Origin of the sequence: Photorhabdus hindustanensis, assembly GCF_002968995.1 — a bacterium.
In the GTDB taxonomy this organism is placed as follows: domain Bacteria; phylum Pseudomonadota; class Gammaproteobacteria; order Enterobacterales; family Enterobacteriaceae; genus Photorhabdus; species Photorhabdus akhurstii.
Genome location: NZ_PUWT01000056.1, coordinates 1 through 55,809 on the forward strand (window position 1 = coordinate 1; position 55,809 = coordinate 55,809).

Below are 55,809 nucleotides of genomic sequence, written 5' to 3' on the forward strand. Positions count from 1 at the left end.
TCACGACCCCTTTTAATATCCTGATTTCAAATGCTTCACATGTCTGACGAACTAACTCGCGCACCCGTATTGCTACTTCACCTATCAGCACTTTGTGCCTGTATTTCGTTACCCACACAAAATGGTATTCAATCTGAAATACTGTGTGACTACCGTATCTGTAATCCATGTTGCACCTCCCATGCAACACAGTATCTCAGCTAAAGCTGACCGACTAAAGTCGGTGGTTTTAACCTTTCATATGGAAGAATAAACTTCACTCTGTAATCCATTGAATAAATATCAATTCTTTTCTTTTTCTTTTTCTTTTTCTTCACTATCAGGTTTATTCATAGTAAGAAGACAAGAATATGCAATTGCAAAAAACAAAGCACCAAACCGGATTGATCTATAATCATAAATACTAAAATAATGTGGAAATATATATACCAGTACACCGCCATTTACAGCAATGTTATGCTGTACAGTATTAACAACCACAAAAATAACAGTAAAAAGCACCGTTCGAATATAACCCCTTACATATTCCCTCAACTTAAACAGTACAATAAGCACCAAAATAGACATTGCGTAATAAATAATTACAAAAAAGACATTGTAATAGGATAATGTCACATCATCACTCATCTTTTTCACCATTATCTCTGCTTTCCTTTTCTTTACTATAGGGTCTATCCATAATAAGAAGACAAGGATATAAAAATAAAAGAAAATTCGCACCATATCTAATTGAATCATAATCGTCAATGCTAAAATAATGTGGGAATATATATACCAGCACACCACCATTTACAAAAATACCATATTGAATAGCACCAACAACCACAATAATAACAGTAAAAATCACCTCTCTAATATAGCCCCTGACATATTCACTCAGCTTAAACAGTACAATAAGCACCAAAATAGACATTACGTAATAAATAATTACAAAAAAGACATTGTAATAGGATAATGTCACATCATCATTCATTTTTTTCACCATCATTTCCACTTTGCTTTTCTCTTTCCTCACGATCAAATTTGCTCACAGGCATCAGACAGCAATATACAATAAAGAAAAACAAAGCACCAAACCGAATTGAGCTATAATCATAAATACTAAAATAATGTGGATATATATATATCAGAACGCCGCCATTTAATAAAATATTATATTGAATAACAGTAAAAACCAAAAGAATAATAGTAAAAACAACCGCTTGAATATAAATTTTTACGTACCCCCTCAACTTAAAAAGTACAATAAGCACGAGAATAGACATTGTGTAATAAATAATTACAAAAAAAACATTGTAATAGGATAACGTCACATCATCATTCATTTTTCTCACCTTTAGAAATCGAATAAATACCGAAACTAGTCACAAGATCACCAGTAATCTCAGCAAGCAAAGGTATCCTCCCCATCACCTGCCACCCTCTGATGTAATCAGTTTTTATATACCGAAATAAACGAAACGTTCCGGGCCTCACAACAGATCTTGCCATTCCGTACCCAGACAACGCCAGATCTACATAGCCGTAAATTCTATCACCATCAGCTCCACTATAACCAAGCGTTTTAGCTGCATCACGATAAACATCTCTTACCGGACCTGAAACCTCTTTTCTTAATAACAGGTAATACCCATTCTCATAAACATTATTTCCTCCCTGTATCAGTAGAGGTACACCAAAACCCGCACAAGCGGCGCCAAGAGAGGCCACGCATACGCCAAGACCAGCAAAGATTTGAGAACCACCGCTAACAAAACCAATTCCTTTCAAAGTTAAATTGGTTTCTTCATCCCCTTCTTCTTTTTTTTCTTTTTGAACAATCATATATATCTGGCTATCATTCATTAACAGGTCAAATTCCTGTCTCTTTAGGTTATCTATTTCATCTTGCAGGATTGCAATACCACCATCAACAGACAAGCAATTTGTACCTATCTCATGATTAACCGTTCTGATGAGTTCATTTATTTCAAAAAGGAAACGACACCCGCTTCTAGCATCAGAAAGATATCTAAAATTAAGCTTGGATGATATCTCATGTAATTCTTTAATTTTGAGCTCTAAATAATGCAAACTCTGTCTTGATGAAAACGCCATGTTAAACCTCTATAACTCGTTAATTTTGACTCATACGATCCCCAAACAATGTGATAACCACTCCATGATCCTGTCCAAAAGAACACTGTAAGCCCTTAACCTTAGAATGCTGATTCTAAACTCCAATGGATAACCGTTATATAAAAAGGTCCTCATCCACGGCTGAATCAGATAGCTATGATTTGGTCCCACATGATCCTAATTCCTGATAATACCTATTAAGGCACGCTAATATCGAGAAATGCTTTTCCATAGCGGATACCCAGATTATCTGGGCCATACAATATCTTTACGACTTCTATCAAATCAAACCAAATCCATTAAATCACAATAATAGAACAATAAATAGTCTTTTCTTCCCCAGATATTCTATCTTCTAAATACTAACCATTATTCAAACCTAATTTTTTAAACACTATCTATTCTTCAATAATAACAATTATATCCCCATAGAGTTTCTCATCCCTAAAGAACCCGGTTATTTTCATTAACAAAATCAAGAGGCTTAAAATCTTCATACTCTTTTACTACCTAATACGCTTTAAATTCATTGCCCTGCTATGTGCTGTTATTTCCTTACTTACACGATTAGAATTTCATTTGAAATAACGTTTTCCACACCGGCTTAACGCAAAAGTCAGCAATATCAGTCAGGCAATGTCTCTTATGTTCAGGCATAGTGCTCTCTAATTGGAGGATTCAATGCACAATGATAAAACTGACGCCTACGTCAAACGATTCAATCAGGTATTTAATTATATTGAGCGCCATTTGGATGAGCCGCTCACATTGGAACAACTGAGTGAGGTAGCGAATTTTTCGCGTCATCACTTTCATAGGCAGTTTGCCAATTACTGCGGTATACCTGTAGGACGCTATATCCAATTAATGAGGTTAAAGCGTGCTTCTTACCGTCTGGCATTCAATCCGTTAGAAAAAATCATCGATATTGCGTTGGACGCAGGTTTTCAGAATCCAGAATCGTTCAGCAGGGCCTTCAAACAGTCATTTGGTCTGACACCAAGCCAGTTCCGTAAACAACCGGCTTGGATAAATTGGCACCAGCGTATGCCTGAACAAAAACATATCAGGAGACAAACCATGAATGTAAAAATTATTAATTTTCCAGAAACACTTGTTGCCATGTTGTCCCATCATGGTCAACCCGAGTTGGTCAATGCAACCACCGCACGTTTTATCGCATGGCGCAAAACCACAGGACTGTCACCTGTTACCAGCAGTCAAACCTACGGTATCGCTCCACACGATCCGGCAACGATAAAAGGAGAAGATTTCCGCTTTGATATTTGCGGCACAGTCGAGGCGCCAATCCAAGAGGACAATCTGTTCGGAGTGACTAACGGCGTCATACCCGGTGGACGCTGTGCCGTAGCTCGCCATTATGGCTCACATGATTCTTTATCAGAGAGTGCGCGATATTTGTATCGCGACTGGCTACCTGCCAGCGGAGAAGAGCTACGCGATTTCCCACTGTACTTTCATTATTTTAATTTTGTGCATGAAGTCGCTATACATGAATTACTGACGGATATTTACTTACCGCTTAAATAGAGTGGCGCTTGTGTCGCAGGCACATATTTTACAGCACGTTATTAACAGTTTGCCCAAAATCTCGAAAGAACGGTACGGTCGTATTGGAGGATGGCCGCCAGCCATCCTCCCGCATTTCATCAATAAGAACGTACAACCTCATTAATTTTTACTCAGATTAATTAGATAATTCTTTTTAGGCTATTCTCATTTTTTTCTATTGACAATAATTGCATCAAAATCATTATTACGTGTCAGCCATAGAGAAAGCGCTTTCAGCGAATCAGGGGTGAATTCATCACAGTGAGCGGTTATCTCCTCCGGCGTCAACCAGCACACATCATCAATTTCCGCTTCCTGTAAAGCAAACGGACCATGACTGATGCAACTGAATAATGCGCCACAAATACGGCAATCTTCTGCTTCATAATAAAAACTACCATGTTCTGCAAAAGGTACACCGGCAATACCTAACTCTTCTTCTGCTTCACGCCGGGCAGAATCCAACATATTTTCACCCGCCATCACAACACCGCCTGCGGTCGCGTCCAGCTTTCCCGGATAAAAATCTTTAGTTATTGTACGATGTTGAACCAAAATCTTTCCCATGCCGTTGTGAACAACGATATAAGTCGCACGGTGTCGTAAACGTTGGGCACGCATTTGTCGACGCGTAGCCTGAGCAATGACTTCATTATTTTCATTAACGATATCGATCCACTCAACACTCACTACATTCTCTTGTTCCATCTTCAAAAACCTTTTTTATTAGCAAGAACTTGTAAATCTACAAAATGTTTATTCTACTCAAAACAACCAAATCGATAGGGACCCTACGAAGTTATTCGTTTCAGACGGCTCATGCAACCTTTTCGCTAAACTTGAAATAGAACTGTAAAGAAACTGTAGTCTGATAAGGTTTTTACTGGTAATGATAACAGGGTTGACAGCTTCATCTTATCAACCCTGAAAATTAGAAAAGAGAAATTCAAACCGTCGTCCGTCCATATTCCTCATTATGGCGGCATTATTTTCTGGCGTTCTATTTATTTGGTTATAAATTTCAATTCATTAATCTTAATATTTAATTTATTCACCTCTGTTTCATCATAATTCTTTCTCAATCCGCGTAGCAATATTGGTATAACGTGTTAAGGCCAAAATATCGCGTTTATCTTGCAGAGTATCAATAAGTGCTAGCTCTAATTGGTCATCCATATTCAAAAACAGCGTATTGCGTTGCCGAATATCAGGAATAATATCACTCCTTTCATTCATTGTTTTTTCAAATAATTGTTTCTGTTCTTGATAAAAATAATATTTATCGGGAGAAAACAATTCTGCAATTCTATCACCAATGTAATGAATATAGTTTAGCATACGGTGATCAGGGACACCTAAAGCATATTTTAAGGTCGGATTTGCATTACGTGGGAACCACTTATCCCTATCAGCACTACTTATATGTTTAAAAAATTCCTTTTGAATCTCCGATGCCATCTTCATATTATCTTCAGTTTCATGATTCAGTGACGGAATCAAATACAATTTTGCCATGACAGGCAATACCTCTGTAAGCCGTATAAAGTTGTTTGAATCATCCTGTTTTAAAGTCTCAATAATAAGATCAGCCTTATAGAAATGAACGATTTCTCCATGATGTAAAAAAACTTCCTGACCTTTTGTCAAACCCAACAATTCAATGGCGCTAAATAGATAACCCAATGGTCCCCAATAATTATAAAGCCAGTTATCCAAATCTTTTTCCGGGGGCATAGAGGGAACCAAATCATTTTCATTCACATGACGGTAATGTGTAATATCTTCTAATTCTTGTACCGCGCTGCGGGTTAATGTCCGAGGCATCCCATAGCTATACAAGCAAGGATGATATTCTTTCAGTTGGGCACTATGCAATAACCCTAAAGCGCCACCTAAACTATGTCCACAAACAAATACGTTTCGGTTTTTAGCTAAATTAATAATTTTATCAAACATATTTTCATCAGAACCGGGAACTTTTAACTGACCAATAAGATCAAATGCCTCCCAAAACCCCCGATGAACTTTACCATTATTAATAAAACCACTGCATACACCATCTGGTTCACAACCCAATTTCAATGGTTGATACATAATATCAGTAATAGCGTCATCAACACTCGCCGTCCCCCGCCAACTGACAATAATCTCTTGTTGATTAGCTGCATAAAATAATTCCGTATCTCCTATCCCGCTTTCACCCGCTTTTGAATCAATAAATACAACATCAGTGTAACGTTCACTAAATGGCACATCATAAACAATGGGAGTACGCGCTATTTTTTCCACCTTACCAGGCAATTGAGATATATCCAGCATCTGTCGGTTAAAAAAATGAGTAATAGAACCAGCTATATCGACATTATCATCAAAATATGACAGTAATCCCATTAGTGCCAAATTATAAGCATTCACCAGGGAATAATCTTTCTGATGATGTAACAATAGTACCCACGCACGAAACGGACATACTTCCAAAACATACCGGCAGTTTGTTGAGAGAACACGAAAACCTTTCGGTACCGAATCCGGGAAATGATAGCGTGGCGGTTTCTCTTCTATCCATTTATCAATGACAGGCAAGCCATCACTTATCTGTCCAATCGTCACATAATGGTGTTGATGATCTTCCGTTTCCGCTTTTGGTTTGACAACTGACGCCCTAATACTGCGCTTTTCCCGTAATGGACGTTGTTCCATTTCATCAGCTAATGGTTGAGCGCTGATATATAACGTTACCGCATCAGGTGATAAGTTTTCTTCCCTAAGCAATCCTTGATTATTAGTCACACCTTTGCGTTCATCTCGGAACCTCCCGCTACTTATCAGACGATAAGGCATATTCACTAATGGATTACCTTGTTCATCAACTAATTGGAACTCCACCCAATTTTCTGTCATTTTTTGGCTATCAATAATATCACGTGGGCATAATTCGCTCATAATTATTATCTCCCTCTTTTTATTCTGGAATATTAATTCGACACTTATTATTAGGTCGATACATCAATAATAGTGGGAGAGAAAATTCATTCACTCAAGTCTGTAATTGTAATAAAATTCAATAAATGCAAAACGAATATCATTATGAAAAACATAAGGTAAAAAATGGCAGCCAAATAACAATGCAGATCATTGATTTATTTAATTTCACAAATACTAAATCCACAAAAAATAAAAACCAAAAACTCATTATCCTGATATGAAGTTATTATCACCACAAAACAGAAGAAATAATAGTTTGATTTACATAGGGAAAAAATTATCCATACTAATTGTCATGATTAATCATTAAATTTTATTTTCAATGAATTAAATAATGAAAAAATTCCCTCTATGCTCAATCAAAACAGAAATAAGAAATTAATTAATAATTTATCATTGATAGCACATTTTCATTAGTCATCACGCAACATGTTCAGCCTATTCCCCTCAGTCTACAAGGACTCAGAAACCATCACCGAAGAGTTAGTATTGAAAATAGTATTGAAATTGGCTATTCACCTTATCCCACTAGATTTAGCACCAAATTCTTCATAGAAACCAACCGTCACTATACGTTGACGGTATTATTTCGTTACCCCCCAAGAATCCATTCATCTGATTAATTCTTACAATATTATTGCCTGTTTTTGATAGACGATCCCACGCTCCTGCCACATAATTTGTGGCAATATTTTACTGTTAATTTTTTTGATGAGATTTATTGATGTCCAAATTAGAAAAATTATGCGCAGATTTTGCCGCTCAAACTAACATTATGTTGAATCTTTCCACCGGCGCAGTGCAATTGAACATCGGTGATTATGGCCCCTGGTGGTTAGAAGTGGATTCAACAAGAACAACACTGACTTTTCATCATACGGTGGCCTCGTTTGTGAATAGTGATGCGGAATTTTGGCTCTCATTAAACAGTAATATAAATATGCTTGGAGGAGCATGGCTTGCATTACATCAGCCAACGCAAACTATTCGTCTCTGTTTATTACAAGATATAGAACGAATCGATGCTACTGACTTGGCTAATATTCTGGGAAACCTGCAAAAAATAAGAGCCGAACTTCCTTTTCCAGAAACTAAACTCACCACTTCCGCTTCAGCCCACGATATTTTTGTTTGACCTGTTTTCTCAGGCTAAATGGTTCACAGCAGAAAATAAAATAATGGAGAAAAAATATGCCAGATTTTTCAATACAGAGAGCTAACACCAGAATCGATATTCATCAAACTGAATTGCATCAACCAACTGCAACAGATAAAACTAGCCATTGCTGCGAACCATTGCTAAATAATACCATTGATAACCCACTGACAGCGCCAACCTCGGTTATCACACGTTGGAATGAAAAATCCGTCGTAACTAACAAGCAAATTGAAACTAATATTTCTCGTTTAGCCAGCGAAAGCACTGCCGCCCATAAAACAGTTGATTCTCTCTTGTCCAATCTGGTCAAACTTTTTGTTCGGGCGGAGGGTAATGAGTTAACAGCAGTTACTAAAATGCTTAATGCCTATACCGGAGATAAGCCCGGTTTTAGTATTGTCGGTCAACTTGGCGCAGGTGGATTTACTCGAATCATTAGTGAAGCACGGCAGAATGGTGTAAGACCTGATAGGGCAAATACAGAACCGCTAACATTGAGGGAGAAGGCCACTGCTTATTATGATCTCACTAACTCAGCTTATTTCCGGGACACTCTGGAGAAAATTTATTCATCACCTGAATTGAAATCAGAATTCAAGGATATAATTGATATTGGTTACTTGGAAAGTAAAAACTTTGCACCTGCCCGCGGTTCCACTAAGGAAAAGCCCTTACCTGATCAATTGAATCTCTACACTTTTAAAAATGAAAATAAACTTAATGCCTCTGAAAATCCCGAATTATATCAGGTGACTAAACAGAAAGACGGGCAAGAAGTTATCAGTAACCCGGCTCTGGCCGGCAATAGCCTTACAGAAGTCCAGAGAGATTTCAGAACAGCAGCGCCTGATAAGGATAGTGTCTGGGCAACCGCCGCTTCACTTGAGGCCGATAATCGTCTGACCAACCGAGAGCTGGCGTTTGCCGGTCTAAATCCTCGCAACCGGCTGGACAGAACTGACTATCAATTTGGTCGTTCAGAACCTATCAAAGCACATCAAGAGTTAGCTAAGGAAAACATTATCGTACAACGTGGTAACGGTTTTTCTGTCTGGAATGTGAAAGAAAATACAGGCTTTTCTCAGGATGCCGCTTTGCACAATTTGCCAACTGTCGCTGCACCTTCGGGTACTACGGATCGCTTTATTACTGCGGCCAGGTTGTTGGGCGCCGGTCTGAAAAATGATCTTGCTTTAGGTACGCCTACTAACGGCGAATCACCAGAGCAATCCATTCAACGTGGGGATCGGGAAATGAAAGAACTGACTCGATGGCTGGCAACGGGTTATCTGGTTGATGATAATCATCACTCTATGATTGAAGTTAATTTAGGCGCGGCTAACCACGGTTTAGCGCCTCAGTGGGGATTGAATCTCTATACCGAACCCTTTTCTTCTCCTATCCATGCCAAAGGGTTTAGCGTATCCAGCCAGGAAGTATTGGCAGAATTAGAAGGCCGTGATGATGTCCACACAGATTACTCTACTTTCAGGAAAGATCTGTACGGCGGAAGTCGGGCAACAGTTAACGCGGATGGCAGCATAAAAACAAGCTCCAAATAAGTACGCTTTTCTCCAGAAGAAAAACTGATCATTTCTTTATTCATGATCTTCCTGTCGTACTGCTCAGGAAGATCACGTTGGTCTTAGGCTAGGAAGGGTATCAGCATACCTTACACGCTGCACAAATTAATGGTAATGTGTGACGCAATTACGTGTTCCACTGGAGGTTCCATGATCGATCTGTATTATGCTCCAACGCCAAACGGCCATAAAATCACCCTCTTCCTGGAAGAAGCTGGTCTTCCCTATCATATTCACCGAATTGATATTGGCGCCGGAGATCAATTCAAACCTGAATTTCTTGCCATTTCGCCTAATAATAAGATTCCCGCCATCGTTGATCAGCAACCAATCGATGGGGGTAAACCTATCGCCATTTTCGAATCTGGCGCCATTCTTACTTATCTGGCAGAAAAAACGGGTAAGTTACTCAGCAAAGATATGCGTGAGCGTATTCAAAGCCTGCAATGGCTGTTTTGGCAGGTCGGCGGCTTTGGCCCAATGCTAGGACAAAATCACCATTTTAGTCACTTCGCGCCGGAGAAAGTCCCTTACGCGATTAATCGTTATCAGGAAGAGACAAAGCGCTTGTATCAAGTCCTGAATACCCAATTGGAAAAAACACCCTATCTGGGCGGTCAGGAATACAGTATTGCTGATATCTCAACTTATCCGTGGGTTCGTGCCTATGAACGTCAGAATATTGATCTGAACGATTATCCGACAGTGAAAAAATGGTTTGATGCTATCAGTCAACGCCCCGCCACTCAAATTGCCTATAGCAAAGCCTAATACCTGTCTGCGGGGTAACTATTTCCCCGCAAAACTTGATCCGGCTGACAGATAGCTATATCTTTAACCACCAGCCCTTATATCTCTGCTATATGCTATAGTTTTTATATCAACAACAGTTCTTATATCAACAATTTAGGTTATAGGAGTGGTTATGCGTATTTTAATCACTGGCGGAACAGGTTTGATTGGTAGCCGTCTGGTTTGCCAACTTCTTTCTCTATCCCATTCCATTACTATTCTAAGCCGCTCACCTCAAAAAGTTTATTCTCTATTCAGCAATCAAGCTGAATGCTGGACCAGCCTGAAAGATAAAACCGATCTCAACGATTTTGATGCCGTAATCAATCTTGCTGGCGAACCCATAGCAAACAAGCTATGGACTTCAACGCAAAAAGAGAAGCTGTGCCAGAGTCGCTGGACATTAACAGAGCAACTCAGCAAGCTGATTAATGCCAGCCAGACACCACCGGAAGTCTTTATTTCCGGCTCTGCGGTAGGCTATTACGGGGATCAGAATCAAACAGTCGTCACAGAGCATGAGCCGCCTCATGATGAATTTACTCATCAGCTATGTAAGCAGTGGGAACAACTTGCATTACAGGCAGCCAGTGATAAAACCCGGGTTTGTCTTTTACGTACTGGTGTTGTACTGGCAAAAAACGGCGGAGCACTGAAAAAAATGCTTCCCCTGTTCCGTCTTGGGCTTGGCGGCCCTATGGGGAGCGGGAAACAGTATCTGCCCTGGATTCATATTGACGATATGGTGAATGGCATCTATTACCTGTTAATGACGCCTGATTTGAGCGGTCCTTTTAATATGACCGCCCCTTATCCAGTACATAATGATCAATTTGCTGCAACACTGGGAGAAGTATTGCATCGCCCTGCCATTATTCGAACACCTGCTTTTGTGCTGAAATTACTGATGGGAGAAGCTTCAGCGCTGGTACTAGGCGGACAACAGGCCATACCGCATAACTTGGAACAAGCGGGTTTTGGCTTCCGCTATTTTCAGCTAAAAGAGGCATTTGAAGACTTACTAAATGCTAAATCTCAACGCTTTTAGCCCCTTGCCAACGGGTAAATAGATCATGAGGCAGCTCGATATCAAACTGATCAAGCACTCGGTTAACCGTCTGGTCAATAATATCCTGAATCTGTTGAGGCTGATGATAAAATGCAGGCACAGGCGGCATAATCACCGCGCCAATTTCCGCCGCTTGAGTCATCAGCCTGAGATGCCCCAAATGCAACGGCGTTTCTCTCACCCCAAGCACTAACTTACGGCTTTCTTTTAATACAACATCTGCCGCTCTGGTCACTAATCCATCAGTATAGCTGTGAACAATACCTGAAAGGGTTTTTATTGAGCATGGCAAAATGACCATGCCCGAAGTTTTGAATGAACCTGAAGAGATGGCAGCGGCAATATCTCTGTTGTCATACACAACATCAGCCAGCGCCTGCACATCTCGTAAACTATAATCTGTTTCAAGCGCCAGTGTCTGGCGGGCGGAACGACTGATAACCAGATGTGTCTCTATTCCTTCAACTGGTTGTAAAACTTGCAGTAGCCTTACGCCATAAATAGCCCCGCTTGCTCCTGTAAGCCCTACTATCAATCTTTTCATTTTTTCCTCATCAAACACCGAACAGCTATTTAAACCCGAAGGCCATCAACCTTCATTATAGATATCCAGGTTTTCGATTTCATTCTGATTATTCAGCTTTACTTCATCATCTTTACGCAGATTCTCCAGATAATAGAGATAAGTCTGGTCGACGTCTTTGGTAACATAAACACCATTGAATACTGAACACTCAAACCCATCAACATCCGGGTTTTCTTCACGAACAGCGTCGATCAGATCGGTTAAATCCTGAAATATCAATGCATCTGCACCAATAAGCTGACGAATTTCATCCACTTCACGCCCATGAGCAATCAGTTCATTTGCATTGGGCATATCAATGCCATAAACATTCGGGAAACGCACTTCCGGTGCTGCCGAAGCAAGATAAACTCTCTTCGCGCCCGCTTCACGAGCCATATCAACAATCTGTTCTGACGTTGTACCACGCACGATAGAATCATCCACCAATAGCACATTTTTATCACGGAATTCCGCGCGATTGGCATTCAGTTTACGGCGAACTGATTTCCGGCGTTCCTGTTGCCCAGGCATGATAAATGTCCGACCAACATAACGGTTTTTCACAAATCCCTGACGATAGGGTTTACCGAGTATGCGGGCAATTTCTAGCGCGACATCGCAAGATGTTTCGGGGATTGGAATCACCACATCAATATGCAAATCTTCCCATTCACGGGCAATTTTCGCCCCCAGTTTATGTCCCATCCGTATACGGGAGTTATAAACCGAAATTTTATCAATAAAGGAGTCTGGACGAGCCAAATAGACAAATTCAAATAAGCAGGGGGTCAGAGAAGGATTTTCAGCACATTGACGAGTAAATAGCTGACCTTGCTCAGTAATATAAACTGCTTCACCTGATGCAACATCCCGCAGGAATTCAAAGCCTAGCGTATCCAATGCAACGCTTTCAGAAGCGACCATATACTCATTACGGCCATCATCCAAAGTACGCTTGCCTAAAACCAACGGACGAATACCATGCGGATCACGGAAAGCCACTAATCCATGACCAATAATCATCGCAATGCAGGCATAAGCGCCACTCACCTGTTTATGCAGTGCCGCTACCGCCGCAAAAATATTGTCAGGCTCCAATGGATAATGCTGGAAGCAATCCAGTTCACTAGCAAAAACATTGAGCAAAATCTCAGAATCTGACGTGGTATTCACATGGCGACGGGCATCCTCAAACAGCTTTTTCTTCAACTCATGAGCATTCGTCAAATTACCATTGTGTGTCAATGTAATACCAAATGGAGAGTTCACATAAAACGGTTGAGCTTCCGATGCACTGGAGCTGCCCGCTGTCGGGTAACGAACATGACCAATCCCAATCGTTCCCTGTAAACGCAGCATATGCCGGGCTTCAAACACGTCTCTCACTAAGCCATTGGCCTTGCGTAAACGAAACCCATTGTTACCATCAATAGTGGCAATGCCCGCAGCATCTTGCCCACGGTGCTGAAGCACCGTCAACGCATCATAAATCGACTGGTTAACCGGTGTAAAACCGACGATACCAACAATACCGCACATGTAGTTTTTCCTCATCAGCCAAACGGAGAGGTATATTTCTCCGGCAAAAAACTTGACGCATTTTGCAGGTAGTCAAAGAACCACCTAATGATATGACTGAACTGTGGGATCAATTGTGACTGTTTCCAATCTTCACTTCGAGCCAATGGTGTAAATGTATCCAGAAAAAACAGAATAGCCGCGACAATCAGTACACCACGCAATGCCCCAAAGCAGACCCCCAGTACTCGATCAGTACCTGACAATCCAGTCCGTTGCACAAGAGAACCTATCACATAGTTCACCATAGAACCGACAATCAAAGTAGCAATAAACAGCAACGCAATAGCGATCCCGTTACGCACCAATTCATCTTCAAAACGGGTGAAATAGACCGCTAAGTAAGTATAAAAATGGCTTGCCACAAAGAAAGCACATCCCCAAGTAACCAGCGATAATGCCTCACGAATAAACCCACGAATCAGGCTAACTAATGCCGAGAAGCCAATAATGGCGATAATAACGTAATCAATCCAAACCATGTTTTAATTCCAAAATAGACACCTCGGCATCCGTTTCAAGTGCATTCTAACAGAAAACGAAAACGTTTGCGTAGCAAGATTTCCTATCCCGCTGAAAATAATTGGACGGCGAATTTGAGTAATCATCGTCACCGCAATCACTTAAGATTTACTTCTTCATGATCGTTGTCCTATTCGTCACATAGGTATCCGCCCACTTTTTATTACAATCTGTAACTATTATGGCCGATAACTCCTTACTTGCCCTTGTAATCCAGTCAAACTTTTCAATTCTGATAATGCCGAGTCAAGTTGTTGCTTAGAGGCATTCGGACCAACATATATTCTGGTTAATTGACCCTGAACCGGAGATGAAGGAACCGTATAAACCTGATAACCGGACAAACGTAATCTGGCAACGATTTCATCTACCTTTCCGGCATTTTTTAAAGCACCCAGTTGTACGATATAAGCCTGCCCTTGCGGGGCGGTTTCAACCGGTTTAACTTCAGGTTTCGGCTCTGGCTTAATGTCTGGTTTAGGTTTAAGCGCCGGAGCGAGCGGCTTAGTCTCTGGTTTTGGTTCAAGCTTAATCTGTGGTTGAAGCTTCACTTCTGGCTGAACAGCAGGAGGGACTATCGGCGTGGGATTAGGAGTAGTAACCAATGGTATTTCCGGCTGCTCCAATGTTTCTGGCTGCAATGCCTCTGTCTCATCTTCCAGAGGCACTGATAATATTGGTGGATTAAGAGGAGGTATAGATTCAATTTCTTGCTCATCCCCAGGCTTTGGAACCAGGGGAATTGATGCAAATTTATCTTCGTTATATTTCTTGTTGCCGTCTAACAACGCAGGCAGCACAATGACACCCAATGCTACCAAGACAATTGTTCCAACCAAACGATTCTGAAATCTACTTGCCACTTCCCTTCTCCCTGTCCAGAGCCTCCATGACATGCGCTACCGTGTGGAATGAACCACAAACGACAACAATATCTTGCTCATCAGCATCAGCCATCGCCTGATGCCAGGCACTTTCCACATCAGTAAATAGCTGCGACTGTTCAAGATACTGCGCCAATGTCTGTGCATCGGCACCACGCAATTCAGTCAACGGAGCGCAATACCACTCATTTATTTGCTGTGACAGGCAAGTCAGTGTACCGGCAATATCTTTATCACCTAACATACCCACGACACCCAGGATTTTGCTACCCGGTTGACGAGGCAATTGAGCCAGTCTCTGTACCAGATAAGCCGCCGCATGGGGATTATGCGCCACGTCCAAGATCAACAGTGGATTTTCACGAACTATCTGAAAACGCCCCGGCAACTGTGCATTTTGCAACCCTTGATGGATGGCGCTCTCATTAATAGCCCGGCTGACTTTATCATCTTGTCGTAACAGGCAACAAATAACTCCCATTGCCGTCGCGGCATTCATCAGAGGAACATTTGGCAAAGGTAGATTGCTAAATAGCCTATCATCAGATTGCCAGCGCCAGTTTTTATCCTGTTGAGAGAAACGCCAATCAACGCCACAGCGAAACAACTTGGCGCCTAATTCGTCCGCAACTTCCGCGACAGAAGATGGCATATCCGGCTCACCCACTACGGCAAAATGATCTTTACGGAAAATCCCCGCTTTCTCACGGCCAATATGCTCGCGGTCTGACCCCAACCAATCAATATGATCAAGTGCAATGCTGGTAATAGCGGCAATATCGGCATCTACAATATTTGTCGCATCAAGCCGCCCACCTAAACCTACTTCTAAGATGACCACATCCAGACAAGCTTGTTTAAACAGTTGCAAAGCCGCTAATGTGCCATATTCAAAATAAGTTAGTGAAATATCACCGCGACGAGATTCAATATCCGCAAATACACGGCAGAATTCCTGTTCAGGTAACTCTTTCCCCTGAATACGCACTCTTTCGGTATAACGTACAAGATGCGGAGAGCTGTAAACACCCACTCTCAGCCCGGACGCCAACAAAATAGATTCTATCGCGCAACAGGTGGTTCCTTTGCCATTAGTCCCGGATACAGTTATCACCTTAGGCGCAGGATTAACCAATTCTAATGTTTGGGCAAGCTTCCCCACACGCTCAAGCCCCATATCAATGGCCTTAGTGTGCAGGTTCCCAAGATAGGAAAGCCACGTCATCAATGGCGACGTGGCTTGAGGAATTTGTAAAGTGTCAGACATCTTCTTTATTGGTGTTTATTTGAATATCCGCCTCGACATCAGCGGGTTCTGCCACAAATTCAGCAACAATTGGCTTAGTTCCCGGCTGCGACTGATGAGTGAGTTTAGAAAGTAAACTGGCAAGCGTGTCACGCATTTCAAGACGACGAACAATCATGTCAATCGCTCCCTTTGCCAGCAAAAACTCACTACGCTGGAAACCGGACGGTAATTTTTCACGGACAGTCTGCTCAATAACTCGTGGCCCGGCAAAACCAATCAATGCCTTTGGTTCAGCAATATTGATATCACCCAACATCGCCAGACTTGCTGAAACACCGCCCATTGTCGGATCGGTCATAACAGAGATATAAGGCAAACCACGTTCTTGCATTTTTGCTAAAGCAGCACTGGTTTTCGCCATCTGCATCAATGACATCAATGCCTCTTGCATACGAGCGCCGCCACTGGCAGAAAAACAAATCAGAGGACAATTGTCTGCCAACGCTTGTTCTACGGCACGGACAAAACGGGCTCCAACAACCGAAGCCATAGAACCGCCCATAAATGCAAATTCAAAAGCAGCAGCAACAACCGGCATACCACTCAGAGTGCCTTTCATCACGATCAGGGCATCTTTCTCTTGGGTTTGTTTCTGCGCCGCTGATATACGATCTTTATACTTTTTGGAATCACGGAATTTAAGAATATCTTTTGGCTCTAATTCCCCTCCTAATTCCGTCGTTGCTCCTTCATCAAGGAATGTAGCCAATCGGGTACGCGCCGAAATACGCATGTGATGATCACATTTAGGGCAAACCTCAAGATTGCGCTCTAGCTCAGCACGGTAGAGCACCTGACTGCAACTATCACATTTAGTCCAAACCCCTTCTGGGATGTTCGCTTTACGAGTTTGGGTAATGTTGCTTTTATTAAGAATTTTTTCAATCCAGCTCATTGAATGATCTTTCCGTCTGAATCTGGCTTATGCCAGTTTTGTTATTTGTGTGCCATTAAACCACAATGCTATTACAGTGTGGATAAAAAACTGCTCAAACCTGTTACCGGTTATCACTCTTCTGCTTCATCACCGTACGACGATGCCGCCAAATTTCAATCACTCCGGGCAGGATTGAGATAAAGATGATAGCGACAATCAACAGTTTCAAATTCTGTTGTACCATTGGCATATCACCGAATATATAACCAGAATAGGTGAATAACAGAACCCAAACTAGTGCGCCAATCACGTTATAAGCAGCAAAACGACGATAAGACATTTTCCCCATACCTGCAACAAATGGTGCAAATGTTCTGATAATCGGTACAAATCGCGCCAAAATAATTGCCTTCCCACCATGTTTTTCATAAAACTCATGTGTTTTATCTAAATAACTGCGGCGGAAAATTTTTGAATTTGGATTAATAAATAACCTTTCGCCAAAAATGCGACCAATAGCATAGTTCACAGCATCGCCAATAACAGCCGCAATAATCATCAATACCACCATGAGATGTACATTCAGATCATTTGAGTCCAAAGCCGCTAAAGCACCGGCGACAAATAACAGCGAATCTCCTGGCAGAAACGGCGTAATCACTAATCCTGTTTCACAAAATAAAATCAAAAACAGAATGCCATACACCCAATGACCATATTGTGCGACCAGTTCGGCCAAATGAATGTCAATATGGAGAATGAAATCAATAATAAATTTAGCAAAATCAACAAAATGAGTCAGAAATTCCATCATATTCCCCGCTATGCCAAAACATCCGTGTCGGCAACTAACAAGTGTTAAATCAGATCATCTGCCAAAAACAGAGGCCCCATAGCAGCGCCAGGCAAATCAAATTGCGCCGGATAATCAACAGCAACCAAATACAACCCTGCCGCTTTTGCCGTCGCAGCGGCTTTCGTCCGGTCTTTTAAAGTAAGCAACTGGGCCATCCAGTTAATATCCTGATTCCCACAACCAATTTCCATCAGGCTACCGGCTATATTACGCACCATATGATGTACAAAAGCATTGGCTTTAATATCTATGACGACATAATGCCCATAACGGCTGACATTAATGTGCATCACATTACGCCAAGGTGTTTTAGATTGGCATTGCACTGCACGGAAAGAGGTAAAATCATTTTCCCCTAACAAACATTGCGCTGCCTGATGCATTCGCTTTTCATCCAGTGGATAGTGAAAATGGGTCACTCCATTGGCCAGCACTGCCGGACGATAACGATGATTAAAAATAATGTAACGGTATCGCCGGGCAGTTGCGCTAAAACGGGCATGGAAACTCTCATCCACGGTTTTTACCCAACGAACAGCAATATCCGGCGGTAAGTGTACATTCACACCCATTGTCCATGCGGCATCCTTACGCTGAACAGCCGTTTCAAAATGCACAACTTGCCCTGTTGCATGTACTCCAGCATCGGTCCGACCAGCACAAAATACTGATACAGATTCATCGGCGACTTTTGATAATGCTTCCTCAAGGCATCCTTGAACACTTTTCACTTCTTGCTGACGCTGCCAGCCATAATATCGGCTACCATCGTACTCAATGCCCAATGCAATTTTCATTTTTGAACCTGGCACAGATTCCGTTTGTTCTGTACCGAACATCAGTAAAATTGCTCCTGAATCAGTTTTTCCGCTATCTCAACAGCCATTAATGCACCACCAAATCGGATGTTGTCAGCCACAGACCAGAATTGTAATACTTCCGGCATACCATAATCATGGCGCAGGCAACCAATACTCAGCGCATCATTACCTGATGCTTCTGTCACCGGCGTCGGATAATCGCCTTCATCTGCAACGTTAATATCAACCATCCGCTCTAATTCTTCTCGAGCTTCTTCCACCCCGACCGGACGCAAGGTTTCCAAATGAACGACCTGAGCATTACCATAAAAAACAGAAGACTGAACGCAACTCACTGAAATGGGTAATCCCTCATCCTGTAAAACTTTGCGTATTTGATCCACAAGACGACGCTCTTCACTCACAGAACCTTCAACATCTGTTGGCAACGGCAAAAGATTAAATGCCAGTTGTTTACTAAAACGACCCAGTTCCGGTGGGATGCCGTTAAGTAAACGTGCGCTCTGCCCGGCTAATTCATCAACCGCCGCTTTGCCATGAACAGAAACAGAGAACAGATTAGTCAAATGCAAACGTGCAATTCCAGCAGCATCCACCAGCGGTTTAATAGCTGTCAGTACCTGACTGGTCATATTATCCGCCAAAGCGATAATATTACGGTTGCGATAATCCGCCAATGCATGAGGGTTAACACCCGGAACAACTAAAGGTACATCCAGTTCCATAGCAAACAACCCACTGCTATCAATCACCAGACAACCTTCTTCTGTCGCTTTTTCAACATATCGTGCTGTGGCTTCTAATCCAGCCACGAAAAAAGCGAGTTGTACCTGTGACCAGTCAAAATCAGCAGCATCACCAACAACAAAATTCTTACCATTAAAACGCAGGTTCTCACCGGCACTGCGCTCACTGGCGAGAGGATACAATTCACCAACGGGAAACTGACGCTCTTGTAATAACGCCAATATCGCTTCACCTACTGCCCCTGTCGCACCCAACAGGGCAATATTCCAACCTTCTGACATGTTGGTTTTCTCCATCTATATTTCTGACATGCAGATATATTTCTGCACGAATTAAATCAGTTCTGTGCTGAAACCAAGAGCGGCTAACAATTCAGCACTCTCTCTGTTATCACAACATACAGTCAGGGATGACCATTCCCGGCGTTCTAAATAGTTCTTGCGCAGATAATCAAATTGCCCTTTTTGACCGGCCACTTGCCGTAATGGCATATCATCGCGGCGCACATCATACACTAAATGCATCAACCGCTTCAGTGTGCTTTGAGTCACATTTCCATGCAGGGTAACCCGGCTGAAATCCGGTTCCGGCAATAGATCAGATAAAGCCACTTTGCGAGGGTGGCCGAGGAATCCGCAGTAAGCTTCAAATACCTGTGTAGTACCACGCGCTTTACCTTCGAGGGTATAACCTGCGATATGTGGTGTACCAATATCAACTAATTTCAGTAATGGCAGGGATAAATCAGGCTCCGGCTCCCAAACATCCAGAACAACACGAAGTTTCTTACCATGTTCCAACACGCCAAGCAGAGCCTGATTATCAACAACTTCACCGCGGCTGGCATTAATCAATATGCGATTATCCGGCAAAGCCGATAATAATTCAGCATCCACCAAATGGTGAGTTTTATATGGACCCGATTTATTCAATGGCGTGTGGAATGTCAGAATATCCGCCTCTTTGACCAGTTTCTCCAACGGCCAAAAGTCACCAACACCCCCTCTGGCAGCTGCTCTTGGTGGATCACATAAAAGCGTCCGCACACCAAGAACAGCTAACCGTTCCGCCAGTCTACTGCCGACATTACCGACCCCGATAATGCCTACAACCTTATCTTTAAGCTCAAAATTGTCACGTTCAGCCAGCAACATTAATGCAGAGAAAACGTATTCAACCACAGCAATAGCATTACATCCCGGCGCCGCTGAAAACCCAATTCCTGCCTGCGATAACCACGACTGATCCACATGGTCAGTCCCTGCGGTAGCCGTACCGATAAATTTTATCGTGCTGCCTTTCAGCAGTTCTTCATCAATCTTAGTCACCGAACGGACCATAAAGGCATCTGCGTTATCCAATGCCCCCTCCGGCACCGGACGCCCCGGAATAGCTTGCACATCCCCCAATGGCTGAAATAGTTGTTCAGCATAAGGCATATTTTCATCAACCAAAATCTTCACTTAATTCCATCCTGTGGCATAAAACGGACGTAGCCGGCTATTTTGCCACTGAATCATAACAAAACCCATAATAACGGTTTCTTTTATTATTAACTTTTCCTGAAACGGTCCGGTGTCGTACCCGCCAACTGCTGAAACACCGCGATAAAAGCAGAAGATGAGCTATAACCCACATCAAAAGCGACTTCATTCACTGTTTTCCCTTGTTCCAGTAAAGAAATAGCATGCAAAAACCGTAACCGTTGCCGCCACTCACGAAATGACATTCCCAATTCTTGTTGGCAACGCCGTGACAACGTACGTTCCGAGGTATAACACCGTTTTGCCCATTGTGCTAATGATCTATTATCAGCCGGATTATGTTCAAGTTCCTGTAATATCGGCGCCAAAAGTTTATCTTTAGATGAAGGCAGATAGGTATATTGCACAGGAGATTGGACCAATTGATCAATCAGCACCTGAGCTAACCGCAAATCCTGCTCTGTTTCCGGCACCGTCAAGCCACGTTCAAAACAATCAGCCATAATGATATTGAATATTGGACTCAGCCGGATAATACAAGGTTGCTCTGGTAATAATTTTCCCCACTGAGGAGAGATATCTATTGCCCTAAATCGCATGGCCTTTTTGCTATAACCCGAATGTTCTATTCCTTCCGGTATCCAGACACAAAATTGTGGTGGAGCCAAAAAATGTTGTTCCCCAACATTCATTGCCATTACGCCACAAACGACATAAATAAGCTGCCCAAATGAATGGACATGACGTAAACATTCTGTATTCGCACTGAATAATTCGTTACGAAAAGAGATACTCGCAGGAATAGCCATGACATCTACAGGTTCATTCAGCTTTTCTGTCATATTGTCTTAATTGCCTTATCTATTGTCTGATTATCGTTATATATAATAAACCAGACACCTTTAGACTGAACCTTCATTTTTATCTCAATGCGATTCACTTATATGAATATGATTTTTCCACTTCTGGCAGTCTTGATTTGGTCAATTAATGCTGTGGTGAGTAAAGCCTCTGCCACCGTTATTGATCCTGCGGCAATCTCTTTTTACCGCTGGTTCCTTGCTTTTCTCACATTAACCCCCTTTGTTGTATTACCTGTCATTCGCCAATGGAAAACAATCTGCCAACACTGGTGGAAACTTTTAATACTTAGCTCACTTGGTATGGTGCTTTATCAAAGCCTGGCTTATTACGCGGCACACAGCGTCAGCGCAACATTTATGGGAATTCTTAATTCACTTATTCCTCTTTTAACTGTCGTTATCAGTATATTTGTTTTACGTGTTATCCCCACTGTCGGTATTGCTCTCGGTACTGTTTTATCCCTGTTTGGTTTAATCTGGTTGGTTAGCGCCGGTGATCCTATGTCATTACTACAACACGGTTTAGGTCACGGAGAATTGATGATGTTGATTGCTTCCATCTCCTATGCACTCTATGGCGTATTAACCAAACGTTGGTCTATTCCATTACCCAACTGGCAATCCCTGTATGTACAAATCGCTTTTGGCGTCCTGTTATTACTGCCCAATTTTTTGTTAACAAAAGATGTTCAACTAAACACCAACAATATTTCGTTAGTCCTATTCGCTGGCATTCCGGCCTCAATTCTCGCTCCCTACTTATGGATACAAGGTGTTATAAAGCTTGGCGCTAATACTGCTTCCATATTTATGAATCTAGCCCCGGTATTTACCGCAATTATCGCTATTCTGGTTCTACATGAAGAGATGCACAATTACCATTTGATTGGCGGCGGTATAACGTTATTGGGCGTTATGCTGGCACAGCAACTACGTACTCCTCTTATTGGACGTAAGACAGAAAAATCTCAGGAAATTAATCATCAGAAAGCCTAAAAGGAATTCTGACCAATAAACCGCCCAGTATTTCACTGGGCAATAATTGGAGATGAGCGCCATGATAAATACTGATGTCTTTGACCAGGGCTAATCCAAGCCCTGCCCCTTCATGCCCCGCAGCATTATCAAGACGATTAAAAGCCATCAAAGACAAATTAACTTCTTCTTTAGCAATCCCCGGCCCACTGTCATCCACTTCCAAATAACAGTATGCCTTACAAGAGCTGAGAATCACTCTAGCCGTAACAATGCCACCTTCCGGCGTATATTTAATCGCATTGTCCAATAAGTTCGCACACATTTCTGTCAGTAATACAGGTTCCCCCTTAATCCATTGAGCATTTTCTCCTTCATAACCCAAATCAATATGCTTACTTTCAGCCTGTTGCAAACGAGAAAAACACGCCTGTTGCAACAATTCAACTAAATTGACCGGCCTATAATCCCGAACAGCTTCCTTTTCATGCGCTTTCAAACGAGAGAGTTGTAATAAACGATCCGTCAGAGAGATAGTGTTATCCAATGTACTATCAATGGCCTGTAAGCTTTCTTTCCATTGCATGGGATCTTCGCTGGCAAGCGCTACCGCTACTTGAGTTTTTAATACCGTTAATGGTGTTCTGAGTTGATGAGAAGCATCCGCGCTGAACCTCTCCTGTCGGTTCACCATCAGTTTCAGTCGCTCTATATAACGATTAAATGCATACAATAACGGGGAAAGTTCTGACCAAGGCAACATATCCGGTAATGGAGTGAGATCATTAGCGGGACGACGGACCATGACGCCAGAAAGTTTATGCAATGGTTTAAGTAACTGTTTCAACAGAAAGTAAGCCAGAATCAGAGTCAACCCAACCACTGTTCCTTGACTCATCAAGGATGATATTAATAATTGTTGCGCAAGATAATGGCGGGAAGCCACTGTTTCGGCAACCAGTATCAACGCCATTCCCATCATCCCTCCTTCATTAATCGGCTGATAAAGGGCGGCAACCCTAATAGGATGGCCGTGATATTCAGCATCATAGAAATAAACCAAAGCGGTGTATAAATTGGAGCGAAGCGTATCTTTAGGTATTAAAGGCAAATCATCATAACCAGAAATGGTTTTCCCTTCAGGAGATAATACTTGATAGAACAATCTATCATTCATATTTCGCTCAAAACTATCCAAAACTACATAAGGTACATCGACAATCAATTGATTATTCTGAACAGCCAGCCGTTCTGCGACAGTTCGAGCAGATGCCAATAAGGTCCGGTCATAAGCCAACGTAGCCGCATTCTCTGCGCTACAATAATGGGTGCAAACCGATAAACAACCCAACAAAAATAGCGGAACGCCAAAAAACAAGAGTAATTGGTGAAACAATGAGTTCGGTACTTTAAACCATCTCATCTTTCTGGCACTCCAGACGATAACCTAATCCCCGTAATGTACTTATTCCCACATTACTGCCTGACAATTTTTTCCGAATCCGGTGTACATAAAGTTCAATACTTTGTGGGTTTGCTTCATCTAACAGTGCAAATACTTGTTCAAACAGCTGTTGTTTAGAAACAGGTCTCCCTCGACGATGGAACAATGTTGTCAAAACCGAAAGTTCCCGTGGCGTCAAAGCCAATGGCTCATCGTTCAGAATAAAGTAACCATCATCCTGATAAACAAGGGAGCCGAATGTCAACGTCTCCTGTAGCACATTTGCACTACGCCGAAGTAATGCCCGGATACGTGCCTCCAATTCCTGTAAATCAAAAGGTTTCGTCAGATAATCATCAGCACCAGAATTAAGCCCTTTCACTCGCTCAGAAACATCAGCCTTTGCCGTTAATAATAATACCGGCAAATTTTGTCCACGTTTACGCAAACGAACCAATAATGAAAGGCCATCCAGCCTCGGCAAAGAAACATCTAAAATCAACAACGCATAGTTTTCTGTCTGCAATAATTGATCAGCGATGATGCCATCATTCGCAACATCTACAGCAAACCCTGCACTACTCAGGGCTTTTTGCAGCCAGTGCAATAATTCAGGGTGGTCTTCCACCAAAAGTAAGCGCATATTTTAAATATCTAACCGACCAATATAAATATAATTACAAGCATAACTATATTTTCAGTTTATATCGCCACACCTATTTTTCTGAAAAATAGTCAGACACTGACTCAACTCCATTTGAGCGCCAAAATATCGCGCTATCAATAACAGGATATTCTGTCATACCGAATCAAGTAATAGATTTCTATTACCGCTTCCATTTACTCAGATATTGCCATAAGCACAGGGGTAAAATCAAAACGTTCATCCAATGCAGACGCCACAGAGACATTAGACAAAGTGAGTTTTATTTCACTGCCTACTTTTAAACTAAAATTCGATATCACAATCGGCTCCTTATCATTAAGAAACACAGATAAACCCTTCATTTTTAAAATCTTATCTGTGTCATTCTTAATATTAATTGAGATTTTGATTTTTGATGCTATTGAATTATTTAGCTGGTTAATTTTCTTCTTCATCTCTTTTGGTATGCTTATCGCTAAGATATCTGCGCCATTACCGTAAAGGTGAATACCCTGAGTAGAACCAGCCACACTTGAATTCCCTACACTGATGGGAACTTTAAAGTGAGCAAGTGAATCCATATTTTTTCTAAAACATTCCACATATTCCACGCCGGCAAAAATAGCCGGTACTTTTTCCTGAGCCTCTAACAGAGATTTTGATGGCTGTCTGGAATCTTTATAATCACCACATGCACTGACTTCAACCAACAAGTCAGATGTTACCATTTTAACCTGTTCAGATAATAGCTGGTTAACGGATACCGAGGTGTCGAGTTCTGTTTTACATCCTGTCAAAGCAAGAGCCATAGCACTAGCCATAACACTACAAAGAATCAATTTTTTCATCATTTCCTCAATTCAGATTTCCGCAAGATAAAGCCTGATTATATTCAATAAATTCTCCGTTTAATTTAACAGATTGCACAAATAAAGAATTACCGTTTACATGATCCCCTCTTAGCCGAATGTAAAATTCTCGCAAACAAAACAGTACAACCTCAAAACTACGAGAAACTTACAACAAACCAAAACAAAAAAGAAAGCCTGTAGCTATTTGTTAGCTCATTAATGCGAAACACTACGCAAATTTAAGAGATTAAAATCACATATCAACAACTTTTCTTGTTAATGAAAGGTAAATGAAAGGTTTTGTTATTACTAATTGGGTCAACCAAGTTTGGTTGTAGTGGTATATCTTACACGGGTATTGATGAGAGTAAACAAATGAAAGCTATAACGATCAAGATATTAGCGGCAACCGCTTTACTATTTGGCACAAGCAGTGTTTTTGCCGCCAGTGCGCCTGGCAGGACCGAATGCATTGCCCCTGCAAAACCGGGTGGCGGATTTGACCTGACCTGCAAACTGATCCAAGTTTCATTACTGGATACGAACGAGATCAGCAAACCTATGCGCGTCACCTTTATGCCCGGTGGTGTTGGCGCTGTCGCTTACAATGCTATCGTCGCACAACGACCTGCTGAAGCGGGAACCATTGTCGCCTTCTCCGGCGGCTCTCTGCTCAATTTATCTCAGGGAAAATTTGGTCGTTATAACGTTAATGATGTGCGCTGGCTGGCAAGTGTTGGTACTGATTATGGAATGATCGCTGTCCGTGCCGATTCACCTTACCGTACCCTGAACGATCTGATGAATGCTTTCAAGGATAATCCTAATAACATTGTATTTGGCGCCGGAGCCTCCATTGGTAGTCAGGACTGGATGAAAACTGCACTGCTGGCAAAAGAAGTCGGCATTGATCCTCACAAGATGCGTTATGTCGCCTTTGAAGGGGGTGGTGAACCTGTTACTGCTCTGCTGGGTAATCATATTCAGGCGGTTTCTGGTGATCTAAGCGAGATGGTCCCTTACCTGAATGGAGACAAAATCCGGGTCTTAGCTGTTTATGCAGATAAACGACTAGATGGCGATTTAGCTAATATTCCTACGGCCAAAGAGCAAAGCTATGACCTGGTATGGCCGATTATTCGCGGATTTTACATGGGCCCAAAAGTTTCTGACGAAGAGTACCAATGGTGGGTTGATACTTTTAATAAACTACAACAAACAGATGCTTTTAAAAAACAACGTGATATCCGTGGATTGTTCGAATTCAACATGACCGGCAAAGAGTTGGACAACTATGTGAAAAAACAGGTTGAACAATATCGTGAACAAGCCAGAGCTTTTGGCTTAGCCAAATAACAGAGTCATCATTATGAGCGATCGTATCTTTGCTGCTATCTGGCTAGTGCTCTGTGCCATTGGGATGGTTATTGGTTGGGGCATTCAGAGCGAATACACTTATGAACCTTTGGGACCTAGACCTTTCCCAATGATCATTCTGTCTCTGATGGCGCTCTGTGCCTTACTACTGCTTTTCAAAAAACCAGAACAGAGCAATTGGCCTAGCGCCCCCGTTATCCGTCGCCTAATGTTGTTGATTATCTCTTTGGTTATCTATGGCTGGGCATTTGAGTGGCTGGGGTTCCCTCTCGCTACAGCGCTGCTGACATTCAGTGTCGCACTGTTGTTTAACGCAACATTGCCTGCCGCAATCATTTCCGGGGTGTTCCTTGGCGTCACGCTCTATTTCGCCTTTGACCGCTTACTTGACGTAACCCTGCCTCTCGGTAGCTGGCTCAACTGACGGAGAACTTATGGAAACGTGGATGTATCTTAGCCAAGGTTTTGAAGTTGCAATGGTGCCGCAAAACCTGATTATTGCTTTAATTGGCTGTTTTGTCGGCACGATTGTTGGGTTGTTGCCGGGGCTTGGGCCGATTAATGGTGTCGCGATTCTGCTGCCGCTGGCTTTCGCTTTAAAACTGCCTGCTGAATCTGCCCTGATTTTATTGGCAACCGTTTATATCGGTTGTGAGTATGGTGGGCGTATATCATCGATTCTGCTGAATGTTCCTGGTGACGCCGCTGCCATTATGACCGCACTAGACGGTTATCCGATGGCCAAACAGGGCCGTGCGGGTGTGGCGCTGTCTATTTCCGCAGTGAGTTCTTTCTGTGGTTCTTTGCTGGCAATTTTCGGCATTATTTTATTTGCTCCATTACTGGCGCAGTGGTCACTAGCTTTCGGCCCTGCTGAATATTTTGCACTTATGGTTTTTGCTATTGCTTGTCTGGGTAGCATGATGAGCCAGAATCCGCTGAAATCACTATTAGCAGCATTAATAGGATTGAGTCTGGCAACTGTCGGAGTAGACGCCAACACCGGGGTTTATCGTTTTACTTTCGACAGTGTTCATCTATCAGATGGTATACAGTTTATTGTTGTGGTAATAGGTCTGTTTTCTGTCAGCGAAATTCTGCTGATGTTAGAGAACACCTCAACCGGCAAAACCATTATTCGCAAAACAGGCCGCCTGCTGTTCAATCGCAAGGAAGCGGCTGAATGCGCCATACCAACGCTTAGATCATCCTTTATCGGTTTCTTTGTCGGTATTTTGCCTGGCGCAGGAGCGACAATTGCCAGCGCAATTACCTATATGACCGAGAAGAAGCTCAGTGGAAATAGCGACTCATTTGGTAAAGGTGATATTCGCGGCGTAGCAGCGCCAGAAGCAGCTAATAATGCCTCGGCCTGCGGCTCCTTTATTCCAATGCTAACATTAGGAGTGCCAGGTTCAGGTACCACTGCCGTCATGATGGGGGCATTAACGCTCTATAACATTACGCCTGGGCCGGGAATGTTTACTGAACAACCGGATATTGTCTGGGGGTTAATTGCGGCTTTATTAATTGCCAATGTTATTCTGCTGATTATGAATATCCCAATGATAGGTCTGTTTACACGGATGCTCACTATTCCACTCTGGTTTCTTGTTCCAGCTATTGCTACTGTTTCAGCGGTTGGTGTATATGCCATACATAGCACGACGTTTGATCTTCTATTGATGGTAGGATTGGGCGTTTTCGGGTATATTCTGAGGAAAATGAATTTCCCGATGTCGCCATTAATCCTCGGTTTTGTATTAGGAGAAATGCTGGAACAAAACTTACGTCGCGCACTTTCTATTAGCAACGGAGAGTTTGGCATTCTGTGGAGTAGTGCAATTGCTCAGAGTTTATTAATACTGGCAGCGCTGGTTTTGGTTATTCCACCAATATTACGAATTGTCCGTAAGCGCCGTATTCAGCAAGTAGCTACTGAAAATAAAGCATAATTAAGAAAAAGCCCATAATATTAAAAAATCATAATTATCATAAAGATATTATGGGCTTTTCTATCACAACAAGAATATATTTCCGTATTCACATTATATTTCAGACAAAATCAACACTAAGCAAAATAGGTTTGAATTTACTTTATATAAACGAATATACCTTATGGATTTCAAGGTGCATCGCGACGGCAAGGGAGTGAATCCCCGGGAGCATAGCAAACTATGTGACCGGGGTGAGCGAGCGCAGCCAACAAAGAGGCAACTTGAAAGATGACGGGTATAAACAAGATACAAACAACACGCAGAAACGGGACTATACACAAAGGTGATCCGCTATACGCAGTCACCTAAGATGTATTAAATAATGACCATTTTTAGTCCTAAATAGTCTGTGATGGAGAGAATCAACCTAAATACTTGCTCATCACCAAAGAAGCATTAGTGCCACCGAAACCAAAACTATTGGACATCACCGTATTCAACTTTTGCTCAGTAGGTTTAGTGATGATATTCATGCCTGCCGCTTTATCATCAAGATCTTCAATGTTAATACTTGGTGCAATAAAATCATGCTCTAACATCAGTAGGCTATAAATCGCTTCGTGTACACCGGCAGCGCCCAGTGAATGACCAGTCATCGCTTTTGTTGCAGAAATTGCCGGTGTTGTATCACCAAAGACTTCCCTGATCGCTTCCAACTCTTTCAAATCACCCGCAGGAGTAGAAGTACCGTGCGTATTCACATAATCGATGGAACCTTTCACACCTTGCAATGCCATATTCATACAACGAACCGCACCTTCGCCAGATGGAACAACCATATCTGCGCCATCCGATGTTGCACCATAACCAACAATTTCAGCGTATATATGTGCGCCACGTGCCAGGGCATGCTCTAATTCTTCCACAACAACAATACCGCCGCCGCCAGCAATAACAAAACCATCACGGTTTTTATCATAAGTGCGGGATGCTTTTTCTGGCGTTTCGTTGTATTTCGTTGAAAGTGCGCCCATTGCATCAAATTCACAGCTCATTTCCCAGCACAGCTCTTCACCACCACCGGCAAAAACAATATCCTGTTTTCCTAACTGAATAAGTTCAGCCGCATGACCAATGCAATGAGCAGAAGTAGAACAGGCAGAACTGATAGAATAATTTACCCCTTTGATTTTAAAAGGAGTTGCAAGGCAAGCTGACACACCGGAAGCCATTGCGCGGGTTACCATATAAGGCCCCACACCGCGTAAACCACGAGCGCGCATACCATCAGCACTCGCAACCTGGTTATATGGAGAGCCACCACCAGAACCCACTACCAATCCGCTACGAATATTGGAAACCTGATCATCAGTCAGGCCAGAATCTTTAATTGCTTCATCCATCGCCAGATAAGCATAAACAGAGGCATCGCTCATGAAACGCTGAATTTTTCGGTCTATTAACCCGGCGGTATCCAGTTTTACATTCCCCCAGACATGGCTTCTCATTCCTATCTCTTTGAATTTATCAGAAAAAGTTATCCCGGAGCGGCCTTCTTTCAGAGATGCCAGTACTTCTTTCTGATTATTACCAATGCTGGAAACAATGCCCAAGCCAGTGATCACTACACGCTTCATCAAATACCTCATTAAATATGTTTATCCGCGGGATTTCTATCTATGCTATGTAGCACTTTAGCGTACACTTGTACGCTGAACAAGTCCGATCAGGATAAAATTACGAAGAAAAATTCATCTTTCTAAAAACCCCAATACGTTTTCACGTCAAAATAATCGTTAACTTTCATAGAATACAGTAAAAAGCATTTAGGTTTTAATAGACAAAAATAAATTTCAGATAGGAATTATTTTGGTAAACAATAAAATCATAAAATACTTGTAATTTCCATCAAAAATTTAGACTAAGGATAATAATATCAATACAATATATGAATTTATCAAGCATCCGAATAATGATTAGCAAGCTTATATTTATATATAAGTTGATATACTTGTTATTTTTATTAAGTTTATTGCTAATTAGAAATAAATTTAATAACTGAGAATAATAAAGGTGAATAAAATTTTCATGAAATGGATCAATCCCTATGTTATATTAGTGACTGAATTACGTAAAATAACCAAATTTACAGCAACAAACGTTTTAGAACAGAAAGTTTTCAACTTTATCAACCGATAAAGCCATTATTCATACAAAAAATGATGGCAATTATGCTACGTCATATGCAAATGGTCGGTTCATTGTAAGACCTAAGTAACTTTACCCAATAATCCTAATGGGGGTTAATAATGAGAGGACTTGGTTACCTTCTACTGAGCGTTGGTATCATATGGATTTTAGTGGCTTTTAATATGGACATAAACACTTTATTACAATATGGCAACAAATTTAACAATATGGAGCCAATTGCTTTACAACAAAATCATATCCTAATTGGCGCATTCATTACACTCTATGGGCTAATTATGATTATATCCAGTAGGAATCAGAGATTATTAGAGTCTATATACAGAAGTAATATTAAGGAGATTGCCGAATTCAATTCAAAAGATGTATTCATACCTACACCTATGCAAAACTCAGATTGCTTAAAACAAGCTAATAAGAAGCGGCCAAACGTAAAATGATATCAATGATTGATACGATTTCATCACATTTAAAAGAGAGGCAATCAAAAGAATTTAAAAAATTATGTGAATTTCACATTCATTTATAAATACAAACCCCGCTTCGCTGGCGGGGCATTATTTCCTTGGGCATTCCAGTTTTATTATAAGGAGAACTTACTCATAAGAAGGTATCGTGTGTAAAATTATTTACTCTTTAATAATGAACATATGAAATGTTTTCCCCAGAGAGAAACATTCCATATCAAAGCAAATGTCTCCTCAGAAATTCTCTTTGCCAAAGTCAATATTTCGTTCTGGTACAGATTAGTAACTCATATTGGCAACATATGGGGCAAAAAGACTCATTCAGTGATCGTCGCCGTCGCTGGGTTAAAGGCATTGCCGCAGGGCTTTTGTGTTTAGCCGCCGGGTACCTGGCGAAGAGCTAAACAGAATGATTGTTGATATAATGCCCAATAATGTCCAGTGCTTGTCCAAATACAGGTGCTGGCTGCTGTTCAAATCAGCACTTTTTCACTCTTTTCTTCTGTCAGGTGGTACATCAACATCAACCTCGCTAAAATCGCATTATTATCAGTAATATTGCAGGCATTACCGTGAAAAATTCTGCTATCTGTACCGCAACCCTCAGTTGGAATGATCAAGGTACTCCGGTTTCAACACAGTTTGATGACGTTTACTTCTCAAATCAGGATGGGCTGGAAGAAACCCGTTATGTATTTCTTAATGGTAACTGCTTCCCCCAACGATTCAGCACTCATTCCCGTTCTAATTGTGTAATCGCGGAAACCGGCTTCGGGACAGGATTAAATTTTCTGACGCTCTGGCAATCATTTGATACATTTCGACAGCAAAATCCTGATGCGCTATTGAAACGCCTACACTTCATCAGTTTTGAGAAGTATCCGCTGAAAACCAATGACTTAAAAGCCGCTCATCAACGCTGGCCTGAACTTGGAATTTTTTCACAGCAACTTTGCCAGCAATGGCCTCAACCTCTAGCAGGCTGCCACCGATTGATTATGGCAAATGGCGCTGTCACATTGGATTTATGGTTCGGTGACGTCAATGATCTGTTGCCCACAATGAATCCCACTCTTCACGGCAAAATAGATGCCTGGTTTTTAGATGGCTTTGCTCCTGCCAAAAACCCGCAAATGTGGAGTGAACAGTTGTTTGCTGCAATGGCACAATTTGCCCATCCAGAAGGCACCTTCGCAACCTTTACTTCTGCCGGCATCGTCCGGCGTGGTTTACAACAGGCTGGTTTTAATGTCAGTAAAATCAAAGGATTCGGTCGAAAAAGAGAAATGCTGACTGGAGTTCTGGCAACTCAGAAGTATCAGCCATTACCAGCGCCTTGGTTTGCCCGGCCGACAGCAAGCCACACCGATGATATCGCGATTATCGGCGGAGGAATTGCCAGTATTCTTACCGCACTTGCGCTATTGCGTCGTGGAGCACAGGTGACGCTTTATTGTCAGGATGCAGCCCCGGCACAAGGTGCGTCTGGTAATCGCCAGGGAGCACTTTACCCGCTACTGAACGGTAGTAATAACGGACTCGAAAAATTCTTTACCTCCGCATTTACCTTTGCTCGCCGCCAATATGAACAGTTATCAGCACAGGGAGTTGATTTCGACCATCAATGGTGTGGCGTCAGCCAGCTTGCCTATGATGAAAAAAGTAGTAAGAAAATTGAGAAAATGCTGGCGACAGAGTGGCCGAATGAACTCGCCATCGGCATGAATTGTCACCAGTTGAGTGAAAAATGCGGGCTGGATATTCATCACCACGGCATTCACTATCCACAGGGCGGATGGCTATGCCCGGCTGAACTCACTAAAGCAGCAACAGAATTGGCACAACAGCAAGGAATGCTCTGTCGCTTCAATCATCAAGTTACCGCGCTCAATTACAACCAGCATGGCTGGCAACTGCATCTCATGCATCAAGGACAACTATTAAACGCACAGCATAAAACGGTGGTGATTGCCAACGGTCATCATCTCCCCCAATTTGAACAAACCGAGAAACTGCCGGTAACTGCTGTGCGTGGTCAGGTCAGTCACATCACAACCACAACTGATCTGAGCCAATTGCAAAATGTGCTTTGCTACGATGGTTATATGACACCCGCTAATCCAGCCAATCAGCACCACTGTATCGGCGCCAGTTATCAGCGTCATCGGCTTGATTGTGAATATTCTGAAACGGAACAACAGGAAAACCGTGATCGATTACTGAAATGTTTACCTAATGCCGAATGGATAAATCAGGTTGATGTTTCTGCGAAGCAATCCCGTCAAAGTATTCGCTGCGTTATTCGTGACCATATGCCAATGGTGGGAAATGTGCCCGACCTCAATAAAATAATGACAAATTATCAAGATCTGCCAGAAAAAATCCGCACAGGGAGCCTCATTACAGATGCACCCTGCTATTCCAATCTGTTTGTTATCGGGGCATTAGGTTCTCGTGGATTATGCTCTGCGCCACTCAGTGCAGAAATTCTTGCCGGGCAGATCTTTGATGAGCCATTACCACTGGATAATGAAACATTGGCAGCTCTTCATCCAAACCGTTTTTGGATCAGAAAACTACTGAAAGGCCGTAAATTGTCCCCCTTGTCCGTCAGTGACTGCACTAACGGACGATTGGCAGACCGGAAGTAACATCAACCAACAGGCTGGGTTTGCAGTTCATAACCGATATCCCGGGCATACGTCATCTGAAGCCAATGGGCTTTATGCGGATGTGAGACAAACTGTAAACGAGACCTATTACGAACAACCAACAACGCATAAGCATGGAAACTGTGAATGATGCTATATCGGGCCAGTTCAATCATCGTCTGATTAAGCTGGCTAAATGAAATACGGTCATTGTTAAGAAAATGCCAGACGACCTGAGTGGTAGCAAAGGTGGTCTTGGGTACTGGTGATATCTTTAAATCACCAGCGCAAGGGGAATGGCAGGAGTCATATGTTGTTTACCCAAAGATTGATATCGACGGTTGAGCCGGGCATCGAGCCCGGCGATAGAAAAGTTGAATGTATACTGGATATTAATACCACTTTTGACGAAAATTGTGTAGATACCTATTACTCTGCCTGCGAGGGGAACTGCTTAGATTTAGCTATTTCTGATATGATGCTCTAAAAAATTATCCCATTAGGAATGCCCTACAATAAGGTGCTTACATCGGAAAAACTGCGCTCATGTATTGTAGATCTGCGCAGCAATGATGGCGTTCACTACTTATAAATTGCTCAATTTGTATTTTTTTGTAAAAAAATATTTGCAAATGTTTATTCTTCGTGTGACCTTTATTAAGGTATCAATTCCGATACAGCGAAAAGAAGGATTCAAATACATGTCTAAGTTAGCTAAAGAAATCAAAGAAAATAAAGCTACTGTAACCACAAAAAAGAGTGCTGATCAGAAGGCAATGGCACAATCACTGCTCGACAATGTTTGTGGTGGTGGCGATCGTTGGTTGAAATGGATTAAGAATCACTAAAGTAAGCAACTTTCAGTCAGTTCCTGATAAACGTGAAGCTGATTAAGTTTTTTGAAGCCTTGCCCTCTGTTCCTACTATGTGGAACAGAGAGCAAGGATATCCGCAAAAAGATTTTTTGAGAAATGATTTTCTTAAACAAAATAGCTCGATTTTAGTAGTATTGCGTAATATATTCACAAATAGATTATATAATCCAGTTTCTTATTTAGATTAAAACATCCGGTTATCTTATGAAAAAAATAAAACACTTGGAAATAATTGCAAAGGTTAGTGAAAGGTGCAATATAAATTGCACATATTGTTATGTTTTTAATATGGGTAATGACCTTGCGATCAATTCCAAACCTGTAATTTCTCTTAAAACCGTTTCAAATCTAAAACGTTTTTTAGAGCGTTCTTTAACTGAGTATAATATAGAAAGCATTCAGGTGGATTTACATGGCGGTGAACCACTAATGTTAAATAGAGAAAGATTTTCACGTATGTGTGAAGAATTAATGTCAGGGGATTACAAAGGTGCTAAATTTTCAATTGCATGCCAAACTAATGCAACGTTAATTGACGATGAATGGATAGATATTTTTTCAAAATATAATATCAGTGTCAGCGTATCCATTGATGGCCCAAAACACATTAACGATAAGAATCGTATTGATAATAAAGGAAAAGGTACTTATGATGCAACTGTTTCTGGGCTTTTTAAGCTACAGTCGGCATGGAAGGATGGAAAATTACCCAGCGCTCCAGGTGTTTTATGCGTAGCTAACCCAAACTCCAATGGAGCAGAAGTTTATCGCCATTTTGTAGATGTTTTAAATTGCAAGAGTTTTGATTTTCTTATCCCTGATGAAAGTCATGATAATTGCAAAAATCCTTATGGTATATCTGATTTCTTTTGCTCAGCCGTGGATGAATTTTTTTCTGATGCAGATAAAAAAATCATTGTAAGATATTTCTATGCAACCATTCAAGGGATGTTAAATCCAGGAATATTCCATGTTGCAGGAATGGGAAAAATGAATAATGATATTGTCGCTTTTACAATGGGATCTGAAGGCAATATTCATGTAGATGATATTTTACGGTCATCTAACGATGATATATTTACGGCAATTGGAAACGTCAATGAATTAAGTCTAAATAACGTAATTTCATCGTGGCAGATGCAAAAATACTTTGAAATTGGTAATGATTTACCTGAGGAGTGTAATGAATGCGTTTGGAAAAACATTTGCGGAGGAGGGAATCATATCCAAAGATATTCTAAAAAGGATGGTTTTAATAGACGTACTGTATTCTGCCCATCCGTTAAAAAAATATTAAGCAGAATCGCATCACATTTAATTTCATCTGGCATAAATGAAGATTTCATTGCTAAAAACCTGGGGTGTTAACTAATGATAAAGGCTATTTTTGTTGTTTTGTTTTTTTCATCATTCTCTTATGCATATGAGAAATTACCGATATTAAATATCCGATATGATGATAATGGGCTTCCAATTGTTGATGCAACAATCTCAAACCGTTATCATACGTTAATGTTGGATACAGGAAGTAGCAAAGGATTGCATTTATATAGTTATGAAATAGAAAAATTACTTTCTGAATCTGATTTAAAATCAATGAAAAAACAAGCCAATATAAAACTAGGTGATCTATCTGGAAGGACTTTTACTGTTTCAAGATGGATGATTTCAGAATTATTAATTTCAAACATTCTATTTAAGAACATAGAGTTAGTTAACCTTATCCCGTGGGGGCTATCACTAGGTGATACAAGAAAAGATCCTGAGTCCGAAGTAATCGGACTAGGTGCTTTCAAAGAACAAATGGTACTCTTAGATTTTAAAGATAATAAATTGCAGATTCTTACAAATCAACATTATGACATAACTTCATGGTATTCTTATCACTTTAATTTAACGCCATCAGGAATTTCTTTACGTGCGGAAATAAACAAAATTCCGTTAAATATTATTCTTGATACTGCTGCAACACATTCAATTATATTTTATAATCGCATTCCAGATGGTACTAAATTCAGAAGCTGCAAGTTGATCGATAAAACAGCGTCAAATCTAGATTGTAATACTGTTTCCGTTGATTTAAATGATTCCAAACGAGATAAAAAAAGTATTATATCTATAGTCATCAATCAGAATATGCCAAAAGATATCGATTTTGATGGATTATTAGGAATGGATTTTTTACGAGGCCATAAGGTTATTTTAGATATGCCTAATGAAAAACTTTATTTAAGTAGATAAGAAATGAGCGAGAAAGAATCAATTTTTCGTGAAGAAGCCCTCAGCTATAAAGAAAATTCGTGGTTAGGGGATTTTTCCATTTCAGTTCCTTCAATACTTCCAGTAGCACTATGGATCTCGATGGGAGTTCTGGTTATTACAATTGTAATTTTATTAACCAATTATTCTCAGAGAGTCCCTGCCATTGGACAAGTTTTATACTTTCCGGCTGCTGCTGAATCTGTTTTTAATCAAGATGGAGTTATTTCAAAGATAAAAGTACAACAAGGAGATTTTGTTAAAAAAGGGGAGCTGATTGCGACGGTATATCATGATGTGGTGTACGAAGGCGGGGGCGTTAATATAACATTACAAGAAAATGCAGAAAAACAGATAAAATCACTAAAAAAAACGTAAGGAAGAAAAAGGAAAAGAATATGATAATGAAAGATTACGTTTGATGGATAGAATTAGTATAAAGAAACAGGAACTATCGGCAATTAAAAAAGCTCTTTCCTCTGAAATAAAAAGGAATGAAAACCTAAAAAAAAAGGTTAGTTTTCTATCAAGATTTACGTAATCAAGGGATAGCCGTAGAGTCTGAAAAAATAGAAAGAGAAAACGATTACCATAACTCCATTTCTCAGATAAATACACTTAATATTAACATAGAGCGCACAATAGGTGAAGAACTTCAATTAGTTGACGAACTTGCACGTTCACAAACCATAGAGAAAGAGGAGATTATATCTATTCAACAAGAAATAATGAGATTAGAACAGCAAGTAATTAATTCTTCTGCGATAGTTGAATCGCGAATCATAGCACCAATAGAGGGTATTATATCTTCAATGAAAATATTTGAAGGAGAGCGGGTTAACACCGGAGGAATTGCAGCTGTAATTGTTCCTAGCGGAGCTAAACCTTTCGTTGAAATATTAATACCGCCTAATGCTTTACCTGATGTAAAAGTGGGGCAAACAGTTATGATGCGTGTTGCCTCTTTACCTTGGGAGTGGTTCGGTAAAGTACCCGGAAAAATTACATCAATTAGTAGCAGTCCTGATTCCCTATCGGGTAAAAACAGACGTTTTCGAGTTGTAGTTATCCCTGATGCAAACGGACGAAAATTACCAACAGGAGTAGAAGTTGAAGCCGACATTTTAACCACCCGGCGACCGCTTTGGGAATGGATTTTCTCTCCAATCAAACGAAGTATTATAAGAGTCGGATCTGAGGGATAGATATGTTTTTTAGGCGAAAAAAAATACCGGTAATTTTACAATCCGAAATTAGCGAATGTGGGTTAGCCTGTTTGGTTATGCTCGCAGGGTATTTTGGGAAACGAATCGATCTGGCAGCAGCCCGTTCGATTCATGAAGTCACTATGGATGGAATGACGCTTCGTAATCTCGTCAATGCATTTGAACAAGTAGGGATGACTTCCCGTGCCTCTCGTGTTGAAATAGAGGATTTACATACTATAACACGACCTGTCATCCTTCACTGGTCTTTTAATCATTATGTTGTTTTGATTAGAGTCAATCGTAAGGGTGCCGTAATTCACGATCCAGCTATAGGTCAACGTTTTATATCTCTTAGGGAACTTTCAGATAAATTTACCGGAGTTATATTGGAAGCATGGCCTATAGAAACGTTTAATAAAGAACCTCTGGAAATTAACGTCAATGTGAAAGACTTATTCAAAGGTATAAGTGGATTAGGGAAAATCCTTTCTAGCGTGCTCGCCATTTCCATTATCATTGAACTCCTATCTATCTCAGTTCCAGCAGCGACGCAATTTACCATCGATACATTAATTCGTTCAAATGATATTCAAGGTATATATTCTTTATCGATTGTTGTTATCTCGGCATTGCTAGCTAAATCATTTTTTTCAGTGATTAGAGCTATAACACTAATGAATCTTAGATATTCGTTAGGGGTTAAGTGGGCGGAAATGTTTTTCAATAGAGTCGTTAGTCTTAAGCTCCCTTTTTTTATAAAAAGACATATTGGTGATATTTCATCAAGATTTCAAGCTCTTTGTGCAATCCAGGAATCCTTTGATTCAAATATGATATCATCAGCTCTAGACGCTATTGTTGTATTTATATCTATAGTTGTTATCATTAACTACTCTCCAATTTTAGCAATCCCTCCTGTTTTTTTTTTCATTATTTTACGCAGCGATAAGGATTGGTTTATTCAAAAAATTCAAGACATTAAAAAATGAAACAATTATCCATGAATCCATTCAACAATCACATTTTATTGAGTCTATCCGTGCAATAACAGCAATAAAAATGTTGAATCTCGATGTGTTACGCCGTCGGGAGTGGGTTAATTATGTTGTTAATTCCACTCGCTCAGCAAATAGAACATTCAAAATGGACTTATTTACCAATACACTAGGAATTCTTCTTCAAGGGTTATCAGGGGTTTTTATATTAACCACTGGCGCAATCTATTTCGACTCTGGATTATCAACAGGTGCACTTTTTGGGGTAATGTTATATGGTGATATGATTGTTTCAAGAGTAATTAAGCTATCGGATGCTCTTTCTGAGTTCTTCCTCATTTCCATGTATTGCCATCGTTTAACTGATGTAGCTGTTTCTCCTACTGAATCTGAAGGTGGAGAAAAATTTGGAAGTAATATAAGTGGTTCTATCATCATTAAAAATCTAGCCTACCGTTACTCGCAAAATCAACCGTATATTTTTGATGGAATTAACCTTGAAATATTACCTGGCGAAAGTGTAGCTATTGTTGGTGCATCTGGATGTGGAAAGTCAACTTTGTTGAATGTTTTAGCTGGTCTTTATGAACCGACTAATGGTGAAATACTTATAAACGGGAAAAATATATCATCAATGGATAAAAAATCTCTTCGGCAGAAGATTTCTTTTGTAATGCAGGATGATAAGTTACTGTCAGGGACAATAGAGAAAAATATCACTAGCTTCTCCGAAGCTCCTAACCACGAAAGAATGGAGGAATGCGCATCTTATGCCGCAATTGATGATGAAATAATGAAATTACCTTTAGGATATGAGACTAAAATTGGTGATATAGGCAGTACTCTTTCTGGAGGCCAAAGGCAAAGAGTAGCTATAGCTAGAGCATTATATCGGCGTCCTTCTATATTGCTACTTGATGAAGCAACTAGCAATTTAGACATTAATAACGAGAAAAAAATAACGAAAGCAATAAATACTCTCTCTATTACACGTGTTTTTATTGCACATCGCCCTGAAATGATTAAATCAGCAGATCGAATATATAATTTAGATTTAAAATCGTGGGTTAATAAAAATAGCTATAGTGAATTAAAATAATAGTACAGCAGTCAGCCCGCTTTCTTTCCCCGCTGGTAAATTACCCCTTAAAGGGGGTAATTTACCAGCGGGAGAATACAGTAGTTTTATCAAAATTTAGGGCAATGTCAGCCTTCGCCTAAAAGGCATAGGTATCTACACATGCCGAACTGCCCCAATACACTGGCGGCTAGCCAAGTCAGTTCCTCTTTTCTCTCTGTAAGCGTCAGAATCAGTACACAGGCTATACTTGCAATTAAATGACGGCATACTGAATATCAATTAACCATTTTTGACAAAAATTGTGTAAATACCTATGATCTAAAAGGAAGGGGCTTCCCTCGAAAAGTATAGTGAAAACTGAAAAGCCATAAAGAACCGCACCACCAACTATCAGATATTCATATGAATTTTGGTAGCACAGTTCGTTTTCTGCCTCTGAATAAAATTATTGAGTTTTAGCATTATCCAGCAGGCGCTGCCAGGTATTAAGAACCAGAATCTGATCCGGCGGCGCCAATTCTCCCGCTTTAATCGCATTTTGGATACTTTCTTCAACACGGTCATGAAGCTGTTCAGCCGTATGCGCGCCTTCCTGCTCCAATTCTGCTACCGCTAAGGTGAGATGCCCGCGGAGATAACCACCAGCAAACAATTCATCATCACTGGCGTGATCTACCATGTCATCAATTTGCGCTAAAATACGCGTTTCAAACTCAGCGAGCATCATTTTTCCTCAAATTCAGTTTCATTCTGCGAATATATCTTCCGGGTAAGGAAAATGTTCCGCTTTTAACGGAGGCGTATTGTAGAACGATTGCAGCCCCTGAATAAAGCACTCCGCTCGCGTAGGTATTCCCTGCGCTAAATAATCCATGATCTGAGCATGAACTTCACGCTGAAAAGCTAATCTATCAGGCTCAAAATCCCCTTCAAGGTTGTCACAACTGACATTAAACGGAAAACCTGCCGCAGTACAAAACAACCAATCAAGTGCCTGTGGTTTAATTTCTACTTTTTCAAATTCACTTTGCGTTTGCGCGTCACGACCATCCGGGCAATACCAGTAACCAAAATCCACCAATTTCCGGCGCTCTTTACCCGCAATGCACCAATGCGCAATTTCATGTAATGCACTGGCATAAAAACCATGAGCAAATACAATCCGGTTATAGGAGATCTCTTCATCTGCCGGCAGGTAAATAGGTTCATTATCACCTTTGACCAAACGTGTGTTGTATTCATCACCAAAACAGCGATTAAAAATATCAATAAGTTGTTGATAGTTATGCATTATCATGAATTAAAAACAAAACCCTGAATCAGAAATAAAATGCCAGCCAGCTACGGATTGTATCGCCGTGATTATCATTCAGTAATTTAATACTCATCAAAAAGGAGATGATGACAATCATTGGGCGAATCAGTTTCTGTCCATGAGTCAAAACTAAACTTGCACCCAACCGTGCGCCAATCACCTGCCCTGCCAACATCACAAGGCCCAATACCCACAAAACTTGACCGCCAAGGATAAAAAGCGCCAGTGAACCTACGTTAGAAGCAAAGTTCAGTACTTTAGCATGAGCGGTGGATTTCGCCAGGTTATAGCCACACAACACGACATAAGCTAACGCATAAAATGAGCCAACACCGGGGCCAAATATGCCGTCATATAAACCCAGTCCACTCCCGACAAGCAAGGCGAATGCCACAGGCGTCAAGCGACGATGGCGCTCTTCTATGCCAATGGCTGGCGTCAAAAGGAAATAAAGACCAATGATAATGACCAAAACCGGTAATAGCTGACAGAGAAAATCTGGCTTTATAAACTGGACAATAATCGCACCGGCCATTGAGCCAAGTAATGTCATCAATATGGCAAAGCGTTGAGATTTGAGATCAACCGCACCATAACGGACAAAATAGAAGCTGGCAGAAAAGGAACCTCCCACTGCCTGCAACTTGTTTGTCGCCAATGCCTGTACCGGAGAGACACCAACGGATAACAGCGCCGGGATGGTTAGTAAACCGCCACCGCCAGAAATCGAGTCAATAAATCCAGCCATCATTGCAACCAGAAAGAGCAGAATGTAAACTTCCGCACCTGACGACAATAACCAATCCATATTTCATCCCATCAACAGCAATCGCTTATCAATATTCAAGCTACCCATTTCAGTCTCTGGGATTTTCAAGGGCTAGCTTCATTCTCAAATTCACCAGCGAGGAAGGCTGGATTCGATATCAGCACACTGTGCCCTCTGGCGTAATAGGTGATCCATCAACACAATAGCCACCATTGCTTCCGCAATCGGCACGGCGCGGATACCAACACAGGGATCATGGCGGCCACGAGTGACCATTTCCACCTCTTCACCCTGACGATTAATCGTTTTACCCGGCACCATAATGCTGGATGTCGGTTTCAACGCAATATGAGCAATAATTGGCTGGCTGCTGCTAATACCACCCAGAATTCCTCCCGCATGATTACTGGTGAATCCCAGAGCAGTTATTTCATCTCTGTTTTCGCTGCCACGTAAATTGATAACACCGAAACCATCGCCAATTTCGACGCCTTTTACTGCATTAATACTCATCAGCGCATGAGCAATATCAGCATCAAGACGGTCGAAAACCGGTTCTCCCAAACCAGCCGGAACATTTTCCGCGACAACCGTCACTTTCGCGCCAATAGAATCACCCGCTTTTTTCAGTTCGCGCATCAAGGCATCAAGTTGTTCAAGTTTAGTCTCATCAGGACTGAAAAAGGGGTTTTGTTCCACCTGTTCCCAATCTTTCAATTGGCAATGGATATTACCCATTTGAGTCAAACAGGCACGGACACGAATACCATATCTATCCAACAAATATTTTTTCGCTATTGCACCTGCGGCAACACGCATTGCCGTTTCACGTGCAGAAGAGCGGCCCCCGCCACGATAATCGCGGATACCGTATTTCTGTTCATAAGTGTAATCGGCATGGCCTGGACGAAACACATCTTTAATAGCGCTGTAATCCTGAGAACGCTGGTCAGTATTTTCAATGAGTAAACCGATACTGGTACCGGTTGTTACCCCTTCAAATACACCCGAAAGAATGCGAACCTGATCCGGCTCACGGCGCTGCGTTGTATAACGGGACGTTCCCGGACGACGCCTGTCTAAATCAACTTGCAAATCGGCTTCTGTGATTGCAATGCCCGGCGGCACACCATCGACAATACATCCCAACGCCAAACCGTGAGATTCGCCAAAAGTGGTGACCCGGAAAAATTGCCCGATACTATTTCCCGCCATCCCAACTCCTTCCTGTTAATCGTTCTTTTATTTGATTCTGCCCGTTTTGCATTATTACCGCAGCTACAACCTATTCAATCTTTGAATAAGCGAAAATGTTCGTGATGCTCAACTAACTGTTGACGAGTCAACATAAATACGCCATCGCCACCATATTCAAATTCCAACCAGGTAAATGGCACATCAGAATATTGTTCAATCAAATGCACCATACTGTTGCCAACCTCACAAATCAACACACCTCGTTCGGTGAGAAAATCTGGAGCAGTTGCCAGAATACGGCGAGCCAGTTTCAAACCATCTGAACCCGCTGCCAAACCTAACTCAGGCTCACGGCGAAACTCTTCCGGCAAGTCGCTCATATCCTCGGCATCGACATAAGGCGGATTTGTGACAATAAGATCGTATTTAACCGGCGGCATATCGCGGAACAGATCAGAACGAATCGGAATAACTCGGTGGTCAAGGCCGTGATTCTGAATATTATGTTCAGTCACGGCCAACACATCTGCGGAAATATCCACGGCATCTATTTCTGCTTCCGGGAAAGCATATGCACAGGCAATAGCAATACAACCACTACCCGTGCAGAGATCGAGGATATTGGCGGGTTGGTCAGGGATCAATCCTGCAAATTCATTATTAATTAATTCACCAATCGGTGAACGTGGAATCAAAACCCGTTCATCAACATAAAATTCATGACCACAAAACCAGGCTCTGTTAGTCAAATAAGCAACCGGAATACGATCATTAATACGGCGCAGTACCCGTTCGACAATACGATGACGCTCAGTTGATGTCAGTCGCGTGGTTAGCATCTCTTGTGGGATATCCAGAGGCAAAAACAGTGATGGAAGAACCAGTTGCAGTGCCTCATCCCAGGGATTGTCTGTACCGTGCCCGTAATAAATATTCGCCGCATTAAACCGGCTAACAGACCAGCGCAACATATCCTGAATGGTATATAACTCAGCTACTGCCTCATCGATAAAAATCTTGTCCAAAAGCGCCTCCAGCCCTGCAAATTCATTAGCCTGCTAGTTTGCCACGATCATTGAAACAAATCAGCTTTATATCAGGTTAATGGCATAGAATTTTCAGTGCTAATGTCCAGCGAGCAATGAATTAAGAAATAACAATTAAAAAAGCAGCCCGGATGTTTTATTGCAGATTTTTAATTAATTTTCGGCACAAACCGTCTTATTCAACAACAAGACGGTTTGGTTTTGCATATTTAACACTGGGTTTCTTTGGCTGATTGAGGGTTCACAATAATGACATTTTTTCGTATCCATAAATAATAGGCGGATGTCAACAGCACGATCCATACTCCTCCTACATAGAACGCAATGCGTGTCGCCGGAAAGTAACTGAGAACAACAATGATAAATATCATAAACACGATGGTCAGAATCGGCGCAACAGGCCACATCGGTACCGGGAATTGTAATTTTTGTACTTCTCCTGGTGACATTTTTCTGCGCATAGCAAATTGAGATAGCAAAATCATTAACCAGACCCACACGGTGGCGAAAGTCGCAATCGAAGCAACAATGACGAATACCTGTTTAGGAAGCAAATAATTGAGAACCACAGCACACAATAATGCCAGAGTCATAACCATGATTGTCACCCAAGGCACCCCGTTACGGCTTAAATGCATAAATTTTTTATGGGCTAATCCTTTCTCAGCCATACCGTACATCATACGACCAGCGCCAAAGATATCGCTGTTAATGGCCGAAATTGCCGCCGTAATGACGATAATATTCAGAATATTCGCCGCCGAACTAATACCTAAGCCCTGAAATATTGCGACAAATGGACTACCTTCTTGGCCGATGCTATTCCAAGGGTAAATCGCCATTAATACAAAAATAGTGAATATATAAAACAGAAGAATACGAAACGGGATAGAGTTAATCGCTTGCGGGATCATTTTCGCCGGATTTTTAGCTTCACTGGATGTAATACCGATGATTTCAATACCACCGAAAGCGAACATGACAACAGCCAGAGACTCAATAATGCCACCCAACCCATTAGGCATAAACCCACCGTGTTGCCACAGATTATGAACTCCCGTTGCCTGAAAATGGCCGCTAAAACCAAACAGAATGATACCTGTTCCGGCAATAATCATGGCGCTGATCGCAGCAACTTTCAGAATCGATAACCAGAATTCCATTTCGCCAAACACTTTAACTTTGCAAAGATTGAGTGCGCCAATAATGAAAATAATGCTAAGTACCCATATCCAACGCGGTACTTCCGGGTACCATAGCCCCATATAAATGCCAAAAGCAGTCACATCCGCCAGGCAAACGATGATCATTTCGAAAGTATAAGTCCAGCCGGTAATAAATCCGGGTAACGGGCCTAAATATTGATGAGCGTAACTGGCAAAAGAGCCGGCATCCGGCCTGTGGACCGCCATCTCCCCTAAAGCACGCATCACCATAAAAACAGCAGCGCCGCCCACTAAATAAGCTAATAATACTGCCGGACCAGCCATGTTGATTGCTTCAGCAGAACCATAAAAAAGGCCTGTACCAATCGCAGAACCCAACGCCATAAACCGGATATGGCGTGCGTTGAGTCCTCGCTCTAGTTGTAATGAGGCTTGCATGATTTACCCTCTTATCTTTTATTATTGGGTTTTATGAGAAAGATAAATGTGATAATCAGGCCGGTCAGGTGCCGGCCATTGGTTTGTTTAACGACTATTTTTACTCTGTAATATCTGTCCAGAAGGAAGTAATGAGAAGAGATGTTGCTCGGCTAATAATTTCACAGCAGCATCAATATCAGGCGCAAAAAAACGGTCCTGATCGTAATAATCTACTTTCGCTCGCAAAATATCACGCGCTTCTTCCAAAATCGGGCTGCTTTTCAGACCATTACGGAAATCGATGCCCTGGCAGGCAGATAACCATTCAACTGCCAGAATACCTCGGGTATTTTCTGCCATCTGCCATAAACGACGCCCCGCAGCCGGTGCCATTGATACATGATCTTCCTGATTGGCCGAAGTCGGTAAACTGTCAACACTCGCCGGGTGTGCCAACGCTTTATTTTCACTGGCAAGCGCCGCTGCCGTCACCTGTGCAATCATAAAACCTGAATTCACACCACCATTTTCAACCAGGAAAGGCGGAAGCTGTGACATATGCGAATCCATCAACAACGCAATACGTCGTTCTGACAATGCACCTATTTCTGCTAATACCAGCGCCAAATTATCAGACGCCATTGCAACAGGTTCAGCATGGAAGTTACCACCGGAAATCACTTCTCCCTGCTCAGCAAACACCAATGGGTTATCAGATACGGCATTAGCTTCGGTCAGAATAACATCAGCAGCATGACGCAATTGAGTCAAGCAGGCTCCCATAACTTGCGGCTGACAACGTAATGAATAAGGGTCCTGTACCTTGGGACAATTGATATGAGAATCTGATAGTTCGCTGCTCTCTTCCAATACATAACGATACAATGCGGCAACATCGATCTGCCCCTGTTGCCCCCGCACTTCATGTACACGGGCATCAAATGGTTTGCGGGAACCCAATGCCGCCTCTACGGATAAAGAACCACAAACTATCGCTGCCGCCAGTAGATCTTCTGCTTCAAATAATCCACGTAACGCAAAAGCGGTAGAGACTTGGGTTCCATTGAGTAATGCTAAACCTTCTTTAGCCGCTAATGTAATGGGTTGTAAATTGGCCTTTGCCAGCGCTTCTTTGGCTGGCAGCCATTCACCCTGATAACGCGCTTGCCCTTCCCCAAGTAATAACAGGCTCATATGTGCCAACGGCGCCAAATCACCAGAAGCCCCTACCGATCCTTTGCAAGGAATATGAGGATAAATTTCCGCATTGACTAACGCGATTAATGCCTGAATAACGGCAAGACGAATACCGGAGTAACCACGGGAGAGGCTGTTAATTTTCAATACCATGATCAACCGGGTCATACTATCGTCCAACGCTTCGCCGACCCCGGCAGCATGAGAGACAACCAGCGAACGCTGTAGTTTTTCTAAATCATCTTTTTCAATCCGTGTACTGGCTAATAGCCCGAACCCAGTATTAATTCCGTAGGCAGTGCGATTTTCAGCAAGAATCGCATTAACACACTCCACGCTGTGTTCAATAGCAGGAAAAATCTGACTATCCAGCGTGACTTTCACCGGTTGTAGATAAACCTGACGCAGTTCATCAAGGGTCAATTTACCTGGATAAATAGTTAGTTGCTTCATAATGTTCCTTATTTTGTATTAAGCATCGGCAAGTCTAATCCTTGCTCTTTGGCACAATGAATGGCGATTTCATAACCTGCATCAGCATGACGCATAACCCCAGTGGCGGGATCGTTATGCAGCACCCGTGCTATACGTTCTGCGGCTTCATCGGTTCCATCACAAACAATCACCATACCGGCATGTTGTGAGAAACCCATGCCGACACCACCGCCATGATGCAAAGAAACCCAAGTAGCGCCGCTGGCGGTGTTAAGTAAGGCGTTTAACAACGGCCAGTCCGAAACAGCGTCAGAGCCATCACACATCGATTCGGTTTCGCGGTTCGGGCTGGCTACAGAACCGGAATCCAGATGGTCACGACCAATAACAATCGGCGCAGTGAGTTCGCCACTGCGTACCATTTCGTTAAAAGCCAGCCCCAATTTGGCGCGTTGCCCTAAACCAACCCAGCAGATACGGGCAGGTAATCCCTGAAAGCTGATGCGTTCCCTCGCCATATCTAACCAATGATGCAAATGTTGATCATCGGGGAGTAATTCTTTAACTTTGGCGTCGGTTTTATAGATATCCTGTGGATCACCAGAAAGCGCTACCCAACGGAAAGGCCCGATACCACGGCAAAATAACGGGCGAATATAAGCAGGAACAAAACCAGGGAAATCGAAAGCGTTTTCTACGCCAACTTCATATGCCATTTGGCGAATATTGTTGCCGTAATCAAAAACAGGAATGCCCTGCTTATGGAAAGTCAACATTGCCTCAACATGTTCCACCATTGAAGCTTTTGCTGCTTTGATGACCTCTGCCGGTGCCGAAATAGCACGTTGGCGATATTCTTCCCAACTCCACTCTTTTGGCAAATAGCCGTTGAGAGGATCATGTGAGCTTGTCTGGTCAGTGACCAAATCCGGGCGCACACCACGACGAACTAATTCCGGCAAGATTTCAGCGGCATTGCCACACAGAGCGATAGAGATGGCTTTGCCTTCCTGAGTGTATTTTTCGATCCGAGCCAAGGCGTCATCCAGATCTTTCGCTTGTTCATCGACATAACCCGTACGCAGACGGAAATCAATCCTGCTTTGCTGACATTCAATATTTAGTGAACACGCTCCAGCTAATGTCGCAGCCAGCGGTTGCGCTCCCCCCATACCGCCCAAACCAGCAGTTAACACCCAACGGCCCTGTAAACTACCGTTATAATGTTGGCGGCCAGCTTCCACAAACGTTTCATAAGTGCCTTGAACAATTCCCTGGCTGCCAATGTAAATCCAGCTACCCGCTGTCATTTGGCCATACATAGCCAGCCCTTTAGCATCCAGCTCATTAAAGTGTTCCCAAGTCGCCCAATGCGGCACCAAATTCGAATTTGCAATGAGTACCCGTGGGGCATTACGGTGGGTTTTAAATACCCCAACCGGCTTACCCGATTGGATTAACAACGTTTCATCGTCTTCCAACTTTTTCAGTGTTTCAATAATCTTGTCATAACATTCCCAATCTCTAGCAGCCCGGCCAATACCGCCATACACCACCAGTTCATCAGGGTTTTCAGCAACTTCCGGATCAAGATTATTCATTAACATGCGCAGAGGAGCTTCGGTTAGCCAACTTTTGGCTGTTAATTGTGTTCCTCTGGGGGCCCGGATATCGACATTACGAAATTTACTATTCTGGGCGGTCACGATCTGGCTCCTTCTGGTCTTTAGATATTTGTTAAATGTATAGTTGTATATACATGTATATTCAATAGGCCAAATCGTTAACTAAAATAACATATTCACAGAGTTATTATTTTTATTTTCTTATAAATCAATTTGTTAATATTATTTCTTTCTAATTATCAAGGAATAATGTTTTTCTTATTTTTGTGTTTTTAATCACAAATTATTTACATTAATATTACAAACATATAATTTAGGGACGAAAAGATTTTTCCTGGTACGACAATCGTAACCCATAACGAGGTTCATTCCCTCTCAAAGTACATAGTATCTGCTCCCAAAAAGAGAGTATAAGATCACGGCTATTTCTCCGAATCAACTGATTTATTCTTTATTCATAATTAAAAAATATTCGCGGCCTTGCTCTGATTAAAAAGCTTGTTATACAATATAGGCACCAATTTCAATGACAATCATTATTACGCCGCAAAAAATCATGATTATAATATGATAAACAAAGATAATAATAATTCCGAAAGTAAATTTAATAAACATAAGGTTGGTGACAAATATGTGTGCTTAAGTGTATAGGAAATTAATAGAAAGTGAATCATTAGCCAATAAATACTATATTAACTATTTTTTCATGAGGAAGAGTGTTGAAAGATTGCGAGATTATCTGTAATGACGCTATGATAGATTATGCCAATGCCTATTAAATTAATGCTCAACATAATAATTTAAAGTCAGGAAAGTAGTGGAATCTACTCATTCGCACCATAAACTACAAATAACTTACAAGCGGAATACATTCGTATAACTGATTATGAGAACATCTGAGGGTTCGTTGGATTCGAACTTATATAGTCTTCATCCTTCTCAGGAAGATGTGTTTTACGAACAAGTGCTTTATGAGAATAGTCCAATACACAGCCTCGGCTGGTATACATTGATAGAAAAACATGTTGATATCGTTATTTTGCAAAAAGTGTGTAATTTACTATATCAACACATTGATATGTTACGTTTACGTATATCAATTAATTCGAATAACGAAGCTATTCAATATATTCAAAATCAGAGTACGCCAGAATTAATCAAATACTACGATGTTTCGATGCAACTTGATCCTGAAAAGAAAGCATATCTTTGGATGAAGCGACAAGTAGGTATTCCTATCGATTATTTAAAGGAAACGCCATATCAGGTTACATTAATTCGCTTAGATAATGAAAAACATTACTTTTTCACTAAATTCCATCATATTATGATTGATGGTGTCGGGTTATATCGACTTCATGAATATGTCCATAAATTATACAAATGCCTTGAAAATGGAACATCTACCGCATGGTTGTCAGAAATTCCACAATATTTAACTACAATAATCAAGTCGAGAAAATATTTAAATAGCACTCAATATGAAAAAGATAAGAGTTATTGGTTTAATTTTCTGAAACAAAAAGAAGTACATCAATTAACCCCTTGCTATCAAAATACAGGTAGTGATAATTGTACGTTAATATTACCTCTTCCAATTAAAGAAGATTTGCGTAATTTTTGTAGAGAATACAAAACCAATCTGCTTTTCATCTTTTCGAGTCTGGTCAGCATTATTATGACCGAACTTACAGGGCAACAAGAGCTGTTTTTTAACACGATCACACATGGAAGAGAGGGAAAATCAGAAAAATATGTTGTTGGAATGCATGCAAATATGTATCCGGTGCATTGTCATATTTCTCATACGGCGAGTGTGATTGAACAAATTAAATTAACAGAATCCGCACTAAAAAATAGTTATTATCACTGTAAATTTCCTCAATCCCACCTTGCCCGAATTGCTCATAAACAAAAGCTTTCTTTACCCAATATATCTATTTTCTATGAACGTTTTTCTGAGTCAGACCTCGAAGTCACCGAAAATCAGCACCATCACATAGACGGAGTATTTAATATTTATCCTATTGTCTTTAGATTGAAAGATTATGGGTATGCTCAGGAACTAAAAATAACGATAAATTATCTGCGGAAATACTTTAGTGAGCAGGATGTCAACAGAATACTTGAACGATTACAAAATCTGTTTATTACCTTACTCAACAACCCTGCATCATTAGTCAGTGAATTACCTATTTTATTAGAGCAAGAGCGCCATACATTACTGCATACCTGGAAACAGCCCGATATATCCTATCCGCAAGACCGCACTCTCCAGCAGAAATTTGAGTCTCAGGTAGCAGCCAGACCAGACAACATGGCATTGGTGTTTGAAGGGAAAACACTGACTTATCGCCAGCTAAACGAACGGGCTAACCAGCTGGCCACAGTGATCCGCGAACAGTATCAACAGCAATGCAATAAACCCATGCCAGCCGATACGTTAGTGGCTTTGTATCTGGATCGTAGTCTGGAAATGGTCATCAGTATTCTGGCGGTGCTGAAAGCAGGGGGAGCCTATGTACCAATCTCCCCGGAATATCCACCGGAGCGGGTCCGGTTTATTTTAGAAGATACAGCATCCCCCTGTGTGGTGACTCAACAGCGATATCTGACAACGCTAGGGAAATATACTCAGACACAGACTAAACAGCCTGCATTGATAGCTGCGGATGATCGAACAGTGACAGAAAACCTCTCGACAGAGAATCCGGTACCCGTCAGCGAAGCCACAGATCTGGCGTACGTTATCTATACTTCAGGCACGACCGGACAACCGAAAGGCGTGTTGCAGACACACCATAATGTTGCACGTTTATTCGCAACCACTCAGGGGGATTATCAATTTGATCAAAATGATACTTGGGTGCTGTACCATGCTTACACATTTGATTTCAGTGTCTGGGAATTATGGGGCGCATTGCTCTATGGCGGGCGTTTGATTATTCCGACAGTAAAATGTACAAAGGACTTCGGCAGATTCAGTCATCTCTGTTCAGATCAGAAAGTTACTGTATTAAACCAGACACCCGGGGCATTTTATGCCTTTATTGATGCGTCATTGAATATTGGCGCTGAATTTCCCCACCTTCGCTACGTGATTTTTGGTGGAGATAAACTGAATCCGGTTCAATTGAAACCCTGGTGGAACCATTACGGCGATCAATCTCCTGCTCTCATCAATATGTATGGGATAACCGAAACAACCGTACATGTTACCTACAAGAAATTAACCCAAGGCGACGCCACAGCAGTATCTTGCATTGGACGGCCATTAAATGACATGTATGCCTATGTCTTAAATCATTCCGGGAATCTTGTCCCCATTGGCGCCCCCGGAGAGTTATACATCGGCGGTGCTGGACTGGCTCGGGGATATTTAAACCGACCGGAACTGACGGCCGAACGCTTTGTAGAGAACCCATTTGCTACCAATAAAGATAAGGAACACGGTTACACCCGCCTGTATAAAACCGGCGATTTAGTCCGCTGGCAGCCGGATGGCAATCTGGAATATCTCGGGCGCAATGATTTTCAAGTCACAATCCGCGGCTACCGCATTGAACTGGGCGAAATTGAGACTGCACTCGCTTTGCACCCACAGATAAAACAGGCGGTGGTGATCGATCGCGAATATGAGGGTAATAAAGCACTGGTGGCGTATCTGGTGACGACGGGGAAACTCTCAGACAATGAGCTTATAAGGCACTTATCTTCCCGCCTGCCGGACTATATGCTACCGGCCAGCTTTACCCGTATTGAATCCATTCCTCTGACTCTGAACGGCAAAGTGGATCGGCAAGCATTGCCGGAACCTGTTTGGGAAAATAAAGAGGGATACGTGGCGCCCCGCAATGCGCTGGAAACCCAACTGTGTGCCATTTGGCAGGACGTATTGGGACTGGAGCGGGTGGGCATCGAGGACAATTTCTTCCGTATCGGGGGCAACTCCCTGACGGCAATTCGGCTGACCACCGCCATCCGCCGCATACTGGCAACCGAGGTCTCACTGGCGCAGTTGTTTGCGCTGAAAACCATCGCGGGCCTGACAACCCAGATGGAACAGCAGATTTATACGGTTATCCCTCATCTGGCACGAGAGCGTTATCCCTTATCGTTTGCTCAGGAACGGATGCTATTTATTGAGCAATTTGAACAAGGCTCCGATACCTACCATATCCCCTATCTGGTTCAACTGGATAATGATGCCTGTCTGCCTCTGCTGGAAACCGCCATTAACCGGCTGGCTGAACGCCATGCTGTAATGAAGATGGTGTACCGCAGCGATGATGACGGACAGGTTTACCCGCAGAGACTGGACAGAAATTGGGTTATCCAGTCCCAGCCCTGTGAAAATGCTGGCACGCTGTTGAGCACAGTGCGTGCTGAAATAGCCACCCCGTTTGATTTGACCGCAGAACCTAGCCTGCGCCTGCGCCATTATTCGGTGTCTGGCCGACACTACTTATTAATGCTATGGCACCATATCGCCATTGACGGCTGGTCGGTCGATATCTTTATGACTGAACTGGCGGAAATTTACCACTCCTTGCGGGAAGGCCGTGACAGCCAGCTTCCCCCGCTGGAGATTACCTACGGCGATTACGCCGTCTGGCAACGAGACTATCTACAGGGCGATGTCCGTGAACACCAGCTCGCTTACTGGCAACGGGTCCTATCCGGCTACGAATCACTGGCCTTGCCCACCGATTATCCCAGACCCACACGGGTGAATTATCAGGGACGGGATTTCAAGTTTGGGCTGAACACCCGACTGTCTGAACAGTTAAGGACGCTGGCAAAAGCGCAAGAAACCACCCCGTATACTGTGCTGCTCAGTGCCTTTTATCTCACGCTGGCAAAATTATCCGGGCAAAATGATATCGTTCTGGGGACGCCGACGGATAACCGCCACCATGCTCAAACTCAGCCCCTGATTGGGATGTTTGTCAATTCACTGGCCTTAAGGATACAACTTCAACAAACCGCCAGTGTGAAAGCACTGATTCAACAGACCCATCAGCGAGTGACTGAGGCCAAAGCCCATCAGGACATGCCGTTTGAACAACTGGTTGAGGCGCTGGATATTGAACGTGACACCGCCCGCCATCCGATTTTTCAGGTGATGTTTGGGCTGCAAAGCTTTAAAGAAAACCCACCAGACAGCCGTCTGCCATTCAGGCCGGTGACACCGGATGAGCCGTTATACAGCCCCGCCAAGTTTGACCTGAGCCTGTTTTTATCCGACGGACAAACCAATATTACCGGGTGCCTGAATTACGCCGTCAACCTGTTTGCCGAGGCCACTATCGTGAGACTGGCGGAGATTTATCAGCGGGTGCTGGCAGCCTTCGTGGCAGACCAGACACAATCGCTGGCCGGGCTGGATATCCTGTCTGCTCAGGAGCGCCATACCCTGCTGCACCGCTGGAATCAGACCGATGCGCCTTACCCGCAGGATAAAACCCTGCAACAACTGTTTGAAGCCCAGGTGGAAAGGACACCGGATAACGTGGCGCTGGTGTTTGAAGGCGAATCCCTGACCTACCGCCAGCTTAACGAACAGGCAAACCGGCTGGCGTATGTGATCCGTGAACGCTGTCAGCCACACCATCATGTCCCCATGCAAGCGGATACCCCCATCGCCCTCTACCTTGACCGCAGTCTGGAAATGATCATCAGTATTTTGGCGGTACTGAAAGCCGGGGGCGCTTATGTACCCATTTCGCCAGAATATCCATTAGAACGGGTTCAGTTTATTTTAAGCGATACCCAATCACCCTGTGTCGTCACTCAGCAAAAGTATCTGGCAACGCTGGCGACAGACACGCAACCATACGCAGAACAACCGGTACTGGTAGCGGCGGATGACCCGACA

The 55,809-nt window shown here is 42.1% G+C and carries 50 protein-coding genes; 18 read left to right on the top strand and 32 right to left on the bottom strand.

Annotated elements, in window-relative coordinates; all coding sequences use genetic code 11:
* The 5 genes from tnpA to C6H66_RS19135 all read right to left on the bottom strand — a co-directional run.
* Positions 1-169: IS200/IS605 family transposase (gene tnpA / locus C6H66_RS19115; RefSeq protein ID WP_146111075.1), on the bottom strand; the 169-nt coding region annotated here is incomplete at its 3' end.
* A gap of 113 nt (positions 170-282) precedes the next feature.
* Positions 283-627: a hypothetical protein gene (locus C6H66_RS19120; protein ID WP_146111076.1), complete on the bottom strand. Its 345-nt coding sequence runs from the start codon at positions 625-627 to the stop codon at positions 283-285.
* Positions 620-973, bottom strand: a complete 354-nt coding sequence (locus C6H66_RS19125; protein WP_105396409.1) for a hypothetical protein — start codon at positions 971-973, stop codon at positions 620-622. Before C6H66_RS19125 ends, C6H66_RS19120 begins: the two co-directional genes overlap by 8 nt.
* The gene (locus C6H66_RS19130; protein WP_105396410.1) at positions 966-1,325 is read right to left on the bottom strand and encodes a hypothetical protein; all 360 of its coding nucleotides are present in this window, start codon (positions 1,323-1,325) and stop codon (positions 966-968) included. The genes C6H66_RS19125 and C6H66_RS19130 overlap by 8 nt, the downstream gene beginning before the upstream one ends.
* Positions 1,318-2,097, bottom strand: a complete 780-nt coding sequence (locus C6H66_RS19135; protein ID WP_105396411.1) for a DUF4225 domain-containing protein — start codon at positions 2,095-2,097, stop codon at positions 1,318-1,320. The genes C6H66_RS19130 and C6H66_RS19135 overlap by 8 nt, the downstream gene beginning before the upstream one ends.
* Before the next feature lie 702 nt (positions 2,098-2,799).
* On the opposite strand from C6H66_RS19135, the gene C6H66_RS19140 reads away from it, so the two are divergent.
* A complete protein-coding gene (locus C6H66_RS19140) occupies positions 2,800-3,669 on the top strand; it encodes an AraC family transcriptional regulator (RefSeq protein WP_105396412.1) in 870 nt (289 codons plus the stop codon).
* Positions 3,670-3,855: 186 nt separating this feature from the next.
* On the opposite strand, the gene yfcD is transcribed toward C6H66_RS19140, so the two are convergent.
* Both yfcD and C6H66_RS19150 read right to left on the bottom strand, forming a co-directional pair.
* Positions 3,856-4,398, bottom strand: coding sequence for an NUDIX hydrolase YfcD (gene yfcD / locus C6H66_RS19145; RefSeq protein ID WP_105396413.1), 543 nt, complete (start codon positions 4,396-4,398; stop codon positions 3,856-3,858).
* Between the two features lie 357 nt (positions 4,399-4,755).
* A complete protein-coding gene (locus C6H66_RS19150) occupies positions 4,756-6,633 on the bottom strand; it encodes a lipase family protein (RefSeq protein WP_105396414.1) in 1,878 nt (625 codons plus the stop codon).
* 766 nt (positions 6,634-7,399) lie between these two features.
* On the opposite strand from C6H66_RS19150, the gene C6H66_RS19155 reads away from it, so the two are divergent.
* From C6H66_RS19155 to C6H66_RS19170, 4 genes are all read left to right on the top strand, one after another.
* Positions 7,400-7,810, top strand: a complete 411-nt coding sequence (locus C6H66_RS19155) for a type III secretion system chaperone (protein WP_105396415.1) — start codon at positions 7,400-7,402, stop codon at positions 7,808-7,810.
* 56 nt (positions 7,811-7,866) lie between these two features.
* On the top strand, positions 7,867-9,396 hold the full coding sequence (locus tag C6H66_RS19160) for a type III effector (protein WP_105396416.1): 1,530 nt from the start codon (positions 7,867-7,869) through the stop codon (positions 9,394-9,396).
* A gap of 171 nt (positions 9,397-9,567) precedes the next feature.
* Positions 9,568-10,188, top strand: coding sequence for a GSH-dependent disulfide bond oxidoreductase (yfcG, locus tag C6H66_RS19165; RefSeq protein ID WP_105396417.1), 621 nt, complete (start codon positions 9,568-9,570; stop codon positions 10,186-10,188).
* Between the two features lie 154 nt (positions 10,189-10,342).
* Positions 10,343-11,257, top strand: a complete 915-nt coding sequence (locus C6H66_RS19170) for a TIGR01777 family oxidoreductase (protein WP_036813968.1) — start codon at positions 10,343-10,345, stop codon at positions 11,255-11,257.
* Here the strand turns inward: C6H66_RS19170 and C6H66_RS19175 are convergent.
* The 11 genes from C6H66_RS19175 to C6H66_RS19225 form a co-directional block, all read right to left on the bottom strand.
* A complete protein-coding gene (locus C6H66_RS19175) occupies positions 11,238-11,822 on the bottom strand; it encodes a UbiX family flavin prenyltransferase (RefSeq protein ID WP_046396071.1) in 585 nt (194 codons plus the stop codon). The genes C6H66_RS19170 and C6H66_RS19175 overlap by 20 nt on opposite strands.
* Before the next feature lie 45 nt (positions 11,823-11,867).
* The gene (gene purF / locus C6H66_RS19180) at positions 11,868-13,385 is read right to left on the bottom strand and encodes an amidophosphoribosyltransferase (protein WP_046396070.1); all 1,518 of its coding nucleotides are present in this window, start codon (positions 13,383-13,385) and stop codon (positions 11,868-11,870) included.
* Positions 13,386-13,399: 14 nt separating this feature from the next.
* A complete protein-coding gene (gene cvpA / locus C6H66_RS19185; RefSeq protein WP_036813971.1) occupies positions 13,400-13,906 on the bottom strand; it encodes a colicin V production protein in 507 nt (168 codons plus the stop codon).
* A gap of 219 nt (positions 13,907-14,125) precedes the next feature.
* Positions 14,126-14,809: a cell division protein DedD gene (gene dedD / locus C6H66_RS19190; protein WP_105396418.1), complete on the bottom strand. Its 684-nt coding sequence runs from the start codon at positions 14,807-14,809 to the stop codon at positions 14,126-14,128.
* Complete coding sequence (folC, locus tag C6H66_RS19195; RefSeq protein WP_105396419.1) at positions 14,799-16,097, bottom strand: bifunctional tetrahydrofolate synthase/dihydrofolate synthase; 1,299 nt, start codon at positions 16,095-16,097, stop codon at positions 14,799-14,801. The genes dedD and folC overlap by 11 nt, the downstream gene beginning before the upstream one ends.
* Complete coding sequence (gene accD / locus C6H66_RS19200) at positions 16,090-17,034, bottom strand: acetyl-CoA carboxylase, carboxyltransferase subunit beta (RefSeq protein WP_046396067.1); 945 nt, start codon at positions 17,032-17,034, stop codon at positions 16,090-16,092. The genes folC and accD overlap by 8 nt, the downstream gene beginning before the upstream one ends.
* A gap of 103 nt (positions 17,035-17,137) precedes the next feature.
* Positions 17,138-17,827: a DedA family protein gene (locus C6H66_RS19205; protein ID WP_046396066.1), complete on the bottom strand. Its 690-nt coding sequence runs from the start codon at positions 17,825-17,827 to the stop codon at positions 17,138-17,140.
* Between the two features lie 47 nt (positions 17,828-17,874).
* Complete coding sequence (gene truA / locus C6H66_RS19210) at positions 17,875-18,669, bottom strand: tRNA pseudouridine(38-40) synthase TruA (RefSeq protein WP_181150246.1); 795 nt, start codon at positions 18,667-18,669, stop codon at positions 17,875-17,877.
* A 41-nt stretch (positions 18,670-18,710) separates the two neighbouring features.
* A complete protein-coding gene (locus C6H66_RS19215; RefSeq protein ID WP_105396421.1) occupies positions 18,711-19,721 on the bottom strand; it encodes an aspartate-semialdehyde dehydrogenase in 1,011 nt (336 codons plus the stop codon).
* Positions 19,722-19,772: 51 nt separating this feature from the next.
* Positions 19,773-20,903 (bottom strand): 4-phosphoerythronate dehydrogenase PdxB, encoded by a 1,131-nt coding sequence (gene pdxB / locus C6H66_RS19220; protein WP_105396422.1) that lies wholly within the window; start codon positions 20,901-20,903, stop codon positions 19,773-19,775.
* An 89-nt stretch (positions 20,904-20,992) separates the two neighbouring features.
* Positions 20,993-21,766 carry a helix-turn-helix domain-containing protein gene (locus C6H66_RS19225; protein WP_046396062.1) on the bottom strand — a complete coding sequence of 258 codons (774 nt, stop codon included), beginning with the start codon at positions 21,764-21,766 and terminating at the stop codon, positions 20,993-20,995.
* Between the two features lie 102 nt (positions 21,767-21,868).
* Here C6H66_RS19225 and C6H66_RS19230 point away from each other — a divergent pair, with 102 nt between their 5' ends.
* A complete protein-coding gene (locus C6H66_RS19230; RefSeq protein ID WP_046396061.1) occupies positions 21,869-22,783 on the top strand; it encodes a DMT family transporter in 915 nt (304 codons plus the stop codon).
* Here C6H66_RS19230 and C6H66_RS19235 read toward each other — a convergent pair.
* The 3 genes from C6H66_RS19235 to C6H66_RS19245 all read right to left on the bottom strand — a co-directional run bounded on the left by C6H66_RS19235 (position 22,764) and on the right by C6H66_RS19245 (position 25,703).
* Complete coding sequence (locus C6H66_RS19235) at positions 22,764-24,185, bottom strand: sensor histidine kinase (protein ID WP_105396423.1); 1,422 nt, start codon at positions 24,183-24,185, stop codon at positions 22,764-22,766. The two genes, C6H66_RS19230 and C6H66_RS19235, sit on opposite strands and share 20 nt — an antisense overlap.
* The gene (gene tctD, locus C6H66_RS19240) at positions 24,172-24,849 is read right to left on the bottom strand and encodes a transcriptional regulator TctD (RefSeq protein ID WP_046396059.1); all 678 of its coding nucleotides are present in this window, start codon (positions 24,847-24,849) and stop codon (positions 24,172-24,174) included. The genes C6H66_RS19235 and tctD overlap by 14 nt, the downstream gene beginning before the upstream one ends.
* 197 nt (positions 24,850-25,046) lie before the next feature.
* Positions 25,047-25,703 (bottom strand): DUF7424 family protein, encoded by a 657-nt coding sequence (locus C6H66_RS19245; protein WP_105396424.1) that lies wholly within the window; start codon positions 25,701-25,703, stop codon positions 25,047-25,049.
* A gap of 375 nt (positions 25,704-26,078) precedes the next feature.
* Between C6H66_RS19245 and C6H66_RS19250 the strand changes: the two genes are divergently transcribed.
* The 3 genes from C6H66_RS19250 to C6H66_RS19260 are packed head-to-tail and all read left to right on the top strand — an operon-like array spanning position 26,079 to position 29,035.
* Positions 26,079-27,059 carry a Bug family tripartite tricarboxylate transporter substrate binding protein gene (locus tag C6H66_RS19250; RefSeq protein WP_105396425.1) on the top strand — a complete coding sequence of 327 codons (981 nt, stop codon included), beginning with the start codon at positions 26,079-26,081 and terminating at the stop codon, positions 27,057-27,059.
* A 13-nt stretch (positions 27,060-27,072) separates the two neighbouring features.
* The gene (locus C6H66_RS19255) at positions 27,073-27,504 is read left to right on the top strand and encodes a tripartite tricarboxylate transporter TctB family protein (RefSeq protein WP_036778752.1); all 432 of its coding nucleotides are present in this window, start codon (positions 27,073-27,075) and stop codon (positions 27,502-27,504) included.
* A 10-nt stretch (positions 27,505-27,514) separates the two neighbouring features.
* Positions 27,515-29,035: a tripartite tricarboxylate transporter permease gene (locus tag C6H66_RS19260; protein WP_046396057.1), complete on the top strand. Its 1,521-nt coding sequence runs from the start codon at positions 27,515-27,517 to the stop codon at positions 29,033-29,035.
* 404 nt (positions 29,036-29,439) lie between these two features.
* Here the strand turns inward: C6H66_RS19260 and fabB are convergent, their stop codons facing one another.
* Positions 29,440-30,654 carry a beta-ketoacyl-ACP synthase I gene (gene fabB / locus C6H66_RS19265; protein ID WP_105396426.1) on the bottom strand — a complete coding sequence of 405 codons (1,215 nt, stop codon included), beginning with the start codon at positions 30,652-30,654 and terminating at the stop codon, positions 29,440-29,442.
* A 1,610-nt stretch (positions 30,655-32,264) separates the two neighbouring features.
* Here fabB and mnmC point away from each other — a divergent pair.
* Positions 32,265-34,343: a bifunctional tRNA (5-methylaminomethyl-2-thiouridine)(34)-methyltransferase MnmC2/FAD-dependent 5-carboxymethylaminomethyl-2-thiouridine(34) oxidoreductase MnmC1 gene (mnmC, locus tag C6H66_RS19280; protein ID WP_105396428.1), complete on the top strand. Its 2,079-nt coding sequence runs from the start codon at positions 32,265-32,267 to the stop codon at positions 34,341-34,343.
* A gap of 2 nt (positions 34,344-34,345) precedes the next feature.
* On the opposite strand, the gene C6H66_RS26100 is transcribed toward mnmC, so the two are convergent.
* Entirely contained in the window at positions 34,346-34,519 is a 174-nt protein-coding gene (locus tag C6H66_RS26100) for a hypothetical protein (RefSeq protein WP_160297024.1), read from the bottom strand.
* 134 nt (positions 34,520-34,653) lie between these two features.
* On the opposite strand from C6H66_RS26100, the gene C6H66_RS26105 reads away from it, so the two are divergent.
* The 5 genes from C6H66_RS26105 to C6H66_RS19300 all read left to right on the top strand — a co-directional run bounded on the left by C6H66_RS26105 (position 34,654) and on the right by C6H66_RS19300 (position 37,855).
* Positions 34,654-34,830: a hypothetical protein gene (locus C6H66_RS26105; RefSeq protein ID WP_160297023.1), complete on the top strand. Its 177-nt coding sequence runs from the start codon at positions 34,654-34,656 to the stop codon at positions 34,828-34,830.
* A 214-nt stretch (positions 34,831-35,044) separates the two neighbouring features.
* On the top strand, positions 35,045-35,191 hold the full coding sequence (locus C6H66_RS26110; protein ID WP_160297022.1) for a hypothetical protein: 147 nt from the start codon (positions 35,045-35,047) through the stop codon (positions 35,189-35,191).
* A gap of 231 nt (positions 35,192-35,422) precedes the next feature.
* Complete coding sequence (gene xyeB, locus C6H66_RS19290) at positions 35,423-36,586, top strand: cyclophane-forming radical SAM/SPASM peptide maturase XyeB (RefSeq protein WP_105396429.1); 1,164 nt, start codon at positions 35,423-35,425, stop codon at positions 36,584-36,586.
* A gap of 3 nt (positions 36,587-36,589) precedes the next feature.
* Complete coding sequence (locus C6H66_RS19295; RefSeq protein WP_046396551.1) at positions 36,590-37,459, top strand: pepsin/retropepsin-like aspartic protease family protein; 870 nt, start codon at positions 36,590-36,592, stop codon at positions 37,457-37,459.
* A gap of 3 nt (positions 37,460-37,462) precedes the next feature.
* Complete coding sequence (locus C6H66_RS19300; RefSeq protein WP_105396430.1) at positions 37,463-37,855, top strand: biotin/lipoyl-binding protein; 393 nt, start codon at positions 37,463-37,465, stop codon at positions 37,853-37,855.
* 337 nt (positions 37,856-38,192) lie between these two features.
* Here C6H66_RS19300 and C6H66_RS27890 read toward each other — a convergent pair whose 3' ends face one another.
* A complete protein-coding gene (locus C6H66_RS27890) occupies positions 38,193-38,600 on the bottom strand; it encodes a hypothetical protein (RefSeq protein WP_248000736.1) in 408 nt (135 codons plus the stop codon).
* An 84-nt stretch (positions 38,601-38,684) separates the two neighbouring features.
* Here C6H66_RS27890 and C6H66_RS19310 point away from each other — a divergent pair, with 84 nt between their 5' ends.
* Entirely contained in the window at positions 38,685-39,674 is a 990-nt protein-coding gene (locus C6H66_RS19310; protein ID WP_105396432.1) for a cysteine peptidase family C39 domain-containing protein, read from the top strand.
* Positions 39,675-39,744: 70 nt separating this feature from the next.
* A complete protein-coding gene (locus C6H66_RS19315; RefSeq protein ID WP_105396433.1) occupies positions 39,745-40,779 on the top strand; it encodes a peptidase domain-containing ABC transporter in 1,035 nt (344 codons plus the stop codon).
* 427 nt (positions 40,780-41,206) lie between these two features.
* Here C6H66_RS19315 and C6H66_RS19320 read toward each other — a convergent pair whose 3' ends face one another.
* The 8 genes from C6H66_RS19320 to hutU all read right to left on the bottom strand — a co-directional run bounded on the left by C6H66_RS19320 (position 41,207) and on the right by hutU (position 50,012).
* On the bottom strand, positions 41,207-41,485 hold the full coding sequence (locus C6H66_RS19320) for a YfcL family protein (protein WP_046396548.1): 279 nt from the start codon (positions 41,483-41,485) through the stop codon (positions 41,207-41,209).
* 21 nt (positions 41,486-41,506) lie between these two features.
* Positions 41,507-42,058: an elongation factor P hydroxylase gene (locus C6H66_RS19325; protein ID WP_105396434.1), complete on the bottom strand. Its 552-nt coding sequence runs from the start codon at positions 42,056-42,058 to the stop codon at positions 41,507-41,509.
* A 22-nt stretch (positions 42,059-42,080) separates the two neighbouring features.
* Complete coding sequence (locus C6H66_RS19330) at positions 42,081-42,884, bottom strand: sulfite exporter TauE/SafE family protein (protein WP_036814025.1); 804 nt, start codon at positions 42,882-42,884, stop codon at positions 42,081-42,083.
* A gap of 90 nt (positions 42,885-42,974) precedes the next feature.
* Positions 42,975-44,060, bottom strand: a complete 1,086-nt coding sequence (gene aroC / locus C6H66_RS19335; protein ID WP_105396435.1) for a chorismate synthase — start codon at positions 44,058-44,060, stop codon at positions 42,975-42,977.
* 74 nt (positions 44,061-44,134) lie between these two features.
* Positions 44,135-45,067, bottom strand: coding sequence for a 50S ribosomal protein L3 N(5)-glutamine methyltransferase (prmB, locus tag C6H66_RS19340; protein ID WP_046396546.1), 933 nt, complete (start codon positions 45,065-45,067; stop codon positions 44,135-44,137).
* A 230-nt stretch (positions 45,068-45,297) separates the two neighbouring features.
* A complete protein-coding gene (locus tag C6H66_RS19345) occupies positions 45,298-46,692 on the bottom strand; it encodes an amino acid permease (protein WP_046396545.1) in 1,395 nt (464 codons plus the stop codon).
* A gap of 87 nt (positions 46,693-46,779) precedes the next feature.
* The gene (hutH, locus tag C6H66_RS19350) at positions 46,780-48,324 is read right to left on the bottom strand and encodes a histidine ammonia-lyase (RefSeq protein WP_105396436.1); all 1,545 of its coding nucleotides are present in this window, start codon (positions 48,322-48,324) and stop codon (positions 46,780-46,782) included.
* Positions 48,325-48,332: 8 nt separating this feature from the next.
* Positions 48,333-50,012 carry a urocanate hydratase gene (gene hutU, locus C6H66_RS19355; RefSeq protein ID WP_105396437.1) on the bottom strand — a complete coding sequence of 560 codons (1,680 nt, stop codon included), beginning with the start codon at positions 50,010-50,012 and terminating at the stop codon, positions 48,333-48,335.
* An 826-nt stretch (positions 50,013-50,838) separates the two neighbouring features.
* On the opposite strand from hutU, the gene C6H66_RS19360 reads away from it, so the two are divergent.
* Positions 50,839-55,809, top strand: a 4,971-nt coding sequence (locus C6H66_RS19360; RefSeq protein ID WP_248000737.1) for a non-ribosomal peptide synthetase, incomplete at its 3' end; no start/stop codon positions are given.

Coding starts and splice junctions, on each gene's coding strand:
- C6H66_RS19160 (WP_105396416.1), top strand. CDS start 7,867: ATGCCAGATTTTTCAATACAGAGAGCTAACACCAGAATCGATATTCAT.
- xyeB (WP_105396429.1), top strand. CDS start 35,423: ATGAAAAAAATAAAACACTTGGAAATAATTGCAAAGGTTAGTGAAAGG.
- purF (WP_046396070.1), bottom strand. CDS start 13,385: ATGTGCGGTATTGTTGGTATCGTCGGTTTTACACCGGTTAACCAGTCG.
- C6H66_RS19300 (WP_105396430.1), top strand. CDS start 37,463: ATGAGCGAGAAAGAATCAATTTTTCGTGAAGAAGCCCTCAGCTATAAA.
- C6H66_RS19325 (WP_105396434.1), bottom strand. CDS start 42,058: ATGATAATGCATAACTATCAACAACTTATTGATATTTTTAATCGCTGT.
- cvpA (WP_036813971.1), bottom strand. CDS start 13,906: ATGGTTTGGATTGATTACGTTATTATCGCCATTATTGGCTTCTCGGCA.
- C6H66_RS19155 (WP_105396415.1), top strand. CDS start 7,400: ATGTCCAAATTAGAAAAATTATGCGCAGATTTTGCCGCTCAAACTAAC.
- C6H66_RS26110 (WP_160297022.1), top strand. CDS start 35,045: ATGTCTAAGTTAGCTAAAGAAATCAAAGAAAATAAAGCTACTGTAACC.
- C6H66_RS27890 (WP_248000736.1), bottom strand. CDS start 38,600: ATGTCGGCTTCAACTTCTACTCCTGTTGGTAATTTTCGTCCGTTTGCA.
- C6H66_RS19120 (WP_146111076.1), bottom strand. CDS start 627: ATGAGTGATGATGTGACATTATCCTATTACAATGTCTTTTTTGTAATT.
- C6H66_RS19295 (WP_046396551.1), top strand. CDS start 36,590: ATGATAAAGGCTATTTTTGTTGTTTTGTTTTTTTCATCATTCTCTTAT.
- yfcD (WP_105396413.1), bottom strand. CDS start 4,398: ATGGAACAAGAGAATGTAGTGAGTGTTGAGTGGATCGATATCGTTAAT.
- C6H66_RS19140 (WP_105396412.1), top strand. CDS start 2,800: ATGCACAATGATAAAACTGACGCCTACGTCAAACGATTCAATCAGGTA.
- C6H66_RS19310 (WP_105396432.1), top strand. CDS start 38,685: ATGTTTTTTAGGCGAAAAAAAATACCGGTAATTTTACAATCCGAAATT.
- hutH (WP_105396436.1), bottom strand. CDS start 48,324: ATGAAGCAACTAACTATTTATCCAGGTAAATTGACCCTTGATGAACTG.
- aroC (WP_105396435.1), bottom strand. CDS start 44,060: ATGGCGGGAAATAGTATCGGGCAATTTTTCCGGGTCACCACTTTTGGC.
- C6H66_RS19260 (WP_046396057.1), top strand. CDS start 27,515: ATGGAAACGTGGATGTATCTTAGCCAAGGTTTTGAAGTTGCAATGGTG.
- fabB (WP_105396426.1), bottom strand. CDS start 30,654: ATGAAGCGTGTAGTGATCACTGGCTTGGGCATTGTTTCCAGCATTGGT.
- C6H66_RS19135 (WP_105396411.1), bottom strand. CDS start 2,097: ATGGCGTTTTCATCAAGACAGAGTTTGCATTATTTAGAGCTCAAAATT.
- C6H66_RS19225 (WP_046396062.1), bottom strand. CDS start 21,766: ATGACAGAAAAGCTGAATGAACCTGTAGATGTCATGGCTATTCCTGCG.
- C6H66_RS19205 (WP_046396066.1), bottom strand. CDS start 17,827: ATGGAATTTCTGACTCATTTTGTTGATTTTGCTAAATTTATTATTGAT.
- tctD (WP_046396059.1), bottom strand. CDS start 24,849: ATGCGCTTACTTTTGGTGGAAGACCACCCTGAATTATTGCACTGGCTG.
- C6H66_RS19125 (WP_105396409.1), bottom strand. CDS start 973: ATGAATGATGATGTGACATTATCCTATTACAATGTCTTTTTTGTAATT.
- C6H66_RS19150 (WP_105396414.1), bottom strand. CDS start 6,633: ATGAGCGAATTATGCCCACGTGATATTATTGATAGCCAAAAAATGACA.
- C6H66_RS19230 (WP_046396061.1), top strand. CDS start 21,869: ATGAATATGATTTTTCCACTTCTGGCAGTCTTGATTTGGTCAATTAAT.
- C6H66_RS26100 (WP_160297024.1), bottom strand. CDS start 34,519: ATGATTGAACTGGCCCGATATAGCATCATTCACAGTTTCCATGCTTAT.
- truA (WP_181150246.1), bottom strand. CDS start 18,669: ATGAAAATTGCATTGGGCATTGAGTACGATGGTAGCCGATATTATGGC.
- folC (WP_105396419.1), bottom strand. CDS start 16,097: ATGTCTGACACTTTACAAATTCCTCAAGCCACGTCGCCATTGATGACG.
- C6H66_RS19215 (WP_105396421.1), bottom strand. CDS start 19,721: ATGTCAGAAGGTTGGAATATTGCCCTGTTGGGTGCGACAGGGGCAGTA.
- C6H66_RS19130 (WP_105396410.1), bottom strand. CDS start 1,325: ATGAATGATGATGTGACGTTATCCTATTACAATGTTTTTTTTGTAATT.
- C6H66_RS19255 (WP_036778752.1), top strand. CDS start 27,073: ATGAGCGATCGTATCTTTGCTGCTATCTGGCTAGTGCTCTGTGCCATT.
- C6H66_RS19235 (WP_105396423.1), bottom strand. CDS start 24,185: ATGAGATGGTTTAAAGTACCGAACTCATTGTTTCACCAATTACTCTTG.
- C6H66_RS26105 (WP_160297023.1), top strand. CDS start 34,654: ATGTTGTTTACCCAAAGATTGATATCGACGGTTGAGCCGGGCATCGAG.
- yfcG (WP_105396417.1), top strand. CDS start 9,568: ATGATCGATCTGTATTATGCTCCAACGCCAAACGGCCATAAAATCACC.
- C6H66_RS19345 (WP_046396545.1), bottom strand. CDS start 46,692: ATGCAAGCCTCATTACAACTAGAGCGAGGACTCAACGCACGCCATATC.
- C6H66_RS19320 (WP_046396548.1), bottom strand. CDS start 41,485: ATGCTCGCTGAGTTTGAAACGCGTATTTTAGCGCAAATTGATGACATG.
- C6H66_RS19250 (WP_105396425.1), top strand. CDS start 26,079: ATGAAAGCTATAACGATCAAGATATTAGCGGCAACCGCTTTACTATTT.
- C6H66_RS19175 (WP_046396071.1), bottom strand. CDS start 11,822: ATGAAAAGATTGATAGTAGGGCTTACAGGAGCAAGCGGGGCTATTTAT.
- C6H66_RS19245 (WP_105396424.1), bottom strand. CDS start 25,703: ATGATGAAAAAATTGATTCTTTGTAGTGTTATGGCTAGTGCTATGGCT.
- C6H66_RS19330 (WP_036814025.1), bottom strand. CDS start 42,884: ATGGATTGGTTATTGTCGTCAGGTGCGGAAGTTTACATTCTGCTCTTT.
- accD (WP_046396067.1), bottom strand. CDS start 17,034: ATGAGCTGGATTGAAAAAATTCTTAATAAAAGCAACATTACCCAAACT.
- C6H66_RS19170 (WP_036813968.1), top strand. CDS start 10,343: ATGCGTATTTTAATCACTGGCGGAACAGGTTTGATTGGTAGCCGTCTG.
- C6H66_RS19315 (WP_105396433.1), top strand. CDS start 39,745: ATGTTGAATCTCGATGTGTTACGCCGTCGGGAGTGGGTTAATTATGTT.